Annotated in this window: 58 protein-coding genes and 1 pseudogene (1 of these 59 only partly in view); 31 read left to right on the top strand and 28 right to left on the bottom strand. The window is 48.6% G+C overall.

The features are described from left to right. Positions 1-105 precede the first annotated feature (105 nt). Both K0H59_RS16520 and pyrC read right to left on the bottom strand, forming a co-directional pair. Positions 106-1,152 (bottom strand): hypothetical protein, encoded by a 1,047-nt coding sequence (locus K0H59_RS16520; RefSeq protein WP_220053737.1) that lies wholly within the window; start codon positions 1,150-1,152, stop codon positions 106-108. Between the two features lie 135 nt (positions 1,153-1,287). Beyond that, positions 1,288-2,319 carry a dihydroorotase gene (gene pyrC, locus K0H59_RS16515; RefSeq protein ID WP_023269013.1) on the bottom strand — a complete coding sequence of 344 codons (1,032 nt, stop codon included), beginning with the start codon at positions 2,317-2,319 and terminating at the stop codon, positions 1,288-1,290. A gap of 370 nt (positions 2,320-2,689) precedes the next feature. Between pyrC and K0H59_RS16510 the strand changes: the two genes are divergently transcribed. The 10 genes and pseudogenes from K0H59_RS16510 (at position 2,690) to K0H59_RS16465 (ending at position 12,763) form a co-directional block, all read left to right on the top strand. Then, complete coding sequence (locus K0H59_RS16510; protein WP_220053736.1) at positions 2,690-3,952, top strand: efflux RND transporter periplasmic adaptor subunit; 1,263 nt, start codon at positions 2,690-2,692, stop codon at positions 3,950-3,952. A 95-nt stretch (positions 3,953-4,047) separates the two neighbouring features. Further along, positions 4,048-4,323 carry a hypothetical protein gene (locus tag K0H59_RS16505; protein ID WP_041413130.1) on the top strand — a complete coding sequence of 92 codons (276 nt, stop codon included), beginning with the start codon at positions 4,048-4,050 and terminating at the stop codon, positions 4,321-4,323. A 95-nt stretch (positions 4,324-4,418) separates the two neighbouring features. Continuing rightward, the gene (locus K0H59_RS16500) at positions 4,419-5,159 is read left to right on the top strand and encodes an ABC transporter ATP-binding protein (protein WP_011621658.1); all 741 of its coding nucleotides are present in this window, start codon (positions 4,419-4,421) and stop codon (positions 5,157-5,159) included. A gap of 8 nt (positions 5,160-5,167) precedes the next feature. Then, entirely contained in the window at positions 5,168-6,472 is a 1,305-nt protein-coding gene (locus tag K0H59_RS16495; protein WP_220053735.1) for an ABC transporter permease, read from the top strand. 11 nt (positions 6,473-6,483) lie between these two features. Continuing rightward, positions 6,484-7,683 (top strand): ABC transporter permease, encoded by a 1,200-nt coding sequence (locus K0H59_RS16490; protein WP_220053734.1) that lies wholly within the window; start codon positions 6,484-6,486, stop codon positions 7,681-7,683. A 96-nt stretch (positions 7,684-7,779) separates the two neighbouring features. Next, the gene (locus K0H59_RS16485) at positions 7,780-9,216 is read left to right on the top strand and encodes a sigma-54 dependent transcriptional regulator (RefSeq protein ID WP_220053733.1); all 1,437 of its coding nucleotides are present in this window, start codon (positions 7,780-7,782) and stop codon (positions 9,214-9,216) included. A 40-nt stretch (positions 9,217-9,256) separates the two neighbouring features. Continuing rightward, positions 9,257-10,912, top strand: a complete 1,656-nt coding sequence (locus K0H59_RS16480; RefSeq protein ID WP_220053732.1) for a PAS domain-containing sensor histidine kinase — start codon at positions 9,257-9,259, stop codon at positions 10,910-10,912. A gap of 232 nt (positions 10,913-11,144) precedes the next feature. After that, a complete protein-coding gene (locus tag K0H59_RS16475) occupies positions 11,145-11,555 on the top strand; it encodes a curli production assembly/transport protein CsgE (protein WP_220053731.1) in 411 nt (136 codons plus the stop codon). Positions 11,556-11,565: 10 nt separating this feature from the next. Further along, on the top strand, positions 11,566-11,961 hold the full coding sequence (locus tag K0H59_RS16470; protein ID WP_220053730.1) for a curli assembly protein CsgF: 396 nt from the start codon (positions 11,566-11,568) through the stop codon (positions 11,959-11,961). Further along, positions 11,961-12,763, top strand: a pseudogene (locus K0H59_RS16465) (CsgG/HfaB family protein). The gene K0H59_RS16470 and the pseudogene K0H59_RS16465 overlap by 1 nt, the downstream one beginning before the upstream one ends. A 59-nt stretch (positions 12,764-12,822) precedes the next feature. Here the strand turns inward: K0H59_RS16465 and K0H59_RS16460 are convergent. Further along, positions 12,823-13,431: a TetR/AcrR family transcriptional regulator gene (locus K0H59_RS16460; RefSeq protein ID WP_220053729.1), complete on the bottom strand. Its 609-nt coding sequence runs from the start codon at positions 13,429-13,431 to the stop codon at positions 12,823-12,825. 21 nt (positions 13,432-13,452) lie between these two features. Then, a complete protein-coding gene (locus K0H59_RS16455; protein WP_220053728.1) occupies positions 13,453-14,877 on the bottom strand; it encodes a coniferyl aldehyde dehydrogenase in 1,425 nt (474 codons plus the stop codon). Positions 14,878-15,074: 197 nt separating this feature from the next. Between K0H59_RS16455 and K0H59_RS16450 the strand changes: the two genes are divergently transcribed. The 3 genes from K0H59_RS16450 (at position 15,075) to K0H59_RS16440 (ending at position 16,524) form a co-directional block, all read left to right on the top strand. Then, a complete protein-coding gene (locus tag K0H59_RS16450) occupies positions 15,075-15,473 on the top strand; it encodes an STAS/SEC14 domain-containing protein (protein WP_011718063.1) in 399 nt (132 codons plus the stop codon). Between the two features lie 19 nt (positions 15,474-15,492). Beyond that, complete coding sequence (locus K0H59_RS16445) at positions 15,493-15,924, top strand: universal stress protein (RefSeq protein ID WP_011718062.1); 432 nt, start codon at positions 15,493-15,495, stop codon at positions 15,922-15,924. Positions 15,925-16,086: 162 nt separating this feature from the next. Then, positions 16,087-16,524, top strand: a complete 438-nt coding sequence (locus K0H59_RS16440; RefSeq protein ID WP_220053727.1) for a universal stress protein — start codon at positions 16,087-16,089, stop codon at positions 16,522-16,524. Between the two features lie 2 nt (positions 16,525-16,526). On the opposite strand, the gene K0H59_RS16435 is transcribed toward K0H59_RS16440, so the two are convergent. Then, entirely contained in the window at positions 16,527-17,348 is an 822-nt protein-coding gene (locus tag K0H59_RS16435; RefSeq protein ID WP_086902734.1) for an ABC transporter substrate-binding protein, read from the bottom strand. 160 nt (positions 17,349-17,508) lie between these two features. Continuing rightward, positions 17,509-18,060, bottom strand: coding sequence for a DUF924 family protein (locus K0H59_RS16430; protein WP_220053726.1), 552 nt, complete (start codon positions 18,058-18,060; stop codon positions 17,509-17,511). A 198-nt stretch (positions 18,061-18,258) separates the two neighbouring features. On the opposite strand from K0H59_RS16430, the gene K0H59_RS16425 reads away from it, so the two are divergent. The 3 genes from K0H59_RS16425 (at position 18,259) to K0H59_RS16415 (ending at position 20,529) form a co-directional block, all read left to right on the top strand. After that, positions 18,259-18,594: a winged helix-turn-helix domain-containing protein gene (locus tag K0H59_RS16425; protein WP_220053725.1), complete on the top strand. Its 336-nt coding sequence runs from the start codon at positions 18,259-18,261 to the stop codon at positions 18,592-18,594. Then, on the top strand, positions 18,591-20,066 hold the full coding sequence (locus K0H59_RS16420; RefSeq protein ID WP_220053724.1) for an FAD-binding oxidoreductase: 1,476 nt from the start codon (positions 18,591-18,593) through the stop codon (positions 20,064-20,066). The genes K0H59_RS16425 and K0H59_RS16420 overlap by 4 nt, the downstream gene beginning before the upstream one ends. Positions 20,067-20,163: 97 nt before the next feature. Beyond that, complete coding sequence (locus K0H59_RS16415) at positions 20,164-20,529, top strand: hypothetical protein (RefSeq protein ID WP_220053723.1); 366 nt, start codon at positions 20,164-20,166, stop codon at positions 20,527-20,529. Here K0H59_RS16415 and K0H59_RS16410 read toward each other — a convergent pair. The 7 genes from K0H59_RS16410 to K0H59_RS16380 form a co-directional block, all read right to left on the bottom strand. Then, entirely contained in the window at positions 20,526-20,867 is a 342-nt protein-coding gene (locus K0H59_RS16410) for a DUF2956 domain-containing protein (protein ID WP_220053722.1), read from the bottom strand. The genes K0H59_RS16415 and K0H59_RS16410 overlap by 4 nt on opposite strands. 82 nt (positions 20,868-20,949) lie before the next feature. Beyond that, complete coding sequence (locus K0H59_RS16405; protein ID WP_220053721.1) at positions 20,950-21,768, bottom strand: heme ABC transporter ATP-binding protein; 819 nt, start codon at positions 21,766-21,768, stop codon at positions 20,950-20,952. An 11-nt stretch (positions 21,769-21,779) separates the two neighbouring features. Beyond that, positions 21,780-22,796: an iron ABC transporter permease gene (locus K0H59_RS16400; RefSeq protein WP_109286550.1), complete on the bottom strand. Its 1,017-nt coding sequence runs from the start codon at positions 22,794-22,796 to the stop codon at positions 21,780-21,782. A gap of 17 nt (positions 22,797-22,813) precedes the next feature. Then, a complete protein-coding gene (locus tag K0H59_RS16395; RefSeq protein WP_220053720.1) occupies positions 22,814-23,737 on the bottom strand; it encodes a hemin ABC transporter substrate-binding protein in 924 nt (307 codons plus the stop codon). 90 nt (positions 23,738-23,827) lie between these two features. After that, the gene (locus K0H59_RS16390) at positions 23,828-24,265 is read right to left on the bottom strand and encodes a biopolymer transporter ExbD (protein ID WP_220053719.1); all 438 of its coding nucleotides are present in this window, start codon (positions 24,263-24,265) and stop codon (positions 23,828-23,830) included. Next, the gene (locus tag K0H59_RS16385) at positions 24,262-24,999 is read right to left on the bottom strand and encodes a MotA/TolQ/ExbB proton channel family protein (protein ID WP_220053718.1); all 738 of its coding nucleotides are present in this window, start codon (positions 24,997-24,999) and stop codon (positions 24,262-24,264) included. Before K0H59_RS16385 ends, K0H59_RS16390 begins: the two co-directional genes overlap by 4 nt. Before the next feature lie 82 nt (positions 25,000-25,081). Next, a complete protein-coding gene (locus K0H59_RS16380; protein ID WP_258405853.1) occupies positions 25,082-25,945 on the bottom strand; it encodes an energy transducer TonB in 864 nt (287 codons plus the stop codon). Positions 25,946-26,193: 248 nt separating this feature from the next. Here K0H59_RS16380 and K0H59_RS16375 point away from each other — a divergent pair, with 248 nt between their 5' ends. From K0H59_RS16375 to K0H59_RS16360, 4 genes are all read left to right on the top strand, one after another. Continuing rightward, on the top strand, positions 26,194-28,281 hold the full coding sequence (locus K0H59_RS16375) for a TonB-dependent hemoglobin/transferrin/lactoferrin family receptor (RefSeq protein WP_220053717.1): 2,088 nt from the start codon (positions 26,194-26,196) through the stop codon (positions 28,279-28,281). A gap of 21 nt (positions 28,282-28,302) precedes the next feature. After that, positions 28,303-28,869: a heme utilization cystosolic carrier protein HutX gene (gene hutX, locus K0H59_RS16370; RefSeq protein ID WP_220053716.1), complete on the top strand. Its 567-nt coding sequence runs from the start codon at positions 28,303-28,305 to the stop codon at positions 28,867-28,869. Positions 28,870-28,887: 18 nt separating this feature from the next. Further along, on the top strand, positions 28,888-29,445 hold the full coding sequence (hutZ, locus tag K0H59_RS16365) for a heme utilization protein HutZ (RefSeq protein WP_220053715.1): 558 nt from the start codon (positions 28,888-28,890) through the stop codon (positions 29,443-29,445). A gap of 334 nt (positions 29,446-29,779) precedes the next feature. Next, positions 29,780-31,567, top strand: a complete 1,788-nt coding sequence (locus tag K0H59_RS16360) for an ABC transporter ATP-binding protein/permease (RefSeq protein ID WP_258405852.1) — start codon at positions 29,780-29,782, stop codon at positions 31,565-31,567. 101 nt (positions 31,568-31,668) lie between these two features. On the opposite strand, the gene K0H59_RS16355 is transcribed toward K0H59_RS16360, so the two are convergent. The 6 genes from K0H59_RS16355 to K0H59_RS16330 all read right to left on the bottom strand — a co-directional run bounded on the left by K0H59_RS16355 (position 31,669) and on the right by K0H59_RS16330 (position 38,974). Then, complete coding sequence (locus K0H59_RS16355) at positions 31,669-33,273, bottom strand: long-chain fatty acid--CoA ligase (RefSeq protein ID WP_220053713.1); 1,605 nt, start codon at positions 33,271-33,273, stop codon at positions 31,669-31,671. Positions 33,274-33,509: 236 nt separating this feature from the next. Further along, the gene (gene map, locus K0H59_RS16350) at positions 33,510-34,292 is read right to left on the bottom strand and encodes a type I methionyl aminopeptidase (protein ID WP_220053712.1); all 783 of its coding nucleotides are present in this window, start codon (positions 34,290-34,292) and stop codon (positions 33,510-33,512) included. Then, a complete protein-coding gene (locus tag K0H59_RS16345) occupies positions 34,285-34,509 on the bottom strand; it encodes a ParD-like family protein (RefSeq protein WP_011621680.1) in 225 nt (74 codons plus the stop codon). Before K0H59_RS16345 ends, map begins: the two co-directional genes overlap by 8 nt. Positions 34,510-34,857: 348 nt before the next feature. After that, a complete protein-coding gene (gene ccoG / locus K0H59_RS16340) occupies positions 34,858-36,291 on the bottom strand; it encodes a cytochrome c oxidase accessory protein CcoG (protein WP_220053711.1) in 1,434 nt (477 codons plus the stop codon). Between the two features lie 160 nt (positions 36,292-36,451). Beyond that, positions 36,452-37,918 (bottom strand): sigma-54-dependent Fis family transcriptional regulator, encoded by a 1,467-nt coding sequence (locus K0H59_RS16335; RefSeq protein WP_220053710.1) that lies wholly within the window; start codon positions 37,916-37,918, stop codon positions 36,452-36,454. 510 nt (positions 37,919-38,428) lie between these two features. Next, on the bottom strand, positions 38,429-38,974 hold the full coding sequence (locus K0H59_RS16330) for a thioredoxin family protein (RefSeq protein WP_088210347.1): 546 nt from the start codon (positions 38,972-38,974) through the stop codon (positions 38,429-38,431). A 203-nt stretch (positions 38,975-39,177) separates the two neighbouring features. Here K0H59_RS16330 and K0H59_RS16325 point away from each other — a divergent pair, with 203 nt between their 5' ends. Together K0H59_RS16325 and K0H59_RS16320 are read left to right on the top strand one after the other, a co-directional pair. Further along, positions 39,178-40,728 (top strand): S10 family peptidase, encoded by a 1,551-nt coding sequence (locus K0H59_RS16325; protein WP_258405851.1) that lies wholly within the window; start codon positions 39,178-39,180, stop codon positions 40,726-40,728. Positions 40,729-40,814: 86 nt separating this feature from the next. After that, on the top strand, positions 40,815-41,429 hold the full coding sequence (locus K0H59_RS16320; protein ID WP_011621685.1) for a LysE family translocator: 615 nt from the start codon (positions 40,815-40,817) through the stop codon (positions 41,427-41,429). Between the two features lie 134 nt (positions 41,430-41,563). Here the strand turns inward: K0H59_RS16320 and K0H59_RS16315 are convergent, their stop codons facing one another. Further along, the gene (locus tag K0H59_RS16315; protein WP_220053708.1) at positions 41,564-41,875 is read right to left on the bottom strand and encodes a DUF3144 domain-containing protein; all 312 of its coding nucleotides are present in this window, start codon (positions 41,873-41,875) and stop codon (positions 41,564-41,566) included. A gap of 395 nt (positions 41,876-42,270) precedes the next feature. Between K0H59_RS16315 and K0H59_RS16310 the strand changes: the two genes are divergently transcribed. Together K0H59_RS16310 and ung are read left to right on the top strand one after the other, a co-directional pair. Continuing rightward, complete coding sequence (locus K0H59_RS16310) at positions 42,271-42,705, top strand: hypothetical protein (protein WP_088210351.1); 435 nt, start codon at positions 42,271-42,273, stop codon at positions 42,703-42,705. Positions 42,706-42,982: 277 nt separating this feature from the next. Further along, on the top strand, positions 42,983-43,648 hold the full coding sequence (gene ung, locus K0H59_RS16305) for a uracil-DNA glycosylase (RefSeq protein ID WP_088210352.1): 666 nt from the start codon (positions 42,983-42,985) through the stop codon (positions 43,646-43,648). A 76-nt stretch (positions 43,649-43,724) separates the two neighbouring features. On the opposite strand, the gene ispB is transcribed toward ung, so the two are convergent. Next, positions 43,725-44,696 (bottom strand): octaprenyl diphosphate synthase, encoded by a 972-nt coding sequence (ispB, locus tag K0H59_RS16300; protein ID WP_140418320.1) that lies wholly within the window; start codon positions 44,694-44,696, stop codon positions 43,725-43,727. Positions 44,697-44,969: 273 nt separating this feature from the next. On the opposite strand from ispB, the gene rplU reads away from it, so the two are divergent. The 7 genes from rplU to K0H59_RS16265 all read left to right on the top strand — a co-directional run bounded on the left by rplU (position 44,970) and on the right by K0H59_RS16265 (position 49,309). Further along, the gene (gene rplU, locus K0H59_RS16295) at positions 44,970-45,281 is read left to right on the top strand and encodes a 50S ribosomal protein L21 (RefSeq protein WP_011073451.1); all 312 of its coding nucleotides are present in this window, start codon (positions 44,970-44,972) and stop codon (positions 45,279-45,281) included. Positions 45,282-45,295: 14 nt separating this feature from the next. Continuing rightward, on the top strand, positions 45,296-45,550 hold the full coding sequence (gene rpmA, locus K0H59_RS16290) for a 50S ribosomal protein L27 (RefSeq protein WP_007650346.1): 255 nt from the start codon (positions 45,296-45,298) through the stop codon (positions 45,548-45,550). 212 nt (positions 45,551-45,762) lie between these two features. Continuing rightward, complete coding sequence (gene cgtA, locus K0H59_RS16285) at positions 45,763-46,929, top strand: Obg family GTPase CgtA (protein ID WP_011621692.1); 1,167 nt, start codon at positions 45,763-45,765, stop codon at positions 46,927-46,929. Positions 46,930-46,956: 27 nt separating this feature from the next. Further along, entirely contained in the window at positions 46,957-47,718 is a 762-nt protein-coding gene (locus K0H59_RS16280) for a threonine/serine exporter family protein (RefSeq protein ID WP_011718036.1), read from the top strand. Further along, complete coding sequence (locus K0H59_RS16275; RefSeq protein ID WP_011621694.1) at positions 47,715-48,188, top strand: threonine/serine exporter family protein; 474 nt, start codon at positions 47,715-47,717, stop codon at positions 48,186-48,188. The genes K0H59_RS16280 and K0H59_RS16275 overlap by 4 nt, the downstream gene beginning before the upstream one ends. Before the next feature lie 22 nt (positions 48,189-48,210). After that, a complete protein-coding gene (folA, locus tag K0H59_RS16270) occupies positions 48,211-48,693 on the top strand; it encodes a type 3 dihydrofolate reductase (protein ID WP_220053707.1) in 483 nt (160 codons plus the stop codon). Between the two features lie 202 nt (positions 48,694-48,895). After that, positions 48,896-49,309, top strand: coding sequence for a DUF3718 domain-containing protein (locus K0H59_RS16265; RefSeq protein ID WP_220053706.1), 414 nt, complete (start codon positions 48,896-48,898; stop codon positions 49,307-49,309). Positions 49,310-49,729: 420 nt separating this feature from the next. On the opposite strand, the gene K0H59_RS16260 is transcribed toward K0H59_RS16265, so the two are convergent. The 7 genes from K0H59_RS16260 to lptD form a co-directional block, all read right to left on the bottom strand. Next, positions 49,730-51,751 carry a methyl-accepting chemotaxis protein gene (locus K0H59_RS16260; protein WP_220053705.1) on the bottom strand — a complete coding sequence of 674 codons (2,022 nt, stop codon included), beginning with the start codon at positions 51,749-51,751 and terminating at the stop codon, positions 49,730-49,732. Between the two features lie 96 nt (positions 51,752-51,847). Continuing rightward, positions 51,848-52,672, bottom strand: coding sequence for a symmetrical bis(5'-nucleosyl)-tetraphosphatase (locus K0H59_RS16255; protein WP_220053704.1), 825 nt, complete (start codon positions 52,670-52,672; stop codon positions 51,848-51,850). A gap of 21 nt (positions 52,673-52,693) precedes the next feature. Next, positions 52,694-53,074, bottom strand: a complete 381-nt coding sequence (gene apaG, locus K0H59_RS16250; protein WP_088210357.1) for a Co2+/Mg2+ efflux protein ApaG — start codon at positions 53,072-53,074, stop codon at positions 52,694-52,696. A 55-nt stretch (positions 53,075-53,129) separates the two neighbouring features. Further along, positions 53,130-53,936, bottom strand: a complete 807-nt coding sequence (gene rsmA, locus K0H59_RS16245; RefSeq protein WP_011627022.1) for a 16S rRNA (adenine(1518)-N(6)/adenine(1519)-N(6))-dimethyltransferase RsmA — start codon at positions 53,934-53,936, stop codon at positions 53,130-53,132. Positions 53,937-53,950: 14 nt separating this feature from the next. After that, positions 53,951-54,937, bottom strand: coding sequence for a 4-hydroxythreonine-4-phosphate dehydrogenase PdxA (gene pdxA, locus K0H59_RS16240; protein WP_011718029.1), 987 nt, complete (start codon positions 54,935-54,937; stop codon positions 53,951-53,953). A 6-nt stretch (positions 54,938-54,943) separates the two neighbouring features. Then, complete coding sequence (gene surA, locus K0H59_RS16235; RefSeq protein ID WP_011718028.1) at positions 54,944-56,248, bottom strand: peptidylprolyl isomerase SurA; 1,305 nt, start codon at positions 56,246-56,248, stop codon at positions 54,944-54,946. Between the two features lie 219 nt (positions 56,249-56,467). Next, positions 56,468-56,887 carry the end of an LPS assembly protein LptD gene (gene lptD / locus K0H59_RS16230; protein ID WP_220053703.1) on the bottom strand. It continues 1,878 nt past the right edge of the window, so the window shows 420 of its 2,298 coding nt (coding positions 1,879-2,298); the start codon falls outside the window, past its right edge — the gene reads right to left on this strand; the stop codon is at positions 56,468-56,470.

Raw genomic sequence — 56,887 nt, 5'->3', positions numbered from 1 at the left:
TTAGCCCGTTAAGGTTAACGAGAAGGGGCTTTTTAACGCTTATTATCGTTATCTCAGCCTGCTTTCCCGCTATCGCGATTAATGATGAATTGATATTAAATTTTATTATTCCAATAGCTTAAGCTGCGTTTGTCCCCAAGGTGTGGCAAAGGGCATGGCTTCTTGTGGGGTTAAGATAAACTCCTGCTCACAACCATCGCCACGGGGCATTTCCCAAAACTTAATCCTATTCGCCTCGAGGGTGAGCTGAAAATACCCAGAGCCGTCGGCACTTGGGCATTCGGCATCTGGTGCCGCATTGGCAAACAACTTTTCCTTAAGTGCAGGAGGGAGTGGATAACTCATGCTTTCTGGCAAGTTTTGCGTGGGGTTATCGGCAATAAACCACTGCCACGGATGGAAAGGTTTGCCATCGGCGAGGGAGAAGCTAACAAACTCTTGGCTGATCCCATTGGCGCCAAAACCTGCCGCCCAGCGATATAAGCGCACACTGAGCCAATGCTGATTGAGGAAGATCGGTTCTGCATAGGTCTCATCGGCCACAAAATGGCCCATTTGCGACAACATTCTGCGGCGCGTATCAAAGGTCTGTGCCAGTTGCGCATCATCGGTGAGCTTTTTCTCAAGCCACTGATTAATGGCGGGAATGCCTTTTTGTGGGCCGTTAAATTCGATGCCGACTTCGGTGCCATAGGTTAGTGGACGGTATTCAATGGTTTGAAAGGCTTGCCATTTTCCACGGCTCAGTGAGGGTTTAGTTTCAAGCGGCAGATTGTAGGCATCGGCGCCGCAGTCATCCTGGTTATCCGGGCTGAGTTGGCGCTCAAGCTTTATGGGTAAGGATTTGCCTGAATTGTCTTTAAACCAATGGCCGCTGAGTTGCTGCGCCGTAGCGCTATCGAACTGCCAGTTTCCTGTATTGTTTTCTTCTTTCCAAATACCGTTTTGCAGCTCGAGTTGTATTGGGGTTAGGTAGCGTTGATAGTAATAACTGCCGCTGCCGTATTGGTTAAAGCAGACTCTAACACTGCTTTTACCCAGCGTGCCCTGCCAAATCCCTGAGAGTTCATCGGCGGCAAGAGTGCTAAAAGGTAGCGTAGTGGCAAGCAATAGGCTTGAGGACAGCAGCGTTAGTAACTTCCGTGTATTCATGTTTTTCTCTTAAAAGATAATAGGTTATGGTTTTACGTATTGGTTATAAAAAAGTCGCCCTAAGGCGACTCTTAACGGTGTAGAGCTTGATAAACGGCAGGCTTAGATAGCCGTTTATCGTGTCAAAAGGCCTGTTTATTCGACCTGCCAATCAATTTGTTCGCCGGCGCGAATTGGTACAACGTTGTTGTCGCCAAGTGGGTAACTGACTGGCACATCCCAAGATTTTTTCACTAGGGTGATGGTATCGCTGTTGCGGGGCAGATTGTAAAAATCTGGGCCGTTGAAGCTGGCAAAGGCTTCTAATTTATCCAGCGCATTGACCGATTCAAAGGCTTCGGCGTACAGCTCAATGGCCGCATGGGCAGTATAAGAGCCCGCGCAGCCACAGGCGGCTTCTTTACGATCTTTAGCGTGTGGCGCAGAGTCGGTACCGAGGAAGAACTTCTTATTACCACTGGCCGCGGCGCCTAACAGCGCTTGCTGGTGGGTATTACGCTTTAAAATCGGCAGGCAATAGAAGTGCGGACGAATACCGCCAGCCAACATATGGTTGCGGTTATAGAGCAAGTGATGCGCAGTGATCGTGGCGGCCACGTTGTCAGACGCTTGAGTCACAAAATCGACCGCATCCTTAGTGGTGATATGTTCGAGAACGATTTTAAGCTTCGGGAAATCGGCCACGATCTTGCTGAGGATATTCTCAATAAATACGCGCTCGCGGTCGAAAATATCAATCGATGAATCAGTCACTTCACCATGCACTAGGAACAACATGCCCACTTCCTGCATCGCTTCGAGGGCGGGGTAGATGTTCTTCAAATCTGTCACGCCAGAATCCGAGTTTGTGGTCGCGCCTGCTGGGTAGAGTTTAGCGGCAACGATTTTACCCGAGGCTTTGGCTTTACGGATTTCTTCTGGGCTGGTTTTGTCGGTGAGATACAACACCATTAAGGGTTCAAATTGCGAGCCTGCTGGCACTTGCGCCTTGATACGATCGTAATAAGCCAATGCGGTTTCGGTATCGATAGCGGGAGGAACCAGGTTCGGCATGACGATAGCGCGGCCCATATAGCGGCTGATATCGCGAACCGTGTCTTTTAATTGTGCGCCGTCTCTTAGGTGAATGTGCCAGTCGTCAGGACGAGTAATAGTGAGTGTTGTCATAGGGCGATTCATCTTGTTGAATGTTTCTGCTGCGAGGGTGGCAGGATCTTATGTGGCAAGGATTTAGCTGTAAAGGGAAACTCAGCCATTTCACCAATAAAAGTGTTAACGCATGTTGAGTGTCCGCACTCCGTCTTACTCCTATGTTCATAAACCGCTTTTCAGCGGACACTTTCGCGAAAACCTGCGGACACTTTCTAATAAAGCCCTCGGTGTCCGCGGACACTTTTATCTTAAATATTACTTAACTTTATGAAAATAAATGCTTTAACGAAATTGGCATAGGCGTTGCTATTACTGGATATCGATTTTTAATAGTGTCCGTAGCGATGGGCCTATCCAGCCCTCCGACAGGGAAGCGAGAAACGCCATGATTAAAGATACCAGCGGCCAAGATAAAGTCCTTGTGCCATCGACCGCCAAACGTCTCAAGTTGCCTCTGATGATTGGCGGCTGCACCTTATTGGTCAGCGCCTTAGTGTGGGCCAGTTTTGGTAGCGATAAAGTCAGCCAGTCCATCAGCCGTAGCGAGCTCACTACCGCAACTTTGTACGTTGGCACGCTCACTCGAGATGTGGCCACCACGGGCAAAATTGTTGCCGCCAATGCGCCGATCCTCTACAGCACCGAAGAAGGCACTGTGACGTTACTGAGCAACCCAGGGGATAGCGTCAGCAAAGGTGATGTGGTCGCAAAGCTGGAGAGTCCAAGATTAACCAATCAATTAGAGCAGGCGAAATCACTATTGGCGGGATTAGAGAGCGCCCTTGAGCGTGCCAAGCTAGACGCCAGACGTAACCAATTACAAGTCAATCAAACCTTAGACATGGCCTCGGTCGATTTGGAAGCCGCCGATCGGGAGAGCCGTCGTGGAGATTTACTGATCCAATCTAAACTGATCAGCCAAATCGACTATGAGAAGGGTAAGGACGATCTGCACAAGGCAAAACTCAAATTTAAGCATGCGGAGCAGGAAGTGGCCTTAACCAAGGATACCTTAACCTTTGAGGTGAAAAACAAGGCCTTGGAAGTTGAGCGTCAGAGTCTGGCGGTAAAAGAGCTTGAGCGTCAGGTCGATGCCTTAAATATCAAGGCGCCGGTGAGCGGCATTATTGGTAACTGGTTGACCGAGCAAAAAACGCGTTTAAGCGCCAATCAACCCATTCTGACCGTAGTCGATTTAAGTGCTTATGAGGCCGAGTTAGCGGTGCCTGAATCCTACGCCGACGAGTTAGGACTCGGAATGGAGGTTGAACTGAGCTTCGGTGAAGTCAAACTCATGGGCAAACTATCCTCGATTTCCCCCGAAGTGCGTAACCGTGAAGTGACCGCCAGAGTGCAGTTTGTGCAGAGTGAAAGCTTGAAGCTGCGCCAAAACCAGCGGATCTCAGCCAGAGTCTTACTCGAACACAGGGCGAATGTGTTGATGGTTAAACGCGGTGCCTTTATGACCAGCGGTGGTGGTGATGAGGTTTACCAAGTCGAAGGCTATATTGCTACCCGCCGCGACATTAAGCTCGGCAGCACCAGCATGAGTCAGGTGGAAGTGATCGAAGGCGGTAAAGCGGGTGACGAATGGGTGATCTCCAGTGTTGAGCCCTTCAACCATGCCGAACAGGTCAAAATGCATTGATGACCGATAGTCAAAAATTACTTATTAATCAAATTGATGTAATTAACGCCGCTCTGACTAAAAAGTCTGCGGCTAAGGTGTACAAGGAGTTCATTATGCGTACTAAAAACGTCGATCTTGGTCTGTTGATGTCATCCAAATTGTTTGGTGTTCTGGCCTTAGCCTTACTGGTCGTGGCGGTTGAGCTGGGCATAGGTGAGGCCAACAGCTGGTTTTTCCTCGGTTTAAATATTTTGGAATGGACGAATCCCCTAGAAGAAGCGCGCCAGGTGGGTGATGTCTCGATGGAAAGTGTGAGCTTTATATTCGCCTGTCTCAATGGGTTGTTCGATGCCTTGAGTGGGTTTGTGATGGGCCGTTTTGCGGGGTGAGGGCTTTGTGTAGCCGTTACCACTTAAAGATAAGAAACTTGCGCATTTTATAAGCCGTTTGCGCGCAAAGATAAAAATTAATCAAGGAAATTAAAATGTTATCAATGAAGAATATCAGCAAGGTTTTTAAAACGGACTTAGTGGAAACCCACGCGCTGCGGGATTTCAACCTTGAGGTGAATGAGGGCGAGTTTGTGGCGGTTACGGGTCCTTCGGGCTCAGGTAAAACCACCTTCTTAAATATTGCAGGCTTGCTCGAAGGCTTCACCCATGGGGATTATTTTTTAGATGGGATTAATGTCTCCAACCTCAGTGATAACAAAAGTGCCGCCGTACGCAACGAGAAGATTGGCTTTATCTTCCAAGGCTTTAACTTGATCCCCGATCTTAACCTCGCGGAAAACATAGAAGTGCCGCTGCGCTACCGTGGTTTTAGTGCCAAGGAGCGCAAACGCCGTGTGGAACAAGCATTAGAGCAAGTAGGCTTAGGTGCGCGGATGAAGCATTTGCCGACCCAATTATCCGGCGGTCAGCAGCAAAGGGTCGCGATTGCTCGCGCTTTAGCGGGGGAACCCCGTTTTCTGCTCGCCGATGAACCTACGGGTAACCTCGACAGCTTAATGGCCCGCCAAGTGATGGAATTATTAGAGAATATTAACCAATCTGGCACCACGATCATCATGGTGACCCACGATCCAGAACTGGCTCGCCGAGCTCAGCGCAATATCCAAATTGTCGATGGTCAAGTCTGCGACTTTACCATGTATCAACCCAATGCGGCCCGCAGTGCAAGCCATGGCAGTGTCGATAAACTGGTTGCTAACGCCCAAGGCTAGGAGCGGTTATGTTCTTCTATTACTTAGATTTAGCTTGGCGTAGCATCAAAAAAACGCCCATGTTGTCGGCATTGATGATCATGGCGATTTCCATCGGTATTGGCATCACTATCACTACACTCAACATCTATAAAATGATGTCGATTAACCCTGCGGGGGAGAAATCCGGCCAATTGTTTGCGGTGCAGCTGTGGAGCCAAGGTCCAGATGCCTGGGATCGTTTCGATCAACAGATCACCTATCAAGACGGGATGAACTTACTCAAGAGTGATATTCCGAGCGTGCAAACCCCCATGTTTCGCACGGGCGGCGCGGTGCAAACCGAAGATCCGGCATTTTTACCCGTGCTGCAATCTCGGGTTAGGGTAACCAATAACGACTTTTTTCCACTGTTTGGCCTCGAGTTTCAATATGGTCAGGCATGGGATGACAGTGTCGATAAGGATGCTCGCTACGAAGTGGTGTTGACCGATGAGCTGAATAAAACGCTGTTTGCGGGCCAAAATAGTGTCGGCAAGACGATTTATTTCAATGCTAAGCCCTATCAGGTGGTTGGAGTGCTTAAGCCTTGGGCACCGAGTCCAAACTATTACGACCTTAACAATGGCGCCTTTGGCAATGTGGATACTTTGTTTGTGCCCTACAGCTTAGCGCCGATTGAGGAATATGGCAGTTGGGGGAATACCAACGGCTGGAACTATGAAAGCATCAACACCTATGCACAGCGTTTAACCTCTGAAAAGCATTGGACGCAGTATTGGGTGCAACTGGATACGCCTGAGCAAGTGGCTGAATACCGTCAGTGGGTACGTCAATATATTGATCAACAAAAGAAATTAGGCCGCTTTAGCTCGCCTAAGGCCGATGTGCAGTTGTCCGATGTTGACCAATGGTTAGCCATCAATAAAGTGGTGCCAGAGGATAACAAGGTGCTGGTGGGTCTGAGTGCACTCTTCTTAATTGTCTGTTTAGTCAATATGTTAGGGTTGTTGCTGTCTAAGTTTTTACGTCGAGCTCCCGAGATTGGTGTACGCCGCGCTATCGGCGCCAGCCAAGGGCAGATCTTTGCCCAACATATGGTGGAAGTGTCCTTGATGGGGTTATTTGGCGGTTTACTCGGCTTAGCTTGGGCCTGGGGGTCATTGATGCTGCTGACCAAGAAGTTTGACTTGGAGGCGTCTTTAACTCACCTCGATACCAGCATGTGGTTGATAGCGCCAATGATCGCGATTTTGGCGGCGGTGGTGGCTGGCATTTACCCCGCGTGGCGTGTGTGTACGACTAACCCTAGTGTTTATCTTAAGAGCCAATAATCGGGGGCAATATGTTACATATCAAACCTATTCTCAGCAGTTTATTACGCAGTAAAAGCGGCCCCTTGTTGCTGTTATTACAGATCATTTTATCTGTGGCTATCGTCGCGAATGCGAGCTTTATCATCGCCGAGCGCCTGAATTTAATGGCACGTGATTCGGGGGTTGTTGAAAGCGAAGTTTTCGATTTCAGTATTTATCATTTTGATAAATCGACGGATTTAGTCGCGCAGGATAAACGGGATTTGGAACTTCTGCGTGCCATTCCTGGGGTGATTGATGTTGCGCCCACCTCAATGGCTCCCCTGAGTGGTGGCGGTTGGTCGAGTAACTTTACGCTGGGGCCCGAGGAGCGTGCTAAATCCACGCCCAATACAGGCATGTATATGAGTGATGAGCATTTTATCAACTCCCTAGGGCTGAAGTTAGTCGAAGGACGTAACTTCTATCCCCAGGAGATCACCACAGAGTTGCTGGAAGATGGTGGCAAGATGCTCGTCACTAAAGCCTTTGCCGATAAGGTATGGCCGAATGAAACCGCGCTCGGGAAAAGCGTCTATATGGGCACGCAGCACTTTGTGGTGATTGGAGTGCTGGAGCGCTTACAAACGGCGTGGGTGGATAACAAAAACTTGGAGTTTAGCTCAGTGTTGTCGGTGAATTATCCCGCTGATTATAAACGCTATTTAGTAAGAGCTAAGTCGAGCGATATGGCTCGCCTCAAGGAAGTCATTCCCGAGCTGCTGCACAAGGAATATCCGAGCCGCGTGGTCGAAGGTTTTACGACCATGGGAGAGCGCCGTGTCGAGGCGTACCGTGACCATGAGTTAATGGCAACCGTACTGACCATGATGGTGGTGTTACTGCTGCTGATCACATCCCTTGGGGTGACAGGCATGGTGATGTTTAATATCCAGCGCCGCACTAAGCAAATCGGCACTCGCCGTGCGTTAGGGGCGAAAAAGCGCGATATTATCAGCTACTTTCTCGTCGAGAACTATCTGCTCTGCTTGCTCGGCGGCGGCATTGGTGTGCTGTTAGCGATTCAGCTCGGCCAGCAATTGATGAGCCTCTATAGCCTGCCGATGCTGGAGATAGTCTATCCATTGTTGACTGTGGCGGGGCTGTTTGCGGTAACCACCCTTGCGGTGTACTTACCGGCTCGCAAGGCCGCGAAGATTTCTCCGGCGACAGCCACCCGCAGTGTTTAAATAAGTTGAAGGGCATTAAGTGCGATAACAGTAGGATGTTATTGCACTTTTTGTTACTTTAAGGTTAATAGTTTTACTCAGGACGCACATGCTCACATGGACACTATTCTGATTGTCGACGATAACCATGCCATCTGCCAGGCCTTAGGTTTAATGCTGGAGATCAATGGTTATCAGGTGTTGACTTGCCATACGCCCGAAGATGCCTTTAGCCTAATGGCAACCCAAGATGTTGATTTGGTTATCCAAGATATGAACTTCACCCGCGATACCACCTCGGGGGAAGAAGGGCGGCAGTTGTTTTATGCCCTGCGTGAGCGTCAGCAAGATCTACCGATCATTCTGATGACGGCGTGGACCCAGCTAGAAACGGCGGTCGAGCTAGTGAAAGCGGGCGCCGCCGATTATATGGGTAAACCGTGGGATGATGCTAAGTTACTAAACAGTATCAATAATTTAATCGCGCTACATAAACTTGCCCGTGCAAACCAACAACTCGAGCGAGTGAATTCCCAGCGTCAGGTGGCGATCGCCGATGCGGATCTCTGTGGAATCGTGTTTGGCAGTGGCGCTATGCAGCGCTGTATCGACTTAGCCTTACAACTGGCGCGCTCCGATGTGTCAGTGTTGATCACCGGCCCCAATGGTGCGGGTAAAGACAAGCTTGCCGATATTATTCACGCCAATTCCCCCTTAAAAAACAAACCTTTTATCAAGGTGAATGTGGGCGCCTTGCCGATGGAGTTGCTCGAAGCAGAACTCTTTGGTGCCGAGGCGGGAGCTTTTACCGGCGCCAATAAGGCGCGCATTGGTCGCTTTGAGGCGGCCGATGGCGGCACGCTGTTTTTGGATGAAATTGGTAATTTACCCCTGTCGGGCCAAGTGAAATTGCTGCGGGTATTACAAACCGGGGAGTTTGAGCGCTTAGGCTGCCATAAAACCTTAAAGGTGAAGGTGAGGGTGATCAGTGCGACCAACGCCGACCTGGCCCAAGATATTGCCGAGGGGCGTTTCCGTGAGGACTTATTCTACCGCTTGAATGTGATTGAATTGGCCTTACCGCCGCTGAATCAACGAATTGACGATATCTTGCCCTTAGTGAAGCATTTTGTCGGCGAGGGTTTTAGCCTGAGTAAACCGGCGCAGCAAGCCCTGTTGCAGCACCGCTGGCCGGGCAATGTGCGGGAGTTGGAAAATGCCTGCAAACGTGCGGCGCTATTGGCCCAAAGCCGAGTGTTAACCGAAGCCGATTTTGGGTTACCACCCGCCCAGGGAAGTCATTCCAGTGCAATAAGCACTACGACATTTGGGCGAACCCTGTCCGCAATGACACCGATTGAGCCGCAGGTGAAAAGTTTGCATCATGACGGGCCTGCTCAATCGGACTCTAGCGACGCTATGGATGTTAGCCGTGAGCAGATTGAAATGGCCCTAAGGCAACACAAGGGCGTGATTGCGCGCGTGGCGAAATCCCTAGGCTTGAGTCGACAGGCCTTGTATCGCCGCATGGATAAGTTTGGTCTAGAAAAATAGTCATAGCATGATAAACACTGAGCATTAGGCGGAATTTTAGGTGCAACTGCGAACAAAATTAATCATTTATTCAACCGTTTGCTGCGCCTTAGGTGTGCTCTTGACCTTAGGTGTTGTGAGCTATCGTCCGACTATCTCGCCCGTTGAAGTCGCTGCGCCCATCAAGATCCCCGATATAACTATACCGCCCCTCGATGTAGATAAGCTGCAAGAGACTGTCGAGGCAGCAATTAAAAATAACGAGCAATTACAGCAATCTTTGCCATTGCAAGAGCGTTTAAGGGCGGAACAGATTAAGCATGAGCTGCAAAAGTTGGAGCAACTTAAGCAAGAACAGCTGCAAATTAAGCTCTATAAACTCGAGCAACTTAAAGACGGACTCTTTAGCCCTTCAGTCCATCCTGAAGTGCCCCCCATAGCGCCACCCGCTGAACCTATCTCGCTGCCTAAGTTGAAGTTAGAACACGAGGCAGTGTCCACACCGCCAATCACTGAATGGCTATTCATATTACTGTTTGCCTGCGGCACCTGTGCCTTGGGTGTGGCTTGGTTTACCCGGCATTTAGCTCGCAGTCTCAATGCATTAGAGGTTGGTTTACTCAACTTTAACGACAATGACTTTAGCGTGAGCATTCCGGCGAATGGTGAAGGGCAGCTGAAAGCGTTGGCGGAGTTATTCAATGATTCGGCGGCTAAGCTGCGCCAAGAGCGGCAATATATTTACCAGCGGGAATTGCTGCTGGATAAGGTAATTCAAAGCTCTCCGAATGTGATGCTGCTGTTTAACGATCACCAAAAACTCATGTATGCCAACGATGCGGCGCGGCATCTTTTTCATATTAAAGGCAAGATGGAAGGTTTGAGCCTCGACGAGTTGCTGCAAGGCTTACCCGAAGCGCTTGCCTTGGCGCTTAAGCAAGAAAAGAGCGGCCTGTTTACCATGGGTGAGGATGATACTGAGACTTGGTATCTGAGCCGTGGCCAGTTTTTACTGAATAACCAACAGCATAACTTAATCTTGCTCAAGCAGATGACCCGAGAGCTTAATCGTCAGGAAGTGGCGGTATGGAAGAAGGTGATCCGCATTATCAGCCATGAGCTAAATAATTCCGTCGCGCCCATCGCCTCCATGGTGAACTCGGGGCGTTTACTGACGAAAGATCTCGATAATCCCAAGCTTAAGCTGATATTCGACACCATAGAGAGTCGCACGAATCACTTGAGCCAGTTTATTTTCAATTATGCGCGCTTTGCTAAACTGCCTTTACCGCAGCGACGTGAGGTGCCGTGGCAGCAGCTTATCGAGCATTTAACTCAACATTATCCTTTTATCTTAGCCAATGAGTTACCCGCTGAAATGGGCTATTTCGACCAAGGGCAGATGGAGCAAGTCCTGCTGAATTTATTGAAAAATGCCCATGAATCTGGTTCTAACCCCGATGAAGTGACGCTCTCTATTCGCCACCAAACCATGGTCGATGGGGCGGGCTTTAGTATCAAAATCGAAGATCGTGGCAGTGGTATGTCCGAGGAAGTGTTAGAGCAAGCACTATTGCCCTTTTACTCGACTAAACAATCGGGCACGGGTTTAGGCCTGCCACTGTGCCGCGAAATTATCGAAGCCCACGATGGCAGCATTAGCATGCATAATCGCAGCGACGGCGGCCTATCGGTACATTTGTGGCTGCCGCAATAAACCGCGTTTAAGTGTGTATCAAGAGGTTTCACTCCTCAGCCGAATGTATTACCCAAATGGGCTATTTTGCGGTTTTTACCTTAGCTTTTCGGGCTAATTTACCCCTCTCTCTAATGACGAAAGATCGGCTGCCCTGTTACCCTGCGTAAGCGAAAATGTTGACTAAGGGCTGGCCCTTGGTTCGGCTTTGGATATCGCGCAATGGGTGGCTTTCATCAACAGGGAGAGGAAAGTGAGATCGTTAAAAAAGCGGTTGTTCGTCTGCATCTTGTGTCCCTTGCTGCTTGTCAGTTCCCCCAGTGTTTTTGCCGATAATGACATTGAAATCAGTGGATTAGTTATAGACAGAACCTTAACCCGTTTTGGTAAGGATTTTGGCTTTTACTATTCAAGTTATTGGCGCGAATTGCCCTTTACCCAAGGCTTTAACGTGACCCTATATGAGACTGTGTTTCCGCAGGCGGGCACGGTTTTAACCTTAGAGGTCAACGGTACGCGCATCTATACCACGCACTTTGGCCGCCGCGCCAATCCGATTAAGGAAAGCGCAGAGCAGGCCATATTGCTGACCATTGATTATTTAGCTCAGGTTCGAGCCAATGCCATTACGGGTGATTTTTCAGGAACAACGGACGACTTTTAGGATAATAATAATGACTTACAGGACGTTACTTTCTCTTGCCGTGCTTAGCATGGCATGCACAAGCCAAGCAACCGAATTAATCTATACCCCTGTGAATCCCAGCTTTGGCGGTAATCCGCTTAATGGCTCCTTTCTGCTGAATAAAGCGCAGGCTCAAAACGATAACAAAGCCAGCTCGACCGAGAAGGACTTTGTTACCCGCTTTAAGGAATCCTTAGAACGTAACATCATTAACTCCATCACCCGTGGCGTGGCCGACGGGGAGATCACCGATGGGGTGTACGATACCGGTGATTTCCGTATTGAAGTGGCTTCCACTGGCACTGGGGTGATGCTGACCATCACCAATATCGAAACCGGTGAAGTGACAGTGATTGAAATGCCAACCTTCGGAGGCGGAAACTAATGACTCGTTTAGTGTTTATCGCCCTGATGCTGCTGAGTATGTCAGCCTGTAGCTTGATCCCAAAGCCTGACTTAAATATCACGCCCGCTCAAGTTAATCCGATGAGTGAGGTGATGAAAGGGCTACAGAGTCAGCCTGGGCCTAAGTTTACTATCCCTGTGGCCGTGTACTCGTTTCGCGACCAAACGGGCCAGTATAAGCCTCAGGCGAACGTGAGTTCATTCTCTACTGCGGTTACACAAGGGGCGACATCGATGCTGATGCAAACCTTGATTGACTCGAAATGGTTTACCCCCGTCGAGCGTGAGGGCCTGCAAAACCTACTGACTGAGCGCAAAATCAGCAACAAACAAAATGGTACTAAGGGTGATGATATTCCGGTGTTATCAACGGCGAGATTGCTATTAGAAGGCGGTATTATCAGCTACGAGACCAACACCAGCACGGGCGGCACAGGGGTGGAATACTATGGTATCGGCGCCTCAGAAATGTACCGTGAGGATTTAGTCACTATCTGCGCGCGGTCGATGTGCACACGGGTAAAGTGATGATGTCTGTATCCACCAGTAAGAGAGTGCTTTCGCAGGAAATGCGTGCAGGTCTGTTCCGCTATACCAGTTTGAATCGTTTGGCCGAGGCGGAAGTCGGTTTTACCACTAACGAACCCGTGCAATTTTGCGTGTTGCAGGCCATCGAACTCGCGGTTGCCGAGTTGATTGATAAGGGCATTAAGCAAGGTTATTGGAGTCAGGCTCAGGTGACACAACCCGCTGAAAGACAGCAGGAGTTGAGCCAAGGTTAATTCCCGTTGCGATAACAAGCACCGAGCCAGCGACATGTCTGGCTCGGTTTTTTTTATGGTTAATCGGCCTGTAATGCCTTCCAAAACAGTGCAAAGCTGGCATCACGGTAATGTTTATCTTGGCCTAATTCTGGGTTATCGATAAAAAAGCGCGTGGCGGCCAAGTATTGTCCGTGACAGTTTTCCAGCATTAAATCAACGGGATAGTGTGCAATCAGTCCCATTAACTGCCCCTGTTTTATCAATTGCGCGATAAAGCCTAGGATGCTGTTCATCGCCTGCTCACGAATATGCAGTGCTATCTGCGGTGACATAGAATACTGCTGGAAAAACAATTGTTTGACTGGATTTTCAATCGACCAATCGATCGCACTCTGCCAGAGTGTTTCGGCATTGTGTTTAAGATCTTGCCCCTCGCCGACCTGTAACAACAAGGCATCGGCAAATTCTTGCTTGATGGTAAGAAAAAGGTTTTCCATCAGTGCTTCCTTGGTCGGAAAATGATGGAAGAGAGTGCCGGTGGCGACGCCCGCCTGCTTGGCTATCGATGCGGTCGAGGTGCCATGAAACCCTTGGTCGACAAATAAGCGTAAGGCGGTCTCCAAAATGGCCTGACGTTTATCTGTCATGGGTTTAGTGTCTGTATCTGTTGGTAATAAGCTCGGCATAATTACTCCTAAGCGCCCGTATTAGCGTAAAAACAGCTTCATCAACATGCGTTGGATAAAAGTGCCATAGGGAGGATGGACAAACTTACCCGTGTTGAAGCGACCTCGACTGAGCACGGTTTTAGCGTGGCTAAAGGTGAGGAATCCTTCCTTGCCGTGGTAATGCCCCATTCCTGATGGGCCGATACCGCCAAAGGGGGCATCATCGGCCGCCACATGGAACACGGTTTCGTTGATGCACACACCGCCGGAATGGGTTTGCTTGAGGATTTTTTGTTGGCTCGCTTCATCAAAGCTCATCACATATAGGGCTAAGGGGCGGGCGCGATGGTTCACGTAGCTAATGGCCTCATCTAGGTTGTCATAACCAATCACTGGCAGCAGTGGGCCGAAGATTTCTTCTTGCATCAATAGCATATCTTCAGTGGTATCGGTAATGAGCTGAGTAGCGAGTTTACGATGCTGGCTATCAATCGTGTCATTCGAGGCGGGGATCACCTTAGCGCCTTTAGCCTTGGCATCTTCAAGCACTGTTAGCAGACGTTCAAACTGGCGGGCATTAATAATGCTGCCGTAGTCTTTGTTATGAGTAATGGCGCCATACATGGCCTGGAATTTCGTCTGATAGGCTTGAATAAACTCTGCCACTTTCGCCTTAGGACAAAGCACATAGTCAGGTGCTACACAGATTTGTCCTGCATTCAAACACTTACCATAAATCATTCGTTCTACTGCTATCTCAAGTGGCATATCGGGGGCGATAATCACTGGCGACTTCCCGCCCAGCTCGAGAGTCACTGGCGTGAGATTATTGGCGGCGGCGCGCATCACATGGCGACCGACTGTGGTTGAACCTGTGAACAGCAGATGATCGAAGGGCAGGGCTGAAAACTGCGCCGCGACATCGGCTTCCCCTTCGACTACGGCAACATGGGATTCTTCAAACACTTCGGCAAGCAATTGCTTAATGACACTATTGGTCGCTGGGGTGAATTCCGAGAGTTTGAGCATGGCATGGTTGCCAGCGGCGATGGCCGTAACTAAGGGGCCGATGGAGAGCATGACGGGGAAGTTCCAAGGCACAATAATCCCTATCACCCCGAGCGGTTGATAATGCACTTTCACTTGGGCTGGGGCGAGTAAGATGCCCGCATGACGGCGGCTTGGCTTGAGCCATTTCTTTAGGTTTTTCAAGCTGTAATTGATGTTGTTGACTACGGGCATAATGTCGGAAATCAAGCTATCGTCGACCGATCTGTGGCCATAGTCCTGTGAAAGTGCCTCGACGAGCGGCTGTTGGAATTTCAGCAAGGCGGCCTTAAGGCGTAGTAAGCGTTCTTTACGGATAGCGTAATCGGGATTCGGGGCTGCCAAGTAACTTGCACGTTGGCGCTGGAGTAACTCGGTGAGTGGCGAGATTTTTGCTGGGTCTGTTGCCATATTCATAGTGATCCCTCGGGTGAAAGCCTTAAGCTTTGGAAGCGATTTGTGGTGTATAAAAACAAACCGACTGATTAGTCGGTTTATCCTAGCGAACAGCGTGAGCATACGCAAGTGTTCTGGTGCTTTTATGAGCAAGATCACGGCCTGTTATGGGCTTAACTTCTACACTTAAAAGGTAGTTTGTTAGACAAGGAGTAGGTATGACTTTGTTAAAGCATGGTATTTCTGTTGGCATTGAGCGTTATGGCGATGATGATTTTTTTGTTGCCTTTAAAGCGGTTGGTACCTTAACTCATCAAGATTATGAGGTGATGGTGCCCGTGCTCGAGGCCGCGTTAGCAGGGGTAAAAGATCCCGATATTTATGCCTTAGTCGATGTGACTGAGCTCGAAGGTTGGGAACTTCAAGCCGCTTGGGACGATCTAAAATTAGGGGTTAAGCATGTTCGTCACTTTGAGCGGATTGCCATAGTCGGTAAAACGACGTTACAGGAGGTGATGGCAAAGCTGGCAAACTGGTTCACTCCGGCCGAGGTTAAGTTTTTTGTCGATAAGCTGGATGCTATTACTTGGCTCAAAGATGAGCTTAACGATGACTAGCCATTAAGGAGAACAGATTATGCGTTCAGGTCAAATACTCTGGCCCACAGATTTTTCGGAAACTGCGGCCCATGCGCTACGTTATGCTATTGAAATGGCAAATCTATACCATGTAGGGCTAAAGATATTACACGTTGTTGAGCAACCAATCGGTGACGAGAACTACATGATCTTAGCGATCACGCCTGAGGAACTCGCTAAGAGTATGGAAGAAGCCGCCGCAACCAAGATGCAGGCTTTGCTCGAGGGGCTCAAAACCGAATTACCTATTACCACCCTGATTCGCCGTGGCGATCCCGTCGATCAGATTTTAGAAGAAGCCAATGGTAAGGATGTGGGCATGGTGGTGATTGCCAGCCATGGCCGGACGGGGATATCGCACTTTTTACACACCAATGTCGCCGAGGCCGTTGCCAATGGCGCCGCTTGCCCTGTACTGGTAGTGAAATAGCATTTAAAGCTCTGATAAGAGGGCGCTAAGGCGCCCTTTGTTTTTGATTGCTAAAGCATAATTAATTTTACGACCTAGCTGCTTGTCCCGATTTACTGCTATAAAATACAGATTATCAGCCCCCATTATTGGGCGAAACAACCATAAGCGATGGATAAGATTATGCGTACTCAAGAAGTGTTATGCCCGACGGACTTTTCGGCAACTGCCGCCCACGCTCTTAAATATGCGGTTGAAATGGCAAATCTTTATCAGGTGGATATCCGCTTGTTGCATGTCGTTAGCCCGGCACGAAGCGCCCACTTTTACGGTGTGGCTGTGGAGACGCCTGCGACGTTAGAGCAACAGCTCGCCGCATTCGTCGATCAAAAAATGCAAAGCCTTCAGCAGGAGATGCAACAGGGATTAAAGTCAGGCCTTAGTATCAAACCCGTCATTCGCCATGGTGATGCCAGTGAAGAAATTCTCGCCGAAGCCTCCGATGTAGGCATGGTGGTCATTGCCAGCCATGGTAGCACTAGCTTAATGGACTTTTTAAAACCCCATGTGAGTCAAGATGTGGTGCGACTCGCTAAGTGTCCGGTACTAGTCGTTAAGTAGGATCAGAGCGGATCATGCTTTAACACTGAATGATCCAGCAGGGTATTAGCCGCCTCGGCCTCATTATCTAGGGACACTAAACGTCGATATTTTTCCTGTAGCGCGTTGAGTGTTCCATCTTCGGTGATCTGCTTTAATCCCTGATTAAAGTCGTCACGAATTTGTTCATTTAAGAAGGCAAATTTATATTCTGTGGGTGGGAAAATACGATTGCAAATAGCCACTTGTTTGATTTCTGCCTCGGTCAATTTCCCCTCGATAAATGCCTGCTTGAGATAGTATTTAAAGATATTCTTATCCATCACCACGACATCGGCCCTGTGCTTCATCAGCATATACACCTGTTGTATCTGTCTGGCCTGTTCCTGATAACTGGGATTGGTTTTCGCCATTTGGGTAAATTCTTCCCCAAGCAATATCGAAGCGCGTTGAAAGGCCACCACCTTCTTACCGTCTAAGTCTTTAACGCTATTGATAGTGAAATCTTTATCATCGAGGCTGATGGCGCAGTTTTGGTAGCGGATGGCGACATCGGAGTAAAAGACTTTATCAACCATGCCGTCTTTAATGTTGATAATGCCGTCGAGTTTGCCTTCCTTGAGCTCATGGAAAGTACGGGCCAAGGGCAGGTAGTGAATGCTGGCGTTGTGACCTTTAACGGCTAACGCTTGGTATAACAATTCAAGCTCTAAACCGCTGTTGGATTCTTGGATGACATAGGGGGGAATAGAAAGGCTTACCCCAATTTTCAGCTCCGCCGCCTGCATTATTTGGGGATGAATTAGGGCGGCTAAGCCCAACAATCGGTAACGAAGCCGGGACATTCTGGCGGAACCTGAAGCAACTTTAGCGTGTTTCATCACTCATCAATACCTCGTTGTGAGTCACTAACCTGTATTGGCCGCTCCATGACCTACAGCAATAAGTGTAGTTTGCTAATTTATAGTCTTAGTTATTTTATTTAGCAAAAGCGCAATCAGGCTTTTAGAAGGAGGATCCTGGTTGGCTTAAAAAGGCGATCTCTTCTGCGGTAGACTCTCTACCTAATATCTTGTTTCGATGGGGATAACGACCAAATCTGTCGATAATCTCCTTGTGCCTCAGTTCAAATGCTAAATTGGCGATGGCCGCTTCTCGGTTGAATAATTTCACCGCAACTTGATGAATAAGCGGCGACTCACTATGCATGTAGGGCATAAATAAAAAGGGCACTTGTTTTGGCTTAAGTGCTTGGTCAACCTGCTGGGCTACGGCCTCTTGGGCAAGGACGAGGGCGATGGCATCGGCCTCAAACGCGGCGGGCGTATCGCGATAAATATTTCGGGAGAATTGATCCAGCACTATGATTTCGGCTAAACGACCTTGAGGCGTGACGCGCCAATCGGCAAGTTCACTCCGTTTGGCTTGTTTGAGTAAGTCTTCAAAGCGTGACTGGATTAAAGCATCAAATTCAGGGTCTTTGATCCACCAAGATTTAGGTGAGATTTCCTCAAACCAGAAATGTAGCACTTGCTCAGCGGTAATCATTTGGCTCATCACTTACTCCCATCGATTGACTCCTCTTAGAAATAACAGCCATGGGGGGATAAACACAAGTCAATGAGGTAAATTTGTCCAATATTGGTGAGTGTAGCCCTGTAAACTCTGCCTAATAATTTGCGCTGAGGCTATTTCTTATTCACTGAATATCAAGTAGTTTTATAGACTCTTGATCAATTTTTGGATCGTTCCTCTATGCCCCTAGAAGCCGCAGCCACTCAATCGATGTCGAAACAGCATAAGGCATTTTTGCGTAAGTTATATTTAGCGCATTTAATGGATGATGAACGACATAACCTTTTATCACTCAATAAGTTAACTGGAATGCCTCGGCGCACGTTGCAGGATTCTATCGCCGCATTTGAAGATATTGGGATTCGAGTCGAGTTTGTGCAGGACGGCAGCCGTAACAATGCAGGTTATTATCGTATCGTCACTTGGGGGCCAATCAGCAGCGCTTGGGTTGATACCCATGTCGATGAAATTGCCGCAATCATTGGTGTTAATGCCTCGCGTGAAGCGTTGGCGTGAAAGAGCGCGGATTTTGGTTCGACACTGAGCCTCAGTTAAATCAACGAGCCGTTTTACCCCCCTTAGTGCAGGATATCACCGCCGATGTGGTCATTATCGGTGCGGGGTATTCCGGGCTTTGGACGGCTTATTATCTAAAGCAATACCAGCCAAATCTGTCTGTGGTTATCCTTGAGGCCGAATGCATAGGCCAAGGTGCATCCGGTCGCAATGGCGGTTGGTTGATGGGCAGTTTCAGTGGCGATGTCGCCTATCTTAATCAGCTTCAAGGCGAGCAGCGCCTTATCGCTAAAGCCATTATTCAAGAAACTATTTCTGAAGTGGTTACAGTTTGTGCCAAGCACCATATCGACTATGATTTACACCATGGCGGTAACTTGCGGGTGGCGGCGCGTTATCCCGAACAATTAGCCAATATTAAAGCCGAATTAGCGCAGTGGCGCGCAGAAGGTTTTGGCGAAGAAGATATACGTTGGTTGGATAAGCCTGAGCTCGATAAGCAAGTGTCTATGGCCGAGGGCCAAGCGGCACTTTTTACCCCCCATTGCGCGCGAATACATCCGGCGAAACTTGTCTGTGGTTTGGCTGAGCTCGTACAAAGCTTAGGGGTGAAGATCTACGAGCACACCCCTGTAAATCACATGGCGCATCTTGGCGATGCACAAACCCAATTACAGACGCCGCAAGGAAATGTTCGTGCGGCGATTGTGGTGCCCGCAGTGGAAGGTTATCTGCGTCAGCTCAGTGGTCTGGGGCGATTCACCTTACCCGTGCAGAGTTTGCTTATCGCCACCGAGCCATTAACGGACGCCACATGGGATACAATTGGCTTAGCCAATCGCGCGACCTTTAGTGATGCCAGTCGTATAGTGACTTATGGCCAGCGCAGTCCTGATAATCGGCTGATATTTGGTGCCCGTGGCGGCTATGGCTTTGGGGCGAAAATACGCACCGAATTTGGTTTTGACCCTAGGCTCTTTAATGCGACATTTACCGCCAATCAAAGCCCGCATCTGCTTGCTTTCGAGGGCGAATTTGGCTTTCGTTATCAATTATTACTGGCATTATTTCCTCAACTTAAAGGTATTCAAATTACCCATGGTTGGGGCGGTACCTTAGCCTTGGCGAGGCGCTTTTCTCCCCATGCCATCTTTGATAAGAGTCTCGGTTTAGGTCTGATTGGCGGCTATGGCGGGGAAGGTGTCGGAGCGGCAAACCTATTTGCCCGCACGCTGGTGGACTTGATATTAGAACGTGATACACAGCTTGCGACCATGCCTTGGGCGTTTAATGCTTCAGTTCAACAGGTATTAGCCCCCTGGGAGCGCGAGCCTTTACCTTGGCTCGCTTACCATGGCATGAATAAGATTTTTACATGGGAAGATAGGCTCTACAGTCAGCCAAAGAGTGCGGCTTGGCAAAAGGGCTTAGCTAAGCGGCTCGCGAATCGATTAGAAGGCTTAATGAGTTAATCTACTTATAAACCATTGTGTTAGTCAGCCCATTACCGAATCATTTTTATTCATACACGATTTATTTATACACGATAACTACTTTGATGATCCGAATATGTTAACCGAACAGTTTTTTCTACAGGGCCGCCTTAAGCTGGAAACCATTCCCCATGAAATGCGCATGTCCCATTGGGTGTATGCGCCCAGATTAACCGACATGCAAAGCGGGCAAGTGCTGCTCGACCTTGTCGGCCAATGCTGGGATTGTCAGTCTGCGATAGAGCGGGACAATACGCTTTGCCTAACACTCGATGGCTACCCCGACAGAGCCAACTGGATTGAGTTGGTCTTTTTGCCGGAGACAGGGCGAGTCCAGCTAAAGGCTGGCAATATCAATGCTAAGGCGCTTACTGCACAAACATTTCTGCCGCAGGAGCTTGCCATCTACCTTGATACGTTACGCGTTAATCTCCTGAGTTAAAGGAAGATATAGGCTCCAAAGCCAAGCCAGCTAAGGAGTAACAGGGCGATGGCGGCCCAAGCGACAGGAGTAAATTGAGTCTGCGGCAGCGAAAAATCTTCGCCGTCATCCATCTCGTCGGCCGCGCTTGCTTGTTGGTTTCTTACCCTTAGTTGTTGTTTTCTCAATTTATCGCGCTCACGGGCCTTGGCTTTTTGGCGTTTTTTGTATTCGGCAATGCCTTTTTCAATCCCTTGAGCGATAAGCTTAGTCTGTTCCTTCGTTTGCCCCGGTTTTTGCGTGGCTTTGGCAATGCTTAAGGCGTCTTGCTGCGTCTCGGTGGAAATTGTGTTTTTCATCTGCTCAATGTACTGGCGATATCGATTGGCACGATTATACCCTTAACCTTAAGTGAAAAAGCTTAGCGAGTTCGATTTCGGATTAAAAAATCAATGGATAACCACCCTGTGGTGCAGGAATAAATTCAGGTTCATAATCCCACACCTGCCGAATTATCTCGGCCGATAAGGCCTCACTTGCCGAGCCTTCACTGACGATTTCACCCTGCTTGAGGACGATAACCCTGTCGCTGTAACGGGCGGCCTGATTGAGATCGTGTAGTACCACAATCACAGTGTAGGCGTGTTTGTGGGCGAGATTTTTTGCCAGCGCTAATACCTTATGTTGCTGCGCCAGATCCAGTGCCGAGGTGGGTTCGTCGAGCAGTAAAATCGGCGGGAAGGGGGATTGGCTCAATTGAGTTAATACCCGCGCCAGCTGCACTCTTTGTTTTTCACCGCCCGAAAGGGTGGGGTAGCTACGCTGCGCCAAGTGCACTATCTCCACCTCGGTGAGCCATTTTGTGACTAACTGCTGTCCCTCTTTTTGACTCAAGGTTAAGGGATAAAGCCCCATGGCTACCACTTCATGCACCTTAAAGGGAAAGGTTAAACTCGCGTGCTGCGGCAACACTGCGAGCGATTTTGCCAGTTCAGCCCTTGGCCAATTGACAAGCGGGCAGTGCCCAAGCCGAATGCTGCCGCGCGCGGCGGGGATCTCTTGGCACAGTGCCTTTAACAGTGTGGACTTACCCGCGCCATTCGGCCCTAACAGAGCGGTGACACTGCCCGGTTGAAATTGCACACAAATGTCCTTTAACACCGCCTTATCGCCGATAGCGTAGCTGAGTCTATCCACGCTTAGTTGAGTACGTTCAAAATGTTGTTTAGCGACGGGCGCAGCCGATAAGCTCATAGCCATGGGGTTCTCGCTTAGATTAATTTGCTGCGTTGTTGCAGGAGTAAAAAGATAAAGAATGGTGCGCCAATGAGCGCTGTCACTAAGCCAACGGGGAGTTCCGCTGGGGGTAAAAAGGCGCGCGCGCCGATATCGGCAAGTGCCAACAAGGCGGCACCTAACAGGGCGCTCATGGGGAGGAGGCGTTGATGATCTGGCCCCAACAACATACGCACTAAATGGGGTACGACTAAGCCAATAAAACCGATAATGCCCGTTGCCGCAACACTGACGCCAACCCCTAAGGCGCAGAGCAGTATGAGTCTCAGCTTGAGTGAATCAACATCAATCCCTAAATGCCTAGCCTCGGCCTCACCGAGTAGCAGGGCATTAAGCGCCTTGGCATCACGATTAAATTGCCAACTGAGCAGGGCTAACACCACTAAACACAAACCCACATATTGCCATTGTGCGCCGGCAATACTGCCCATCTGCCACAGGGTTAAGTCCCTGAGCGCCATATCATTGGCTAAATAGGTCAACACGCCAATCCCAGCTCCGGCGAGTGCGGCAACGGCGACGCCTGATAAGAGCAATAACACGACCGATGTGCCTAAAGCGCTGCTGGCAAGACGATAGACAATAAGGGTAGTGATTAAACCAGAGGCAAAAGCGCTGACAGAAATCATGACAGATTCGGCGTGGGGGAATAGCACTATGCAGATGGCCGCACCTAATGCCGCGCCGGATGACACGCCAATAATCCCAGGATCAGCCAAGGGGTTACGAAACAATCCCTGCATCACTGCACCGCATTGGGCCAACATAGCCCCAACGGCAAGGGCCAATAAGGTGCGAGGCAAGCGGACATTGCTGACAACCAGTTGCTCGTGGGGCGCGAGATTGCCAATGTTTTGCTCCGTGGCCCAATTAAATACCGCGCTAAGGGAGTCTATAAGGCTGATATTCACCGGCCCAACACTGACGGAAAGCAAGCTGCTGAGGAGTAGCAGCGTTGCCATTGTGGGCCATAGCCAGCGATGTTGTAACATACTCATCGGCCCTAACATTATTGATTTTGCTTGAGCAAAGTGGCGGCCAAGGTTTCAGCCGCTCCGATTGCGCTAATGCCTAATCCGCCGAGTAAGGCTTGCGGCGCAAGGGTTTGGATATAGCCATTTTTGCCTGCGGGAGTATGGGCGAGTAACGGCATTTCCTTTAAGAGTGCTTGCGCGGTTTGTTCATCCGTTTGTGCATCGCTCTGCTCGCTGCGCGTAGAGAGTAAAATCACATCGGGCTGGAGTGAGAGTATGCCCTCTTGGGATAGACTCTTATAACCTTCAAAGTCGGCAATATTCTTCGCCCCCGAGAGCGCGATAATGGTATCGGCCGCAGTGCCTTTACCGCCGACGCGGGCGCCGCGTCCTTCCTGTAATAACATAAACAGGATTTTCGGCTGGGCCTGCTGTTGGCTCAATTGCTGTTGCTGTTTATGTAGCCCTTCAAGTCTTTGATGCAAATCTTGTTTTAACTGTATCGCTTGGTCAGTGCGTTTCAGTAGCTGAGCTAGGGTGTCAATATTCGTCATCAGTTGTTTCTCATCGGCACTTGAGGGTAACTTCACTACCTCTATCTTGGCCTGTTTGAGCACATTGAGTGTGGTTTCTGGCCCCATTACCTCAGATCCAACAACTAGAGTTGGAGACAATGCCATAATGCCTTCGGCCGACAACATTCTGTGATACCCCAGTTTGGCTATTGACGCTAAATGCTCTGGAAGATAGCTGGTGGAATCCACTGCAACCAGCTCGTCAGCTGCATCTAGGGCAAGCACAAGCTCAGTCACCCCAGCGCCCGCGCTAACCAGTTTTATCTCCTGCGATAAGGCATGGGTCGAGAATAAGGCCGCGAACGTTGAGAGGGTGAGTGCCTGGAAAAATAGCCGCCAGTTATTGGCGGATTTATTGGCATGACGATTGGCTTGAAACAACATGGGTAAACTCCTACTTCATCTGTGTGCAAGGCAGGTAAAAGCTACTGCCAAGGAAATGGTTTCGAAAATGTTCTGCTTTAACCTAAGTGATTAATGCTCCATCAAAATCTGCGTCTGGCTGATGGCATTGCCCTGCAAGAGCGCTAACAGCTGCATTAAGGGTTCTACCGGCGCAGCTTTATCTGCGGCGATAACGATACTGGCCTGAGGATGGTGTTTTAGCTGTTCTTCAAATGCCGAACTGAAGGCGTTTAAGTCGGAATAGGTCTCACCGTTTAGCGCCCAGTGGGGAGCGCTTGCCATAATATTGATGGCGATGGATTCTTTTGGTTCGACGGCCGTGATGGCGCTGCTTGGGCTTTGCGGCACTTCCACGGGTAAACTCATCAAACGGCTATTGGCGGTCAGTAATAGAAACACTAAGACGATAAAAATAATGTCAATCAACGCCGTAAGATCGATGCTCGGAAGGGGCTCTAAGGCCGAGATCCCCGCTTGAGGTAATGAGGCTCTATCGGCACTGATCATGGCTGTGACTCGAGTTGAGTGTTAGATGTGGGTTTAGCACGATTAACGTCGGCAAAAGCCTGATAGTGATTCTGCTCGAGGGCGATATGTTCAACCCCAGATAGCCACAAATTGAGTTGATTCAATACATGACTCACTTTTACGCATTGACTATGGGCCCAGATCCCAAACAGATGGGCGGCGGTAATGGTCGGCACCGCGATAATCAGGCCCGCAGCCGTGGTGTTCATCGCCAGCCCAAGCCCTGCACTGAGCTGTGATGGGGTGACGGGACCTTGGGATTGCCCTAACTGGGCGAACATCTCAATCAGCCCCAGTACTGTTCCCAATAAACCCAGTAACGGGCTAATAATCCCAATCACTTGCAGTAACTTGAGACCCGCTTGTAAGTCCCTTTGCTGCTTGTTCAGCCACAGGCTGAGTAATTCTTCCCTGAGCGGCTTTGGCTTATCGGCTTGTTTTAGCAGTAAATTGGCGCCCCTTGTCAGTAAGTCCTGCTGACGATTCGTACTATTGATAAGCGCTTGAATAGTTTCACTGTTGGCCTTGGCATCGGATTGACGCAGCGTTTTCACCCAAGCCTGTTTTTTGGGCGACATAGATGCAAAGGATTGCTGTAAAAATAAGGCGCTACGTTCGAGGCAAATCATTAACGCGATAAAAGCGCAGATAAGTAGCGGCCAAGTCAGGGCGCCGAGTTGAGCCTGTAGGGTGGAAAAGTCAGTCATGGGCATTAAGCCTCTTAGGTTAAATTCTTTATTTAATAATGGGTTATTAAGCTATCAGCGATAACTGGAATACTGCGGTTAGGGACGTTCAATTTAAGGCGAACCGAATAGGTACTCTCACCTTGTAATGGCTGGCCAGTTTGTTGGTGGGGGCTTGAAACTCCCAGGTCTCAACCGCCTCTAATGCCGCTTGATCTAATAGTCCAACGCCTGAGCTTTTCACTAAGGTGAGGGCGAGCTGTTGTCCAAATTCGTTAAACATCACTTCTACCGTCGCCGTGCCTTCAAGCCCTTTTTTACGTGCCATGCGTGGATAGGTGGGTTGCGGCGGTTTACTGGCAAAAGTCGGTGTTGCCAGTTCAATAACCTCGGGAGTGGCTTTAGTGTTCTCGCTGGCGCTGGTGGGCGCCATATTGATGTTGTTAATAACGGCATTATCTTGAGCCTTTATTTCTGCCATTTGCGACAACACTAAGTCAGAAGGTTTTGTTATCTCTTCAGTTTCTTTCTGATGCTGTGTATTTGCGGCCATAAGAGGCTTTGCTGTTGTCGCATCAGCCTTAGAGGATGTGTTCGACGTTGGCTTGTTCTGCACTGCGGATTGAATCGTTCGCGGCTTAGCTGCGGTTGGTGCGGAGGCTTGCCTTGCCATTTCAGTTACTGGTGTATCAGTGAGTGCTGACGCCGTTTGGGGCTTACTGGTATTAGGCACATTTGTTGAAATCGCATCTTCGGTAATCGTATTTGCAGGCGTATTTTTTATCGCTGATTTTTCTGCTGCACGAGGAGCGGCAAAGCTTAAGGTAACCGCTTTATTTGCTTCTTTGAATGCGGCCATTTGTGCCGATTCATTGAGACTACTTGGTAATGGCATAGCAGGCTGCGATGCAATCACTCCCGTTTGGATTGCAACGGTTAATGCGCCAAAAACCAGATATCGTTTCGGTGTCACAGTACGCCTTCCAAGTTCAAAAAACAGTCGCCCATCAATCAATGCTAATTAAGATACGTGAATATAAATAAGATCGCAAATGATAATGATTTCTATTTGATCAATTTTCCAATCTCAGTTAGAGTGCCAGCAATTACGAAAATGGATGCTCAAAAATGCAGCAGCTCGACCTAGGTTGATGGACTAACCATACATGGTCGATTTTAATTCTAATCGATTAATATCATTGATGATTTAAGGATGTAACCATGCAAAAGAAGCCGTTAGTTATCGCCATTGCGATCGCATTAACGACTACGGCGCTAAGTTTCACGTTAGCGGCTGAAGAAGGTGTGACTGCGCAGCAAAAGGAGAAGAAACCGGGATTAGTCGAGACTGAGTTTGATGAAGTATTAGTCAGCGCGACACGCTTGAGTGAAAAAGTCTCCCAAACTAGCCGCAGTGTTGCCGTTGTGAGTGAAGAGCTGCTCAATGTGGCCCAGGCATCATCGGTTGCCGAAGCGCTAAAAAATGAAGCCAACATCACTTTAACCAATGGTCCGAGAGCTACGTCTCAAGGGGTTGAGATCCGTGGCTTAAGCGGCGATCGTGTATTACAAACCATTGATGGTGCAAGACAGAATACCAGTTCTGGTCACCGTGGTTCTTACTTTATGGATCCAGAATTACTCAAATCAATTGAGGTGATTCGCGGTCCTGCCAGTAGTCTCTGGGGCAGTGGTGCTATCGGTGGTGTGGTGGCACAGAATACTAAATCGGCTCAAGACTTCTTGGCTCCTAACGAAACCTTCGGTGGCTATCTAAAGCAAGGCTATGACACTAATGGCGACCGCACTAAAACCAGCGCTGCCGTGTATGGCCAACAAGATACTATTGATTGGTTAATCAATGGATCTTACTTCGACTCCAATAATATCAATACGGGTAATGACGAAACCTTAGCGAACAGTGCTTCTTTGGGGAGCAGTGGTTTGGCTAAGTTTGGATGGCAAGCCGATGAGGCTTCACGCTTAGAGTTGTCGGCAAGAGTTAGCAAGATTAATGAACTCGTGCCGAGTAATCCTTCCGCTGCGGTGAGCAGTTCAGTGCCTTTAGTGCGCCGCAAAACGGACGATCAAAACGTTACCCTTCATTACAGCTTGGCGCCGGCAAATAATCCGTATTTGGACACTAAAGTGCAGGTCTATTGGAATAGCACGGATTATGACGAAGATCGAGTGACCAAAGGTCAATTCGATAGCACCGAATACCGCACCATTGGCATCAATCTCAACAACCGTTCGCAACTTGGTAATACTAAGCTGACCTATGGTGTCGATGGTTATCGCGATACCCTTAAAACCGTTAGAGACGATAGGGGCCAAGTGGGGCAGCGCCCAGGGGATATCGATGGTGAGACCACAGTGTGGGGCGCCTTTACCCGTGCCGATATTCAATTGACCCAAACCGTCAATCTCGACGCCGCCTTACGTTATGACAGCTTCAAAAACGAGAGTCACAACCTCAATGCTTCTGCGGATGACAATGAGTTATCGCCTTCGCTGGGCTTAAGTTGGCAGACTCAGCCGTGGCTGACCTTAAGTGCACGGTATGATCAGGCTTTCCGTGCGCCGACGGTTGAGGAAATGTTTTCTACTGGTACCCATTATTGCATTCCGCCGATCCCCGGTTTTTTACCCCAAGGTCTGTGTAATACCTTTGTGACGAATGCTAACTTAAAGTCTGAAGTCGCCCGCAATAAAGAACTGAAAGCCGATTTTCGTTTCAACGACTTAGCCGGAGATGATGAGCTGGCTTTCACCTTAAACATCTTCCGTAACGATGTGGACGATTTTATCGTTCAGCAAGTCTCCAATCCGTTAATGGGGATCCCAGGATTTGAGCAAACCACCTCATGGAATAACGTGGAAGATGCGCAATTAACGGGCTTTGAGCTCAGCGGCCGTTATCGCATTGGGCAAACACGGCTGGCGATGAATTACGGTCAGACCCGAGGTGAAGACCGTAAGACTGGCGACTATATCGAAGGTATGCCCGCCAATAAGTTTAACGTCGATCTATCCCAAGGCATCATGGAAGGCGATATGAAACTCGGCACCCGAGTGACCTATGTCGCCAGCCAATCCAATACGCCCGAAGGTTATCGCGTGGCTAAGTATGACGACTATACCCTGTGGGATGTGTACCTCGCATGGGAGCCAGCGATGGGGGCTATGTCTGGCCTGAGAGTCGACTTTGCCATCGAAAACATTGGTGATGAGAAATACCAGCAGGCATGGCAGACCCTGTATCAACCTGGTCGCAATATGAAGTTGTCAGCACGTTATATGTTCTAGGCCCAGCTTTAGGAGATGCAAATGACACAGACAATCGACACTGAAATCAGTCACCCTAGCCATCACATAGATGCCGACTCGCAGTCCATGTTAAGGCAGCGCTTTGTCAGCCAGCCCGATTTAATGCCCGCACAACTGGCGAGTGAATTAGGGATTGCCGAGCTTGATGTGGTCGCGGCACTGCCGCAAGCGCAGCGGGTGTTTTTGCCTTTAACGCAAATCGATGAGCTGCTGCAGAGCTTACCCGAGTGGGGACCTCTGACCACGATAGTGATGCTCTCGGGCAGCGTTTTTGAATTTAAAGGTGATTTTCCCCAAGGGAAATTTGCCCATGGATATTACAACCTCTACAGCAAAGGCGATGGCCTTCATGGTCATCTCAAGCTGGATAACATGCGAGCGATCGCGCTAATCAGCAGACCCTTTAGGGGCAGCGAGAGCCATTCGATTAACTTTTTTGGTCCTCAAGGCGAGGTGGTATTCAAAGTTTATTTAGGACGAGACAAGCAAAGAGTGCTTTTTCCTGAGCAAGTTAGCCGTTTTAAAACGCTGGCGAGCACCTTTGCTACTCAACAGTCACCGATATAATTTATTAAGGTATCCAATATGAAGCCTGAAATCTCCGAGCAAGAACAACGTTTAAGGGACAAACTGTTACCCGAAATTGAGGCCTTTAAACAGCAGCGCCATACTTTGCAACTCGCAACAGTCGATACGGATGGGCAACCCAATGCCAGTTATGCGCCATTTGCCTTAGCCGACGATGGGTTTTACATCTTAGTGAGTGACTTAGCGCGTCACGGCCACAACCTTAAGCAGTCGACCAAGGTGTCTGTCATGCTGGTGGAGGATGAAGCCGAAGCTAAGTCCGTATTCGCCCGTAAACGCCTCACCTTCGACGCTTTGGCTCAAGCGGTTGAGCGGGATACGCCCACCTTTAGTAAGGGAGTCTGCCTGTTATCAAAACGCTTTGGCGACATGTCCGATAATCTCGCGGCACTGACGGACTTTAATCTGTATAAGTTAGCGCCCCATCAGGGATTGTATGTGAAAGGTTTTGGCCAAGCCTTTAGTCTGACGGGCAGTGAATTACTCGATGTTAACTGGAAGCGTGATGGGCACCATGGCACACCTAAAGCGCCCGAAGATATGCAAGTAGCTTAAGTCGAGTCTTAATAAATATCTGTATCTCACACTTCTGCGCCTTGAACTTGACCTACTCAAAGCAAAAGCATAAACCCGCTATCTAGGCGGGTTTATTTTATATTCCTCGAGGCATTTTGGTTTTGCCTTCATTCTTTGTTATTGCCCGCTTTGCAGCTACGTCTTGCGAAGGTCACTTTGTTTATCATGAGGGCTTTCGGGTATGCTCTGTTGATACTCGCTTGTGCTAAGGTTGATGAGCATATAAAGCCTAAGGATATCAATAGTGAACAAACCGCTAACTGAGCCTACAGAATCGAGTACACTTCCCCCACGATCATTACCAGAGTCCACTATGTCTCACAACGCTGCTAATTCTTCGATCCGCCAACGGGCGGTATTGCCCTGGATTTGGCAATTTCTTAAGCCCTATCGCCTGCGGGTGGTGGCGGCGATTGTATTTCTGTTGATTGGCTCCTTGGCCTGGCTATCCCTCGGGCAAGGCGTGCGGCTGATGGTGGACGAAGGTTTTATTAAGGATAACGCCCAGCGTCTCAATGAAATTATTCTGTTGGTGTTGCTGATCACTGCCGTGAGTGGCACAGCGGTGTTTTGCCGTTTTTATCTGATGACTTGGCTCGGCGAGCGGGTCAGCGCCGATATAAGGCTGACGGTTTATAACCAACTGCTGAAGCTGTCTCCGGCCTTCTATGCCAAAGTGCGTACCGGTGAGGTGATTTCGCGCTTTACCGCCGACTCGACTCTGTTGCAAACCGTGGTCGGCTCGAGTCTGTCGATGGCGCTGCGCTCCGGCGTGACTGTGATCGGCGGGCTGGCGATGATGGGGATCACCAGCGTGAAGATGACGCTGCTCGTACTACTGGCCGTGCCTTTGGTGCTAGGGCCTGTCGGTTTCTTTGGCCGAAAAGTGCGAACCTTGGCGCGGGAAAGCCAAGATAGGGTGGCGGATTTGGGTGCCTATGTGGATGAAACCTTACATGAAATCCATACAGTGCAAGCCTATGGCCATGAGGATAAGGACCGTAGTTTGTTCAATGGTCGTGTCGAAGATGTGATGACCGCCGCCAGTGGTCGCATTCGTTACCGCGCCATGTTGATTTCCTCCGTGATGTTTTTAAGTATTGCCGCCATAGCATCTGTGACTTGGGTCGGCGCCCACGATGTGATGTCGGGTAAGATGACGGGCGGCGAGTTATCGGCCTTTATGTTTTATGCCGTGATGGTGGCAGGTGCCGTCGCCACCATTAGTGAAGTCGTGGGTGAGATCCAACGCGCCTCAGGCGCCGCCGAACGCTTAATCGAATTGGCTGAAACTGAAGTCGATATTCCTGCGCCACTGGTGCCTAAAACGCTGCCTGCGAGAGTGCGTGGCGAGCTGCAATTGCAACAGCTGAATTTCCATTATCCCGAGCAAACTCAGTTAGTGCTCCGCGATTTAGAACTAATGATTACTGCGGGTGAACGGGTGGCCTTGGTCGGGCCGAGTGGGGCCGGCAAGAGTACCTTATTTCAGTTATTGCAGCGGTTTTATGTGCCGTCATCGGGCAGTATTCATTTGGATGGGATTGATATTGCTGAGCTTTCACCAAAGGATTTGCGGGCGCAATTTGCGCTTGTGCCGCAGGACTCAGTGATTTTTGCCACCAGTGTGCTAGAGAATGTGCGCTATGGCCGCGTCGATGCCAGCGAGCAGGAGGTGATAGATGCCTGTATCGCAGCCCGTGCCCATGAGTTTATCAGTGAGTTTAGTGAAGGTTATCAAACCTATTTGGGTGAACGTGGCGTGCGCTTATCCGGTGGTCAAAAGCAGCGTATCGCCATTGCGAGGGCCATTTTAGCCGACAGGCCTATCTTGCTGCTCGATGAGGCGACCAGTGCGCTCGATGCCTTAAGTGAGCAAAAAGTGAAGCAGGCTCTCGATGAATTGATGAAGGGGAAAACCACGCTTATCATCGCCCATCGCCTCGCCACTGTGATCAATGCGGACCGAATTATCGTGTTCGATAAAGGGCGTATCGTCGCCAGTGGTAAGCATCAAACTCTTATACAAACCAATGCCCTATATCGCGAGTTTGCCAGTTTGCAGCTGCTCACGGATGAAGTGAGTGCGCTGAGTGAGTAAGGTTCGGATGGGAATGTAACGTAAACAAAACCCCAGAGTGTTGCTCTGGGGTTTTGTTTTGGATTTAAGACTGCTCAAACACCACTGATGTTTAGGTATGTTTAAGCCTGATGTTTCAGTTCTCTGCGTAGAATTTTGCCCACAGTGCTCTTAGGTAGCTGTGGCATAAATTCAATCAACTTGGGCAGCTTGTAGGCGGTAAGTTGCTCGCGGCAGAAGTTAAGAATAGCGGTTTTCATCTGCTCATGATCTTGGTTGTCATCTTTTAGCACAACAAAGGCTTTGACCGCTTCTCCTGAGTGTTCATCCTTTACGCCAACCACGGCACATTCAATGATATTTGGATGGCTTGCGAGTACGTTTTCGACCTCATTCGGATAGACGTTAAAGCCGGAGACAATAATCATATCCTTTTTGCGATCAACGATTTGGTGGAATCCTTCCTCGTTCAAAATCGCAATATCCCCAGTTTTAAAGAAACCATCGGCAGTCATCACATTGGCCGTTTCTTGGGGATTATTCCAATAACCTAGCATCACTTGTGGCCCACGGGCGGCGAGTTCACCGGCTTCCCCTTGCGCGACTTCATTGCCGTTTTCGTCTAACAGTTTGACCTCAGTGCCGAGAACGGGCTTACCGATAGTGCCAATCTTCTGATATCCGGGGGCATTGAGTGAAATCACCGGTGAAGTTTCGGATAACCCATAACCTTCACTGATGGTATTGCCCGTGGTTTGCTGCCAGATATTGGCTGCGGCAGCGGTCAGTGCCGTACCACCCGAAATCGTGATTTTTAAATGACTGAAATCCAACGCCTTAAATTCGGGCTGATGGCATAGGGCGACAAAGAGAGTGTTAAGCCCCGCAAAACCGGTAAAAGGGTATTTCGCCAGTGTCTTGATTAAGCCACTAATATCACGGGGATTGGGGATTAATACCGAGCAACCACCACATTCAAAATACAGTACTAAGTTCACCATAAAGGCATAGATATGGTAAATCGGCAGTGGCGCGACAAAAATATCTTCGCCTTCAGTGATAACACTGCCAATACGGGATTTTACCTGCGCCGCATTGGCGAGCATATTACCGTGGGTCAGCATAGCGCCCTTGGAGAGGCCCGTTGTTCCACCTGTATATTGCAGCGCCGCTAAGTCATCTGCGGCGGGGACAAAACGGCTAAAGGGCAACTCAGCCCCTTGTTTTAGCACTTGGCAGAATTCGACATTTTTAAGCCCCGTTTTGGGCTGAACTTGTGGGTCGATAAGATCTAACGGGTGAGTGGAAATCACTAATTCAATTGGTGTGGTCGCAACCACTTTAGCAAGGGTTGGCAGCAGATCCGACAGCACCACTAAGGCCTTAGCACCTGAGTCATTAAACTGATGAATAAGCTCTCTTTCGGTGTAGAGCGGGTTAGTGTTGACTAGGATAAGTCCCGCCCGCAGCGCACCATAGGCCGCGATAACGAACTGGGTAATATTGGGTAATTGAATCGCGATTCGATCGCCGGGTTTTAGGTTAGTGTTATTCTGCAAATAGGCGGCAAAATAGCGTGAATCGCGCTCTATATCATTGAAGCTGCTGGTTTTCCCCAAACAAGCATATGCCGTTTTATCACCAAAGCGTTGGCTAGTGCGTTCGATTAAGTCTATGAGTGATGAGTATTTGCCAAGTTCGAGTTGTGACTCTTGATCGTATGCCATGCCTAACTACCTCAAATAGGTTTATCGTTGTTATTATTTTAAAATCAAACGAGTGTTTAGATTAGAAGGATTCAACCTGTCAGGTCAACGTTTATCGTTAAATTATTGTAGCAATTTGCACGGCTATCCAATTGTAAAAATAGAATTTTTACTCTAATAGAGGGCGGTGAACTGCAGTGCAAATTTACTACAGCACACCTGAATTTGAGATGAAAAAGCGAGGGTTAGCGTCGAAATTAACTGGGAGATTGCTCATCGTGGCGTAGGGTGAGCACTTCGTATCCCGTTGGGGTGACAAGTATCGTATGTTCCGATTGCGCCGAGAGTTTTTTATCGCGGGTGACAACCGTCCAACCATCTTTTTTGAGCTTTATCTTTTCAGTGCCCTGATTCACCATGGGCTCAATGGTAAACACCATCCCCGCTTTGAGCCTAAGGCCTTGATTCGGCTTTCCATAGTGAAGGACTTGCGGCTCTTCATGCATTTCTTGACCTATCCCATGGCCACAGTAATCTTTGACTATGCTATAGCCAAAGGATTGGGCATATTGTTGAATCGCATGGCCAATATCGCCTAGAGTCGCCCCAGGTTTTACCTGTTTAATCCCTTGCCACATGGCAAGATAAGTAACATCGGCCAGCTTCTTCGCTTCGGCGGGTGCCTGCGGCATCACATACATTTTACTGGAGTCGGCAATATAGCCGTCTTTCTCGAGGGTAATATCTAAGTTAATGATATCTGTGCTTTTGATGACCTCATTCGCAGAGGGCACACCATGGCAGACCACTTCGTTAATGGACGAATTCAGCACATATTGATAGCCATACTGACCTTTACTCGCGGGACGCGATTTTAGCTCATTGACAATAAAGGCTTCGACCGTATCGTTGATATCCATGGTGCTGATGCCGGGGCGGACATAGGTATCAAGCATTTGAAATACTTGAGCTAGTAATTGCCCCGCACGGCGCATCAGTGCAATTTCTTCGGCAGATTTTATCTTCACCTGATTATTCATCGGCCATTTCCTTTACTTGGGTCACGTTGGCTAGGTTCACGTCCGCAGATTTCATTAAATCGGCGACTAACTGATTAAAGGAGAGCTGTGGATGCAACTCTGCCAGCATCCCGATCCTTATCCAGAATTCCGCCTGCGAGTTGATTGAACGTGACATGACCGAACTTGCTTTTCTCAGCTCATCATGCAGTTCTTCGGAAATTTTAACTATGCCCATAAATATACTTTATATATGTTTCGTATATTTATTGTATTCGATCTATACGGTGATTCGTCAATGATAAATCGACGTTGGTTTGCAAAAATGACAGCCGAGCCTCTTCTAAGCAGTAGCCGTAAACGCAATACAGGCGCAAGATAAGTGGTTAGGAGGCAATGGTGGTGAATTGACGCACTTCATGTTTGTGCGGTGCTAGTTGAGGCTATTTAGCTGATTTAACGAAATAAGGTGAGTAGAAAAGCCCGGCGAACACAGTGATCCAACGGGCATCATTCATAGAAGTGACTAACGAGCATGCAATGTGCTCGTTTATCGGCGAGCACACTAGCACACTGCCGCATTACGCTAAGGGCTAAAGAAGCCGGTTTCTTGGCTAACGCTTTGTTCAGGTTTGCTGACATCTGTTACCGAGAATTCGATAATTTTGCGTCCCGCTGGGATTGCGTCCTTATCGGCTAATACTGTCACGGGATAATCCGACTGCTCGCCCGGAGCGAGGGTAATGACTGCGTCGGCAATTAAGCTGAAGGGCATTTCGCTGTTGACCGCGAGTTGATATTGCTTGGTTTGCTGAGTCTTGTTACGGATCTTCAGTTGGTAGGTATTTTCAACTTTGTTATCGGCGGTTTCGCGGTACAAGCTCTGTCTGTCACGAATAACGTTAAGCTGAATCTCACTGCGGCTGGAAAGATCTAAACCTATCACAACCAACATAATGACAACGGCGGCGCCGTAACCTAAAAAGCGTGGCGAGCGCCAGTTGGAATGGGCGATGCCCTTTAATTCATTCTCGCTGACATAGCTAATTAGATTTTGTTTGTAGTCGAATTTTTGCATGGTTTCATTACAAGCATCGACACAGGCGCCGCAGTTAATGCATTCGTATTGGAGGCCTTGGCGAATATCAATCCCCGTCGGGCAGACTTCGACACATAAGTTACAGTCAACACAATCACCGAGTTCAGTCTGTTGTTTGCGCTTACGTGGACCGCGCGCTTCGCCGCGTGCGGCATCATAGGTCACGGTTTTGGTGTTGGCATCGAACATCACAGCCTGAAAACGCGCATAGGGGCAGCAGTGTAAGCACATTTGCTCGCGCATCCAGCCTGCATTTAAGTAGGTACAAATCGCGAAAAACCATACCCAGCAGGTCGTCCAAAAGCCGGCATTGCCGGTAAAAATATCCAAGTAGAGTTCGCGGGCGGGGATGAAATAACCGATAAATCCACAGCCAGTAATTAAGGCGGCTAATCCCCACAGACCGTGTTTAAGGCTTCTTTTACCGAGTTTATTGGCTGACCATGGCGCCTTATCGAGCAATTTACGTTTGTTGCTGTTGCCCTCAATCCGGTTTTCGAGCCAGACAAACATAAAAGTCCACGCGGTTTGCGGGCAAAGATAGCCACACCAGACGCGCCCCCAAAACACTGTGATGAAAAACAATCCAAAGGCGGCGGCAATAAACACCCAAGCGAGTAAGGTGAAATCCTGTGGCCAGAGCGTGAGGCCAAAAAAGAAGAACTGCTGCTGACTCACATCCAGCAATATCGCTTGCCGACCATCAAAGGAAATAAAGGGCAGGGCAAAAAACAGCAGTACTAATAGGCTATTCATTGTGGTTCTCAGACGTTGAAAATAGCCCTTCTGTTCACGGAAATGAATCTGGCCACTGCTTTTAGGTGCAGGCTTATCGTCCGCCTGGATATTTTTTACGGGGATAAATTGCTCGGCAGAGGAGCGCTTGATGTTCTCACTCTGTAGGGTGTCACTCTTGGGCATATGCTGTCCTAACGGCTTAAATAAGATTCGGCTCCCTATAGCAAGCGTTAGGCCAAGAGTTATGTGCTTTAACGTATTGATATTTAATGGTTAAATAAAATGGCGATTTAACGTATGTCGCGATATATCGCTAATTGGCGATATATCGCGTTTTTTAAGGCTATTCTTCTGCAGGGGGTTGGCGTGTAATCCCGAGTTTCTTCATTCGCGATCTGAGTGTACTTGGCGGAACGCCGAGCACATTGGCCGCCCCATTGGGGCCCGAAATACGCCAATTGAGCTGCTTTAATGTTTGCTCTATATGCTGTGCTTCCGCCTCGGCCAAGGTTTGTAATGGTGAAGCTGCGGTTTGAGTCTGCAGATGATGCGTAGGCATGGCATGGATTTGTAAAATATCCGTTTGGGATAAAATGGCCTCCCGTTCGAGGATATTCTGTAATTCGCGCACATTGCCAGGCCAGCTGTAGGCCATCAGTTTTTGCAGACCTTTTTGGCTTACGCCGCGCAGTTTCTTACCGAGTTTGCGGTTTAGGGAATGCAAAATGTGGCTGACAAGCTCGGGCATATCTTCAAGCCTTGCCCTCAGCGGCGGCACTTGAATAGGGAAGACATTCAAGCGGTAATAGAGATCCATCCTGAATAAGCCCTGTTCAACGCGCTTGAGTAAATCATGGTGGCTGGCGGCGACTAAGCGAATATCGACCTTAATGGTTTCGCTGCCGCCGAGTCGCTCAAAGGATTGCTCTTGGATCACTCGCAGTAACTTAGATTGCGCCTCCAAACTTAATTCGGCCACCTCATCGAGAAACAGTGTGCCTTGATGGGCGAGCTCGAAGCGGCCCTTGCGCTGCTGAGTCGCACCGGTAAAGGCGCCTTTCTCATGGCCAAACAACTCACTCTCTAGCAGTGAGGCTGAAAACGCCGCGCAGTTAACGCTGATCATGGGTTTATCTTTACGGCGACTCAGTTGATGTAAGTTGCGGGCCACCAGTTCTTTGCCTGTGCCATTCTCGCCACAGATCAGTACGGTACTGTCGGTATTGGCCACCATATGCAGTTGCTGGATCATATGGCGGATCACCGCGCTACTGCCCGAAATATCCACATCGCCGGTCTTATCGGCTAACTCGGCTTGGAGATAGTGATTCTCGCTGGCAAGTTGCTCCGACAGAGCCTGAACCTGCGCCAAAGCTTGGCGTAGCGACTGCTCGGTTTGTTTCTGAATACTAATATCGCGAAATATCGCGACTACACCGATAAGCTTGTTATCCCGATAGACGGGCGTAGAGCTGTAATACACTGGAAAGCTGCTGCCATCCTTACGCCAGAATACATCGTGGGTAATTTCCCTTGCTATCCCATCTTTTAACGTATTGTAGATGGGGCAATCTTCCTGCGGATAATGACTACCATCCGCGTGGCTATGATGATGGCAATTATGGATATTTTTGCCGAGTAACTCTTCATTTTTCCAGCCCGTCATGCGCTCGGCGGCGGGATTGATAAAGACAGCATTACCATTTAAATCAAATCCATAAATACCTTCACCCACGGCATTAAGTAGTAATTGGTTCTCTGGCAGAAAATGTTTATCTAAGGGCATTGCGGCGGGCTCTATTGATGTCATTCAGCTGATTCCTTAATACGAATGAGTGCCCTAAGTATAACCCCTTGAGTCGTGTCGCGATATATCGTGAGTAACTCAGTGATGCTTGAAGTGAATGCTTTAGAGGCAAGCTTAGAGGTCTGACCATTAACCTGTTGATAATAAAAAGCTTATATTTTAATCGATCGAAAGTTGTATTTAATGCTGGCGTAAAGGATTAAATTGTTATAAAAATGTTTCATAAATATCTTTGGCTAAGTTGACCTGAACAAAGCAGGCTTGCCCTTAATACTGGGGATTCACGGCAACGCGGGGATGTTTATTGAAGTACGGTGTGAGTGAACGAACGAGTTAAATAGCGTTTTGGGGTTAGACGGTTGTAAGAGTACGGAGTAGTTTTCTGCCCACCTTTCCGGAAAATTGCTTTCTACTGATTTGAAGTGTGCAAAAAGGCTGCGATGCAGCCTTTTTTATTGCGCCAGCGTTGAGCTTTACGGCTTCGGTTTTTGAGGTTTAAGCCAAATTAACCGCTTACAGTGCTTTTGCCTGAGCTAAGCCATTAAGCACGGCCTCTATGGTGAGTGTTGAAGGCAGCACTATGCCGTTAGGTGCCCTTGGGCCATAAACCTTATTGTAAGGTGTGCCCGGTACGCCTTCATGCTTCATGTAACCCGCAATGGTGGAATCGGCTTCGCTCCAATTTCCCTGCATTAAAATAACCTTGTCGGCCATCAGCGCATTCACCACTTGCTCTCTATGGGTGACTTCAGCCTTGTTGGTTTGGCAAATGCTGCACCAGTCAGAGGTGATATCCACAAACACTGTGTAGCCATCGGCGACCAGTGGCGCGATTTTTTCAGGGGCCAGCGTGTGCCACTGCAGCTTTTGATAGGCTTGATAATCTTCGCCTTTATGTACAAAACCGATAATTCCGCCTAGGCCGACGGCGAAAAATCCCAACACAAAAATTACCGCCAGTGGAATGCGTTTACCTTTGCTGCGTTGCCAGATTAACAGGCCAATTGCGCCGACGAGTAATGCGAGAATGACCAGACTGATAAGAGTGATAGTGCCCATAGATGCCTACATGAGTTTTCGATAATCCAATCTATCTTAGCGGCTAACAGCTTAAATCTGCGTGAATTTATGCTTTAAAAGCCGATTAAACCTTTGACGCATTCGGTTGCAATTGTGCTTTTGCGCCGAGTGCACAGTCTTTGTAAGCTGGTGCACCAATAAAAAGATCAAAAAATAACTACTACAGAAGGGAAGAATAATTGATGCGAGCGCTAACAGAGAAGCAAACGCCCTCAGGGCTGAAATGGGCAAGTGTGTTGCTGCCCTTATTATTCACTGTGTCCATGGTCGGCCATGCCGAGCCAGCTAAAAAAAGCGATGCCAAAGTGGATAAGCTAGTGCCAGAGGTGGTGACCACTAAGCACAGAATGACGATTCAAAATCAGAAGATCAGTTATCAAGCCATCAGTGGTGAGACCATTTTAGAGGATGATAAGGGAGAGCCTCAGGCCAGCATCTTCTCTATTACGTATTTACGGGATGATGTGCAAGACAGCAGTAAACGCCCAGTCACGTTTATTTTTAACGGTGGCCCAGGTTCAGCCTCGCTGTGGCTGCACATGGGACTCTTTGGGCCAAAACGTGTGATTGTGCCTGGTGATGCTAAAGATGATGGTGCGGCGCCTTATCGGATTGAGGCCAACGATTACTCATTACTCGATGAGTCTGACTTAGTGTTTATCGACCCTGTAGGCACGGGTTTTAGCCGTGCCCTCGGAGAGAAGAAAGGCGCCGATTTTTGGGGCGTGAAAGAAGATGCCCAATCCATCGCCGAGTTTATGCGCCGTTGGTTGATTGAACATAAGCGTTGGAATTCACCTAAATATCTTGCGGGTGAAAGCTATGGTACGACGCGAGCCGCGGCATTAGTGGATGAGCTCCAAGGCGGTTGGACCGATATCTCGGTCAATGGCGTGATGCTGATTTCATCGATTCTCGACTTTAGCCACGCTCGCTATCAACCGGGTAATAACCAACCCTACATTGGTTTTTTACCAACCATGGCGGCAACCGCGTTTTATCACAATAAAGTCAGCGAGGCCGACAAGGCCTTGGGGCTCGAAGCGTTTATCGAACAGGCGCGTCAATTCGCAATTAAAGATTACGCCTTAGCCCTATTGCAGGGCAGCCGTTTGGCGCAAAGCGATTATCAGAGTGTACGCAAACAGTTGGCGCGTTTTACTGGCTTGAGTGGGTCTTACCTCGACCGAGTGAATTTGCGGGTGAGTGCGAGTCGCTACACCAAGGAATTGCTCAGGGATCAGGATTTGACGGTCGGGCGGTTAGACAGTCGTTACACCGGCAAAGATTACGACAGTGGCGGTGATTCGACCGATAACGACCCGTCAGGATATGGTATCGATGGTGCTTATACGGCGGCTATCCATCAATATTTATATGAGGATTTAGGGGTTAAGTTATCACGTCCCTTCAACGTGCTCTCCACCGATGTTAACCGTGGCTGGAACTGGAATATCAGTGGTAAGCAAATGCATTATGTGAATGTGGCGCCCTATTTAGGGCAGGCGCAACGCGAGAATAAAGACCTGCGCATTTTTGTTGGTAACGGTTATTTCGATTTTGCGACGCCCTTCTTTGCGACCGAAAATACCTTTGCCGATAATGGCATAGATAATAGCCGCGTCACTATGCATTACTACAAGGCGGGCCACATGATGTATATAGAGCCCGCATCGCTTGCGCAACTGGTGCAGGATATCCGCACTTTTTATCATCCTAACGCGGCGAAATGAGAGTGACCGTATTGTTTGGCCAGTGTTAAACTGCCACTCCTGTGAAGGCCCTATTGAGGGCCTTTTTATGCTTTAAAGGGTTAAAAATGAGCTTTAGTACTTGGTTAGGGTTATTGGCGATTTGTTGCTTGGGCGCTATGTCTCCCGGGCCGAGTTTGGCCATGGTTGTGCGTCATACCTTGGGCGGTGGTCGTGGCAAAGGGATCGTTTGCGCTTGGGCGCACTCGATTGGTATTGGCATTTATGCGTTAGTGACGTTACTCGGTCTAGCCGTTGTATTGAAAAAAGCGCCGTTGATTTTTAATGGGATCGCGATTTTAGGCGCGCTCTATCTCGCATGGATGGGGATCCAAGCATTGCGCTCAAACGGTGGCATGCAGGCAAAACTTGCGGCGGGGGAGGCGACGGATACGCTCACTGCGGCGCGCGATGGTATCGCGATTTCCCTGTTCAATCCTAAGATTATGTTGTTCTTTTTAGCGCTGTTTAGCCAGTTTGTCATGGTGGCCGATAGCTTGACGGGGCAAGCACTTATTGTGTTAACGCCGTTGGTGGTTGACGGGCTTTGGTATACCTTGATTGCCTTACTGCTGTCCCATTCGAGCGTATTGCCTAAATTGCGGGAAAAAGCAGGGCTTATTGATAAACTTTCTGGCGTGGTGCTGATCCTGCTCGCGATACGCGTGGTGTATACCCTCTAACGTATTGCAATGCGTTTAGAACAATGCGAAGAGATAAATGCACAGAGATAAGTGTTCAGATATAAAAAAACGCCATCCTAGGATGGCGTTTTTTATGGGATTTTGGCAGACGATGCTTGGCGTTTAGCGCATCATCAGCCTTTAAAGATTTGTACTGAATCATCCACTGCTTCTTCCTGCATAACGGGTGGATTGGCGATATGGTCGTCTAGGTTGTCGTTTAGCATTTCGCGGTATTCGGCGCTAAACCAGTCGAGCGCATTGTCTTTTTCAGCGCCTAAGTCGGCAGATTTAATCGCGGCTTCAAAGGCGTTAAAACGCGCTGCGGCAAAACGCAGGGCTGTGCCGACTTTACCGACATCACCTTCCTGCTGGCTTAGCTGATTGGCTAAGGCAATAAATTGATCGGCAAGTTCGAAAATCGTGGTGTTACTGGTATCAGTCATAGCGCTTACTCAAAATAATTTATTGGTGGGCGATTCTATCCTAAATTCGGCCAGAAGGAATCGTTAACGCTTAACTATTGGGATCTACATCTGTTGTACTCAGCCTAATACTTAGCAGGTCATCCATCGATCAATTGCGGTTGGTTTGAATAATTGTTTGGTAGCATTACCTTTTATATCAATTGGTTATTAGTTGTCCACTCAAGGCAGTAGATGCACATCAGTTCCGTCATCGTGGTTTGGAACCTTGCCGATTTGGGATATTGATAGTCTGCCGAAGTAAAACCTTTGCATGGCTATGTGAGGGGAATAATATCCGATTTAGCCTCCTGTGAGGATTCATCTTCTGTTCAGTTAGCCACTCGCATACTGCTTCTATCAACAGGAGAACCGTCATGAAAGCAATTAAACTTACTCTGTCAGCCTTACTACTCGCTGCAGCTTCATCTTCGGCCATTGCGGCAGATGTCGGAGTGTCGATTAACATCGGCGATCCAAACTTTTACGGTCAGATCAATATTGGTAATTTTCCTCGTCCACAGGTGATTTACGAACAGCCTATTATCATCGAGCAGTCGCGGGTCGTGTATGAACCTATCTATCTGCACGTACCGCCAGGTCATGCGAAAAAATGGGGACGCTATTGTGCCTCCTATGGGGCCTGTGGTCGTCCGGTCTATTTTGTGCAAGATGGCTGGTATCGTGACGAATATGTCCCTCGCTACCGCACCTATAAACAGGATAAGCATCACCACAAACATTACGACAAACATGATCGCCGCAAAGATTGGGATGACGACCGTGGTCATGGTCACCGTGGTCGTGATTAACAAGGATTGTTTACACAAACGCCCCTATCAATGTAGTTGATGCTTAGCAGATCTATATGCGAGTCAAAGCGTCTAGGAGCCGCACTCGGCTTTACTCGATTGCACTCTCGCAATAAGGTAGGGATAGTAATCGATTGCCTTGTGCTAAAGGGCGGCGATGGATTTAGGTCATAATATGCTTGAGATATCTCAAGACTAGGGAATAAAAACCTGAGTTGGCTTGTCATGTTACGCTATCACTTTTAAGCTAACGGCATTCTAACCAGAGGAAAAGATTGTGACTGTGGCAACTTGGCAGGAATTTATCGATTATCAACGTGCTCAACCCTATTACCAGCAGTTGATTGCATTTGTGAATCAAGAGCGTGCGTCGGGTAAGGTGATTTATCCCCCCAAGGAGGATGTGTTCAACGCCTTTAAGACAACTCCCTTGGAAAAGGTGCGTGTGGTACTTATCGGCCAAGATCCCTACCATGGTCCCGACCAAGCCCACGGCCTGTGTTTCTCGGTTAAACGAGGCATTAAACCGCCACCATCGCTGGCCAATATGTATAAAGAGTTAGTGAACGATATTCCCGGTTTCCAAATCCCTAACCATGGCGATTTAACCCAATGGGCGGAGCAGGGGATCTTAATGCTCAATACCGTGCTGACGGTGGAGCAGGGGCAAGCTCATTCACACGCCAATGCGGGCTGGGAAACTTTTACCACTGAGGCATTAAAGCTGCTTAATGCGCAGGAGCAGCCGATTATTTTCGTACTCTGGGGCAGCCATGCCATCAAAAAAGGGGCGGTGATTACTGCGCCACAGCATCAAATTTTGTCGGGGCCGCATCCGTCACCGCTCTCAGCTTATCGCGGCTTCTTCGGTTGTGGGCATTTTTCTAAAGTGAACCAACTGCTGATGGCAAGGGGCGAAGCACCGATCCAATGGCAGGTTTAAGTTCACTTTGATAAAGAATGTTAAAAATAAAAAGGCCTTGCTAAGCAAGGCCTTTTTATGAGTTTATCGCAGCCAATTAGTGGTTGCGGTCAACTGAGATTTTTGCCAGCGAAATTAATGCGGTTTTGAAATCACTGTCGGGTAATACCGCCAGCGCTGCAATCGCCTTGTTGGATTCTTCAATGGCTTTTTGCTGAGTGTAAGTGAGCGCGCCGCAGTGATGCAGAGCGGCAACAATTTTCTCAATGGCGTGGGTGCCATCACCTTGCTCAATTGCTTGACGAATGAGTTGCTGCTCTTCTTCCGTTCCATGGGCAATGGCATAGATCAGCGGTAAGGTCGGCTTACCTTCGGCGAGGTCATCACCGATGTTTTTACCTAACTCTTCACTGTCGGCGGTGTAGTCGAGTAAATCATCTGTTAACTGGAAGGCAGTGCCTAAATATTTACCATAGTCGCCTAATGCGGCCTCTTGCTCAGGAGTCGCGCCGGCTAATACGGCAGCCAGTAAAGTAGCGGCTTCGAATAGCTTGGCGGTCTTACAATAGATCACCCGCATATAGCTTTCTTCTGTGGTATTTGGGTCATTACAGTTCATTAGCTGTAATACTTCCCCCTCGGCCAATACGTTGGTGGTATCGGCTAATACACGCAGTACGCGCATGCTGTCGAGTTCGGTCATCATTTGGAATGAGCGGGTATAAAGGAAGTCACCCACTAATACACTGGCGCTGTTACCAAAGAGTGCGTTGGCGGTTTCGCGGCCGCGTCTGAGGGTCGATTCATCGACCACATCATCGTGCAGTAATGAAGCGGTATGAATAAATTCAATAATCGCGGCAAGCTTAAGGTGAGCTTCACCTTGGCAGTCGACGGCGCGTGCTGCGAGGACGGACAGTAAAGGACGAAGACGTTTACCACCACCATTAATAATGTAGAAACCTAACTGGTTTATCAGGGCGACATCTGACTCCAGCTGTTTATAGATCAGCTGATTGACTGCTTGCATATCAGTGTCAGCCAGTTGACGAATAGCGTTTAAATCCATAATAGACTCTGGTTGTGGGGCCATTACGTACCCGGCCTCTATTTTAGGCTCACGTGTTATATAGAATGAATTTTACCTAAAATTCCGACATATGACAGTACTCACACTACTAATGTGCGAGTTATTCCGGCCTTTTTTTATTCTTTCCTAATTAGGGCTTGCCAGATAAGGATTCTTCGCGTAAACTCCGCGCCCATTGTCAATAAAGTTTTTGTAGCACCCTGCCTCCCATAGTGTGAGCCAGCGTGTTAGGAATATCGGAGTAAAATAGCTATGTACGCTGTTTTTCAAAGTGGTGGTAAACAACACCGTGTAGCCCCAGGCCACACAGTTCGTTTAGAAAAATTAGAAGTTGCTACTGGTTCAACTGTTGAATTCGATCAAGTATTACTGATCGCTGACGGTGAAAAAGTGCACGTTGGTGCTCCTTTAGTAGCTGGCGGTAAAGTCGTTGCTGAAGTAGTAAGTCATGGTCGTGGCGAGAAAGTAACTATCGTTAAGTTCCGTCGTCGTAAGCACCACGACAAGAAGTTGGGCCACCGTCAGTGGTTCACCGAAGTTAAAATTACTGCTATCAACGCATAATAGGAGTCTAACTCATGGCACATAAAAAAGCTGGCGGTTCTACTCGTAACGGCCGTGATTCAGAAAGTAAACGTCTTGGTGTTAAGCGCTTTGGCGGTGAATCAGTTCTAGCTGGTAACATTATCGTTCGTCAACGTGGTACTAAATTCCACGCTGGTGTAAACGTGGGTATTGGTCGTGACCACACTCTGTTTGCTCTGACTGACGGTAAAGTAAAATTCGAAGTTAAAGGTCCTAATAACCGTAAGTTTATTAGCATCGAAGCTTAATTTTCGAGTCTAGCTTATACTGTAAAGCCCCGCCATTGGTGGGGCTTTCTGTTTTTTATGCTTCTATTTACCTGCGTTTCTGGTGAGTTTGGTAAATCTTTATCAAATTGAGGGCGTTGGCTGGTAAGATTGGGAGCAAGTATCTCGAGTTTTTTGGCGACCGATGAAGTTAAACGGTATAATTCCTTCATTCAGTGATGCCAGGAGTAAGTATGAAGTTTGTCGATGAGGCAGTTATTAGGGTCGAAGCAGGCGACGGCGGTAGCGGTTGTGTGAGTTTCAGACGCGAAAAATATATCCCCGATGGTGGTCCTGATGGTGGTGATGGTGGCGATGGTGGCAGTGTCTATCTGCAGGCCGATGAAAACCACAACACCCTGATTGAATACCGGTTTGAACGTTTTCACATGGCTGAGCGCGGTGAAAACGGCCGTGGCCGTGACTGTACCGGCCATAGCGGTAAAGATTTGATTTTAAAAGTGCCTGTGGGTACGCGTGCTATTGATGATGAAACCGAGGAAGTCCTCGGCGATTTAACCACCCATGGCCAAAAGCTATTAGTGGCTAAAGGCGGATTCCACGGCTTAGGCAACACGCGCTTTAAGAGCAGTACTAACCGTGCTCCACGTCAAAAGACCTTAGGTACTCCGGGTGAAGTACGTAGCCTGAAATTAGAGCTGCTGTTGTTAGCCGACGTAGGCTTGCTCGGTATGCCTAACGCGGGTAAATCGACCTTTATTCGCGCGGTATCACGTGCAACGCCAAAGGTTGCCGACTACCCCTTCACGACGTTAGTGCCTAACCTCGGTGTGGTTAACCCCCGCCCTGGTCAAAGCTTTGTGATCGCCGATATTCCTGGTTTGATTGAAGGCGCGGCAGAAGGTGCGGGTTTAGGTATTCGCTTCTTAAAACATTTAGAACGTTGCCGTATTCTGTTGCATATCATCGATATCGAGCCAATTGATGGCACAGATCCTGTGGATTCTGCCCGTGCGATCGTCGGTGAACTTGAAAAATATTCGCCAAAATTGGCAAGCAAGCCACGTTGGTTAGTCTTTAACAAAGCGGATCTGCTGCTCGAAGACGAGCTGAAAGAGAAGGTCGCTCGCGTAGTTAAGGAATTAGGTTGGGAAGGTGATGTTTATACCATTTCTGCCTATAGCCGCGATGGCACTAAAGAGTTAGCCACCAAGCTGCTGGACTTCATCCAAAGTCTTCCACCGGAAGATAAAGATGCGAACCCAGATGCAGAGGTTGAGTTCAAGTGGGACAATTATCATCAAGCCAACATTGATGCGATCAATGAAGACTATGACGATGAATTCGACGATGACTTTGATGATGACGACTACGATGTAGAAGTGATCTACCAAAGATAATATCCCTATCTAAGTTTTGAGAGTCCCGTGTACGCAGATACTCAAAATGATATTACTCGGCAGGTTGTGCGTGTCGCACAACTGCTACTGGCCTACGGTGCTGAATCTGATTTAGTTGAAGAAATCAGTCAGCGCCTAGGTCAGGCCTTAGGATTGGCAAGTGTTGAGCTTTCCATCTCCTCTAATTCCCTCGTGTTAACCAGTTTAGTGCATGGTCGCTGTATCACGACGACGCGTCGGATCCGCGAGCATGGCATCAATATGACCATAGTCTGCGAGTTACAGCGCATCTGTTTATTGACGGAAAAAGGTCTCTATGGCCCGAACGAAGTGCGTAAACGCCTAGCGCGGATTGAACCTAAGACCTATCCACCATATCTGGTTATCTTGATGATAGGCCTGTCCTGCGCAAGCTTCTGTCATCTATTTAATGGCGATGTCGCCGCTTCAATCATCACTTTTTTTGCCTCTGCAGTAGGGATGTCGGTGCGCCTTGCGATTGCCAAGCGGCATTTTAATTTGCTGGTTAATTTTGCGGTGACGGCATTTGTCACTAGCTTATTGGCGCAGACGGGTTATGTGTTTAACTTGAGTGAGACCCCGCAGGCGGCCATGGCGGCCAGTGTGTTGATGTTGGTGCCGGGTTTTCCGATGATCAATGCGATTTCTGATATGGTCAAAGGCCATATGAACGTGGGGATTTCCCGCTGGGGCCATGCCACCTTGCTTACGGTGTCATCCGTTATTGGTATCACCATTGCGATGCAGCTAGGGGGGATCTTCCTATGATCGCCTTACTGTGGACGCTATTGCACGATGCCTTTTTCTCGGCAATTCCCGCTGTCGGCTTTGCTATGGTGTTTAACGTGCCGAAACGTTTCTTACCCTACTGCGCGCTTGCAGGCGCCATAGGACATAGCTCACGCACGCTAATGTTGCAATTTGGCTTGCCTATCGAATGGGCGACCTTTGCCGCCGCGGCTTTAGTGGGGACTATCACTATCGGCTTTGCCAAGCGTCACCTCGCGCCGCCCTTGATGTATGCCGTTGCGGCGATTATCCCGATGATCCCTGGCACCTATGCCTTTAATACCGTAATAGCCCTAGTGCAATTAACGGCGCAGTCGCAGGTCAGCCAAGAACTGACTGGACAAGTGATCAGTAACGGCTTAAAAACCGTGTTTATCTTAGGCGCACTGTCGGTAGGCCTTGCTTTACCGAGTCTACTGTATTTTAGAACCCGCCCTGTTATTCAATAAAAACAATACCAAAGGAGTGCCCATGCGCATTGCTATGATAGCCGCGATGGCAAACAATCGAGTCATCGGAAAAGACAATAAAATGCCATGGCATCTGCCAGAAGATTTACGCCACTTTAAAGCCATGACCTTAGGCAAACCTGTGGTGATGGGGCGTAAAACCTTCGAATCCATTGGTAGACCCCTTCCTGGGCGCCACAATATTGTGATTTCTCGCCAAGCGGATTTGCAGATTGAAGGCGTGACCTGCGTGACCTCTTTTGAAGATGCTAAGCTCGCGGCTGGCGATTGCGAAGAGTTGGTCGTCATCGGTGGGGGGCAATTGTATCAACAATTATTACCTCAAGCTGACAGGCTCTACATGACGCAAATTAATTTAGATGTTGAGGGTGATACCTTTTTCCCCGCATGGGATAGCGATAAATGGCAAGAAACCGAATCGCTCACTAGTATAAATGCTGATGGGCTGGAATATCGCTTTATCAATTTGGCAAAAAAATGTTAAATTACGTTGTTCTGTTGTGTACCCTGTGCGTATGGATTGTCAATATGTCTAAGGTATTAGATCCGATAGGCCTGACTTAGTTGAGATAGCGGTATTTTACGGCTTCCACACTAATGACTCCTAGGAGGCCAATATCCGCTAGAGATAGACGCAGCCCATATAAAACATAATAAAACTATAAGAAAGTATTAAGGAGTATCGGATGCGTCTTATGCCTGTAGCTTTGGCTGCACTAATCGGATTTAGCTATGTTTCTGTGCCAACCACGGCAAAAGCCGAAGCTGATCCACTTGTCGCGAGTATTTGTGATTACGTAAAAGCGAACGATAAAAACCGTCTACGTAAAAAACTAAAAGAAAGCCGTGTTAAGTTACGCCAAGTATACAGCGGGATTAGCTGTGATGGTCAAAGCTTGTTGCGTACTGCCTATGCCGCGAATGCGAATGATGCCGGTGAGTTTGTGGCTAAACGTCTATCAGTTAACGAACTGAGCGTACCAGAAGCCGATGGCATGACGATTCAAGCGTGGGCTGAAGCAAATGGTCACGGTGCTAGCCCTATCACTACTGCAGTGAAAGAGCGTTTAGGCGCTGCTGCTGGCGGTGAAGAAGAGTAATCATCTGTTCTATCATTTTTAGTGTGCTTTAACACAAGGAAAGAATGATGCTTAAAATGCCGAACTGAGTTCGGCATTTTTTATGGGCGTCGTTTGTTAGTTTTGCCAAATATCCTGTATTGATATTGTGTTGGATATTGACTGCCGAGTTTGAGTTTATTGCCTCTGCTATCTGCTCTAGCAGCGGGATAGCCTAAAAGCCTAAAGGCCTAAAGGCCTAATAGCCTAATAGCCTAATAGCCTAATAGCCTAATAGCCTAATAGCCTAAAAGCCTAAAAGCCTAAAAGCCAAGCGAAAGCACAAGCACAAGCACAAGCACAATCACAATCACAATCACAATCACAATCACAATCACAATCACAATCACAATCCAAAGAAAAGGGCCGCAATTGCGACCCTGTTCATACTTGAGCGTTTGCTTACACTCTAAATTCACCGACAGAAGCTTGCAGCTCTTCGGCGAGTTTAGCCACTTGATGGCTCGATTGCGCGGTTTGATCGGCGCCAATCGCGGTTTCTTCCGAAATTGCTGCGATATGCTCAAGTTTCTCAGACACTTGCTGACTAACCACATTCTGCTCCTGCGCGGCATGGGCAATGTGCGTGCCCGCATCATAGGCTTTATGTACAGATTGGCTGATGGTCTCTAGGGCGAGGTTAGCTTGCTCTGTCTTATCTACACAGGCATTGGCCTGGGCACGACCCATATCCATGGCTGCTACGGCTTGCTGTGCACCCTGTTGCAGCACTTCGATCATTTGTTGGATCTCGCGGGTCGAGACTTGAGTTCGTGAGGCTAGGCTGCGCACTTCATCGGCCACGACCGCAAAGCCGCGACCTTGCTCACCGGCGCGTGCCGCTTCGATAGCTGCGTTTAGTGCCAGTAGGTTAGTCTGCTCGGCAATGCCACGGATCACATCGAGAATTGAGCCGATAGAAGCGCTATCCGATTGCACCTTGTTGATCACTTGGCCTGCCTTAGCGACTTCGTCTGCTAGGGCTAAAATGGTGCGCTTGTTCTCTTCGGCAATCGTGCGCATATGTTTGGCTTCTTGATCGGCCTGCTTGATTTGCGCCAGAGCGTCATCGGCGCTCATCGATACTTGTTGTGCACTCGAGCTTAATTCTGTGGTTGCGGTTGCGACTTGGTCGACCTGGCTCTTTTGCTCTTGGATACCAGAGGTGGTTTGCGCCGTGATAGCCGACGTTTGTTCCGCTGCTGCGGCTAACTGGTTAGAACGGTCCAAAATACCGACGATTAAGCCGCGTAAGCTATCGACTAAGCGGTTACAGTTTTTCGCAAGTTCGGCAAATTCATCGTGGCCAGAATCATCTAATTTGTGGGTTAAGTTACCTGAAGCTAGGACATTCAGCGCGTTATTGACTTGATAGAGAGAGCGCTTTAACGGGGCTACAACGGCAAAGCTGATGATAACCGCGGCGACAATGGCGATTAGCACCACAATAATAGTGCGGATACTGGCGGCATCAATCTTGGCTATGGTTTCTTGGCTCATATTGGCTGCCACAGACTCGATGTTATTGCTCACATCTTCCATATTGCGATCGATGACTTTGACATCTTTCTCAATGGTCGCCAATTGATTCATGGCACTCTTGGCGTGACTCAATTGGGTCGCTTTCAACAGCACCATAGAATCAGGACCTTCGAGCAACGCGAGTACCTTTTTCGTGTCTTCATTGACGGATTTTAAGGTGTCAGCGTCAATTATGTCCTGCGCATGACGATTCACGTATTCGAGTTTGTTCTTGGTCTCGCTGAGGATGTAGTCGAGCTCTTTGGAAATGAGTTCATGTTTACTCATTTCTTCATTAGTCACTAAATCGGCAATGGTAGTGATGATATTACCCATGCTGGTATCGATAGCGCTGGCAGAGGCCGCGATACTCTGAGCATCGGGGTTTTGGCTGTTTTCTAAATCGATAATATCGAGCAAAACTGACGAGGCGTCATCGGCGGCATTTTCAAGCTTCTTCTTTAAGCCGATTAGCTGCTCTTGTGTGCTGAGGGCGGCTTCACGTTCAGTGAGCATGGCGAGACTATCGCGCTCGAAGGTCGAGAAGCTACCATCCAGTTGCGAGATCAATGCAGAAAGATTGGCTTGCCCTTGAACCAATTGCGTTAGATTGCTGATCTCGTTTTTAAACTGAGTACCGTGGTCGTTAAAGACTTTACGGATATCGGGAATGTTCGAGGACTTTGGTGCGTGATAGGCGATCAGCACTTGGCGCTGTTGTTCGCTCAGGGTTTCGGTTAAGTGGTTGGTCGCCTTTAGGGCTGGCAAGCTTAACTCTTGCATCATGGCCGAACTATCTTTGAGGCTAATGTTCGTCAGGTACGAGGTAAATCCTAACAACACAAGTAAAAGTGTAACAACACTAAACCCGCCAATGACTCGGGTGGCTACATTAACTTTCATAGGATACTCCGGTTATTATTATATTATTCCGAATGAAAAGATTATTAAATTCAGGGCATAGGGTACTGTCGTATATCGACCACTCTCGGGCTTAGTTTAACCCTTTTTTAACCTTTTTTGGGTAATTTTTTGGTCTTTTTCAAGATGCCATAGGGTTAGATATTCCCCCCAGCAACAGCCTGTATCTAGTGCTTTTAGCTTAGGGTCGTTAACTTTACCCATCAATGCCGCCCAATGTCCAAACACTAAGGTGTGACTTTCACGTAACGCAGAGGTAAATTCAAACCAAGGCCGTAGCTGTGGATTAGTGCAATCCTCTGGCGGTTGTTTGCAGTCAAAGTCTAAATGGCCATCGACATACAGATAACGCATGCGGGTCAAGGCGTTGATACAAAAACGCAGGCGATTGATCCCTATAGCGCTGGGCTCCCACCGCTCCGCAGTATCGCTGTACATCTGGCTTATCAGCGCGTCGAGGTAATCACTCTGCTTGAGTGCTTGGCTGACAAGTTGCGACTCTTGCCTCAACACCTCTAATGACCATTGCGGCGGCACTCCGGCGTGGGTCATGATGAGCTTATGTTCAGGTAATTCCCGCATCAACGGCTGTTGTCTCAGCCAGTCAATTAAACTGGTAATATCGGGTGCGTTTAATAGTGGCGTTAAGTTATCGCTGGGTTTATCCCGCTTGAGTTTGCCGTGCAGGGCGAGTAAATGCAGATCATGATTACCGAGGACGGTTTTGCCCGCATCGCCTAAGGATTGAAAAAAACGCAGTGTGGCTAATGAATCTGGCCCTCTGGCGACCAGATCGCCCACCGCCCAGAGTTCATCGCGGGATGGATTAAAGTCGACTTTAGCAAGTAATCGTTGAAGTTCGGCAAAACAGCCTTGGACATCACCAACAAAATAATGGGCCACAATATCCTTTCTATAATTAAATCAATGTAATAAACCGGGGAGTGCTAAGCGGAAGGGCTTAATCGTTGCCTTAAAGTGCTCGCCTGATTCGCTGACCATACCATAAGTGCCATACATAATGCCAAGGGGCGTATCGAGTACGGTACCGCTAGTATATTGATAGGCGGTATTGGGGGGGATGGTTGGGGTTTCGCCGACGACACCTGCGCCTTGCACTTCACTGATTTTGCCGTTGGCGTCAGTAATGATCCAGTGGCGTGTTTCGAGTTTGGCGGCTAGTTCACCGAGGTTGATGATGGTGATAGTGTAGCTAAAGAGGTATTTCTGATCCTCGGGCGAGGACTGTTGTTCAATGTACTCGGTTTTGACTTCGACTCGGATTGAGTCATCCAATGCGCTCATGCTGCTCCCTTGAATAAGATAGGGCACCCTAAAGTGCCCATCAAACTGATATTGCTTAAGCCTGCTTATCACACACCATATTCGCCATGGCGACATATTGCTCAACACTGATTTGCTCAGGGCGCAGATTGGGATCTATGCCTAATTGCTCAAACTCTTCATCGCTTAACACTTGCTTGAGGTTATTACGCAGTGTTTTACGGCGCATGTTAAAGGCTGTGGTGCACAGCTGGCGCAGTACATTCACATCCTTGCAGGGGAAAGGTTTTTCTGCATAGGGCAGTAAACGCACCACGGCAGAATCCACCTTTGGCGGTGGCGCAAAGCTATGGGGTGGCACTTCAAGTACCGGAACCACTTGGCAGAAGTACTGGGCCATCACCGTTAAGCGGCCATAGGCCTTGTTACCCGGGCTTGCCGATAAACGCAGCACCACTTCTTTTTGCAGCATAAAATGCATGGTTTCAATCTGCTCGGCAAACTCGAACAGATGGAACATCAAAGGCGTTGAAATGTTATAGGGTAAGTTACCAAACACTTTGAGTTTTTTACCCGGTACCACCAACTGGCTAAAGTCGAATTGCAGCGCATCGCCTTGGTGAATCGTGAGCTTATCCTTAAGTACAGGGTGATTCTGCAAGCGCTCAACCAGATCGCGGTCTAACTCGACAACGGTCAGGTTATCTATAGCCGTGGCGACAGGTTCGGTTAAGGCGCCAAGGCCGGGGCCGATTTCGACCATCACGTGGTCATTATCGGGGGCGATCGCACCCACAATGCGGTTAATCACATTGTCGTCGGTTAAGAAGTTTTGTCCGAAACGCTTTCTGGCCGTGTGGCCTAAATGTACTTTGCTACTCATTAATATCTAATCGTTTAGTTTTTTGAGGATAACTCAATGGCTTTATTCAAGGCGCAGACAAAACTGCCAATATCGGCTTTGCCAGTTCCCGCAAGATCGAGCGCCGTACCATGGTCAACCGAGGTACGGATATAAGGTAAACCTAAGGTAATGTTTACCGATTTGCCAAATCCCTGTGACTTTAGAACGGGTAAGCCTTGGTCATGGTACATGGCCAACACGACATCCGCGTCCTGTAAATATTTAGGTTGGAACAGGGTATCGGCTGGCAGAGGGCCGACAATGTTCATTTGATATTCTTCACGCAGTTCATTCAGAGCCGGAATAATCACATCGATTTCTTCCCGGCCAAGATGGCCGTCTTCACCCGCGTGTGGGTTTAAGCCACAGACATAAATTTTAGGGGAAGCAATGGCAAACTTGCTGATAAGGTCAGCGTGTAAAATCTTAATAATATGATGCAAACGCTGGCGCGTAATGGCTTTTGCAACATAGGCCAGAGGGATATGGGTGGTCACCAGTGCCACCTGTAAACCTTGGGTTGCTAGCATCATGACCACATCGGGGCAGTTGGCCTGATGGGCAAAAAACTCGGTATGGCCGCTAAAGGAAATCCCCGCTTGATTGATGATCCCTTTATGTACAGGGCCAGTAACCACTGCATCAAACTCGCCGCTCATGTTTTTCTCACCCGCATAACGCAGGGTTTCAACTACGTAGGCACTGTTTTGCTCATCAAGCTGGCCGCAAACGGCGTCGGTCACCAGTTTGAAAGGCGCAATGGTGAGCGTGCCTGCTTCCTGCGGTTTAGGCGGTTGCTCGGGCAGGTAAGGGCGAAAAGTAACAGACAGGCCGAGTCGTTTCGCTCGGCTGGCTAATAATTCGGGATCCGCACAAACGACTAACTCAGCAGGCCAAGCCTGCTGAGCGAGTTGCACGACTAAATCGGGGCCGATACCCGCAGGTTCTCCGGGGGTAACGGCAATACGTTTAGTGGTCAATTTACCTTAACCTCGGTTTGACTCAGGCTGAAAGACTTCAATGTATGCGTCGGCACGCATTTCGTCTAGCCAGTTTTGCAGTTCTTCATTAAATTTGCGACGGAAGATCAGTTGGTGCGCACGGTTGGTATTAAATTGATCCGTGGCATCGGTTTTTCTGCGCTCTTCCAACTGAGTGATATGCCAGCCGTGGGTGGTACGGAAAGGCTCACTGATTTGATCTGGGCTTAAGCTGTTAAGGGTTTGCGCAAACTCAGGCACATAAATGCTTGGCTCTGCCCAGCCCAGTTCACCACCTTTAGTGGCTGAACCTGGATCTTCAGAGTATTGGCGCGCTAAATCTTCAAACTTGGCTTCGCCAGAGCGAATTTGCTTTAAGAACTGTTCCAACATGGCCTTAGCGCGGTCTTCCGACAGAATTGGCGATGGCTTGAGCAGGATATGACGCGCTCTGACTTCTTCAATTTCTTTGGTTTGTAAACCACGTGCATCCATGATCTTGATGATGTGGAAACCTGCGCCACTCTTGATTGGGCCGATAATATCGCCTTTCTTCGCGCCGTTGATGACTTCCGCAAACAGCGTTGGCATCTCGTTGATGTTCATGTAATCCCAGATACCGCCTTCCAGAGCTTTAGGACCCGATGAAGACGCGATGGCGGTGCGGCGGAAATCTTCACCACTCTTTAAACGCTCGAGTACGGCGTTCGCGCGCTTGCTGGAGGCTTCCAGCTGTTCACTGCTTGGGTTGTTCGGTACATCAATCAGGATATGGCCGATTTGGTATTCGACGTCCTTCATACCTTGCTCTTGGATCAGTTTTACCAGGCCGGTGATTTCCTGTGGTGACACTTGGATACGGCGTTGAACTTGGATACGTTGAATTTCACCTAGGGTGATTTCTTCACGCAGTTGCTCGCGGTACTGGCTGAAGCTTAAGCCTTCGCTCTCGATTTTTTGCTGCATTTGCGCCACGGTCATTTTTTGCTCGCGGGCAATGTTTTCAATTGCTTGGTCTAGCTGTAAGTCACCGATATGCAGACCGATACGATCCGCCATCTGCAACTGCAAACGGGTGAGGATGAGTCGCTCGATAACCTGAGTACGCAGTGCACTGTCGGATGGCAACGATTGATTCGCGGCTCTCGCATTGGCTTTTACAGTGTCAATCATGTTGGTGATTTCACTTTCGAGCACAATACCGTCGTTGATTTGAACGGCAACACGGTCGATTGGCTGGGGAGCGGCCATAGTAGGCTGGCTGATAGCGAGTGCAAATAAAGCAAAAATCAGATGTTTACTGGGTTTCATCCACAAAATCCTTGGCACGTTCTAAGGTCAAATTCGACGGCTTATTTAAGTTAACTTTACCATTTATATCGAAATTACAGTGAGTTGCCTAAATGTTCTTTTGTTAGTAACTCTAAAAGCGTGCGTTCCGAGACTCTTTTGGGGGGAGCGCACGGCTTTCATTAACCTGTTTGGACTCTCAGTCCTTGTTGAGGTTCAGCAATCTACCACAAATCTTTGCTAATTCCTCAGATAAAGCGGTTTTCTGTAGTTAAACAGACCGTCATTGAGCATATCGGATACGCCTAATGGGCCCGAACCACCGAGTCCTTTGATGACTAAATTCAGGTAAACACCGCTTTCAAATTGCTCGCGCTCATCGATAACGGCCGAACCAATGTTGTCATCGTAATTGGTCTTAATTCGGTAGTGATAGCTGAGACGGATTGCGTAACAGCATGATTCATATTGGAAACCAGTATAGGTTTCTATGCTGCGGCTCTCGTTGAGGTCGTAGTACCAGTTACCGACAAAATACAGGCTGTCGTTAATCGGCCAGGCACCACGCACACCCGCTTGGGAAATATTCACCAGATCGTTGGTGTTGGAGTTCAATAGATCCGGCACATAACGATAACTGAGCTGCAAGAGTTTATTGGC

The sequence above is a fragment of the Shewanella sp. FJAT-51649 genome, assembly GCF_019457435.1.
Lineage (GTDB): Bacteria > Pseudomonadota > Gammaproteobacteria > Enterobacterales > Shewanellaceae > Shewanella > Shewanella mangrovisoli.
This window is presented reverse-complemented; position numbering and strand designations above follow the sequence as displayed.

Coding starts and splice junctions, on each gene's coding strand:
- K0H59_RS16520 (WP_220053737.1), bottom strand. CDS start 1,152: ATGAATACACGGAAGTTACTAACGCTGCTGTCCTCAAGCCTATTGCTT.
- pyrC (WP_023269013.1), bottom strand. CDS start 2,319: ATGACAACACTCACTATTACTCGTCCTGACGACTGGCACATTCACCTA.
- K0H59_RS16510 (WP_220053736.1), top strand. CDS start 2,690: ATGATTAAAGATACCAGCGGCCAAGATAAAGTCCTTGTGCCATCGACC.
- K0H59_RS16505 (WP_041413130.1), top strand. CDS start 4,048: ATGCGTACTAAAAACGTCGATCTTGGTCTGTTGATGTCATCCAAATTG.
- K0H59_RS16500 (WP_011621658.1), top strand. CDS start 4,419: ATGTTATCAATGAAGAATATCAGCAAGGTTTTTAAAACGGACTTAGTG.
- K0H59_RS16495 (WP_220053735.1), top strand. CDS start 5,168: ATGTTCTTCTATTACTTAGATTTAGCTTGGCGTAGCATCAAAAAAACG.
- K0H59_RS16490 (WP_220053734.1), top strand. CDS start 6,484: ATGTTACATATCAAACCTATTCTCAGCAGTTTATTACGCAGTAAAAGC.
- K0H59_RS16485 (WP_220053733.1), top strand. CDS start 7,780: ATGGACACTATTCTGATTGTCGACGATAACCATGCCATCTGCCAGGCC.
- K0H59_RS16470 (WP_220053730.1), top strand. CDS start 11,566: ATGACTTACAGGACGTTACTTTCTCTTGCCGTGCTTAGCATGGCATGC.
- K0H59_RS16460 (WP_220053729.1), bottom strand. CDS start 13,431: ATGCCGAGCTTATTACCAACAGATACAGACACTAAACCCATGACAGAT.
- K0H59_RS16455 (WP_220053728.1), bottom strand. CDS start 14,877: ATGAATATGGCAACAGACCCAGCAAAAATCTCGCCACTCACCGAGTTA.
- K0H59_RS16450 (WP_011718063.1), top strand. CDS start 15,075: ATGACTTTGTTAAAGCATGGTATTTCTGTTGGCATTGAGCGTTATGGC.
- K0H59_RS16445 (WP_011718062.1), top strand. CDS start 15,493: ATGCGTTCAGGTCAAATACTCTGGCCCACAGATTTTTCGGAAACTGCG.
- K0H59_RS16440 (WP_220053727.1), top strand. CDS start 16,087: ATGCGTACTCAAGAAGTGTTATGCCCGACGGACTTTTCGGCAACTGCC.
- K0H59_RS16435 (WP_086902734.1), bottom strand. CDS start 17,348: ATGTCCCGGCTTCGTTACCGATTGTTGGGCTTAGCCGCCCTAATTCAT.
- K0H59_RS16430 (WP_220053726.1), bottom strand. CDS start 18,060: ATGAGCCAAATGATTACCGCTGAGCAAGTGCTACATTTCTGGTTTGAG.
- K0H59_RS16425 (WP_220053725.1), top strand. CDS start 18,259: ATGCCCCTAGAAGCCGCAGCCACTCAATCGATGTCGAAACAGCATAAG.
- K0H59_RS16415 (WP_220053723.1), top strand. CDS start 20,164: ATGTTAACCGAACAGTTTTTTCTACAGGGCCGCCTTAAGCTGGAAACC.
- K0H59_RS16410 (WP_220053722.1), bottom strand. CDS start 20,867: ATGAAAAACACAATTTCCACCGAGACGCAGCAAGACGCCTTAAGCATT.
- K0H59_RS16405 (WP_220053721.1), bottom strand. CDS start 21,768: ATGGCTATGAGCTTATCGGCTGCGCCCGTCGCTAAACAACATTTTGAA.
- K0H59_RS16400 (WP_109286550.1), bottom strand. CDS start 22,796: ATGTTACAACATCGCTGGCTATGGCCCACAATGGCAACGCTGCTACTC.
- K0H59_RS16395 (WP_220053720.1), bottom strand. CDS start 23,737: ATGTTGTTTCAAGCCAATCGTCATGCCAATAAATCCGCCAATAACTGG.
- K0H59_RS16390 (WP_220053719.1), bottom strand. CDS start 24,265: ATGATCAGTGCCGATAGAGCCTCATTACCTCAAGCGGGGATCTCGGCC.
- K0H59_RS16385 (WP_220053718.1), bottom strand. CDS start 24,999: ATGCCCATGACTGACTTTTCCACCCTACAGGCTCAACTCGGCGCCCTG.
- K0H59_RS16375 (WP_220053717.1), top strand. CDS start 26,194: ATGCAAAAGAAGCCGTTAGTTATCGCCATTGCGATCGCATTAACGACT.
- hutX (WP_220053716.1), top strand. CDS start 28,303: ATGACACAGACAATCGACACTGAAATCAGTCACCCTAGCCATCACATA.
- hutZ (WP_220053715.1), top strand. CDS start 28,888: ATGAAGCCTGAAATCTCCGAGCAAGAACAACGTTTAAGGGACAAACTG.
- K0H59_RS16360 (WP_258405852.1), top strand. CDS start 29,780: ATGTCTCACAACGCTGCTAATTCTTCGATCCGCCAACGGGCGGTATTG.
- K0H59_RS16355 (WP_220053713.1), bottom strand. CDS start 33,273: ATGGCATACGATCAAGAGTCACAACTCGAACTTGGCAAATACTCATCA.
- map (WP_220053712.1), bottom strand. CDS start 34,292: ATGAATAATCAGGTGAAGATAAAATCTGCCGAAGAAATTGCACTGATG.
- K0H59_RS16345 (WP_011621680.1), bottom strand. CDS start 34,509: ATGGGCATAGTTAAAATTTCCGAAGAACTGCATGATGAGCTGAGAAAA.
- ccoG (WP_220053711.1), bottom strand. CDS start 36,291: ATGCCCAAGAGTGACACCCTACAGAGTGAGAACATCAAGCGCTCCTCT.
- K0H59_RS16335 (WP_220053710.1), bottom strand. CDS start 37,918: ATGACATCAATAGAGCCCGCCGCAATGCCCTTAGATAAACATTTTCTG.
- K0H59_RS16330 (WP_088210347.1), bottom strand. CDS start 38,974: ATGGGCACTATCACTCTTATCAGTCTGGTCATTCTCGCATTACTCGTC.
- K0H59_RS16325 (WP_258405851.1), top strand. CDS start 39,178: ATGCGAGCGCTAACAGAGAAGCAAACGCCCTCAGGGCTGAAATGGGCA.
- K0H59_RS16320 (WP_011621685.1), top strand. CDS start 40,815: ATGAGCTTTAGTACTTGGTTAGGGTTATTGGCGATTTGTTGCTTGGGC.
- K0H59_RS16315 (WP_220053708.1), bottom strand. CDS start 41,875: ATGACTGATACCAGTAACACCACGATTTTCGAACTTGCCGATCAATTT.
- K0H59_RS16310 (WP_088210351.1), top strand. CDS start 42,271: ATGAAAGCAATTAAACTTACTCTGTCAGCCTTACTACTCGCTGCAGCT.
- ispB (WP_140418320.1), bottom strand. CDS start 44,696: ATGGATTTAAACGCTATTCGTCAACTGGCTGACACTGATATGCAAGCA.
- rplU (WP_011073451.1), top strand. CDS start 44,970: ATGTACGCTGTTTTTCAAAGTGGTGGTAAACAACACCGTGTAGCCCCA.
- rpmA (WP_007650346.1), top strand. CDS start 45,296: ATGGCACATAAAAAAGCTGGCGGTTCTACTCGTAACGGCCGTGATTCA.
- cgtA (WP_011621692.1), top strand. CDS start 45,763: ATGAAGTTTGTCGATGAGGCAGTTATTAGGGTCGAAGCAGGCGACGGC.
- K0H59_RS16275 (WP_011621694.1), top strand. CDS start 47,715: ATGATCGCCTTACTGTGGACGCTATTGCACGATGCCTTTTTCTCGGCA.
- folA (WP_220053707.1), top strand. CDS start 48,211: ATGCGCATTGCTATGATAGCCGCGATGGCAAACAATCGAGTCATCGGA.
- K0H59_RS16265 (WP_220053706.1), top strand. CDS start 48,896: ATGCGTCTTATGCCTGTAGCTTTGGCTGCACTAATCGGATTTAGCTAT.
- K0H59_RS16260 (WP_220053705.1), bottom strand. CDS start 51,751: ATGAAAGTTAATGTAGCCACCCGAGTCATTGGCGGGTTTAGTGTTGTT.
- apaG (WP_088210357.1), bottom strand. CDS start 53,074: ATGAGCGCATTGGATGACTCAATCCGAGTCGAAGTCAAAACCGAGTAC.
- rsmA (WP_011627022.1), bottom strand. CDS start 53,936: ATGAGTAGCAAAGTACATTTAGGCCACACGGCCAGAAAGCGTTTCGGA.
- surA (WP_011718028.1), bottom strand. CDS start 56,248: ATGAAACCCAGTAAACATCTGATTTTTGCTTTATTTGCACTCGCTATC.